Raw genomic sequence first — 54,158 nt, forward strand, 5'->3', positions numbered from 1 at the left:
CGGCTGGAACGGTCGGGCGATAGCTTTGCGGCGCCGTCCGGAGGTTCGGACGGCGTTCGCGCCCACTTCACCTTCTGCCACACCGGCGGCGGCTATAACTGCGTGGTGGACGGCGACACGCTCTACCTGAAGGGCGTGAAGATCCGCATCGCGGACATCGACGCGCCGGAAACGCATGATTTCAAATGCGCCGCGGAAAAGTCCCTGGGCGACCGCGCCACGCAGCGGCTGATCGGCCTGGTCAATTCAGGCGCGGTGACCCTGGCCCCGATCGACCGGGACGAGGACAGTTACGGCCGAAAGCTCAGGATCGTTAAGGTCGACGGGGAGTCGGTCGGCGAAACGCTCGTCGATGACGGGTTGGCGCGCTGGTACGCCGGCGGTCGGCGGCCCTGGTGCTGAATTGGATATCCTACCAGAGCGGGCTGCGCGGCCGGTGCGCCTGTCGAACCACCGTGCCCTCGATCAGATAGGGTTTCAGCTTTCGAAACATTTGCGCGGCGCCTTCGACGCTCATGGTCACCAGGCGCGTTCCGCCGGCGGGCAATCGTTCGATCGCGGAAATCCCCACTTTTTCGGCGAGACAGCGGCTTTTCACCTGGGCTTCGTCCAATGTGACGAACAATTCTCGGCTCATTTAGCCGCCTCCCGCTTGGCGGCGGCAATGGCGTCGCGAAGGTTATTGTAGCGATATTCGCCCCACAGGAAGATATCGGCCTGGATGCGCTTGATCCCGAGGCGGGCGAGCTCCGTCTCGTCGATCTGGTTGTCGTTGCTGGTCATGGTTGGTCACAGGCTCCCTTGAATGTAAGCGGGAGTGCGCCATCGATGCTAACCGAAGTGGGGGTCTCTCAGTCGCACAGGCTTACGCGAAAGGTATCCGTGCGATGAACTTGCTTAGCACATGGGCGAGTGAAGGCCTAATGGGGGAAGGGTGGCCAAGGCGTTGGACGCATGATCCGAAATGCGCCGAGGAAAAGTCCCTGGGCGACCGCGCCACGCAGCGGCTGATCGGCCTCGTCAATTCAGGCGAGGTGACCCTGGCCCCGATCGACCGCGATGAGGACAGCTACGGCCGCAAGCTCAGGATCGTGAAGGTCGACGGGGAGTCGGTCGGCGAGACGCTGGTCGAGGATGGGTTGGCGCGTTGGTACGAGGGCGGGCGAAAGCCGTGGTGCTGATCGCGAATACTGATTAGTGAAACTGACAAATCACTTTTCCATCGTCCGATGAAAGATTTCTGGAAATGGGATTCGAGGACTTCACAAGTGCTGAGCTTGAACTCATTAGTTCTGGCGTCCGCCTACGCCGTCCGAGCAATCACACCTCAATTTTCAAGTATGTTGGTCTGAATACAAAGACGTCTTGGGACAGCCTTGAGGCCACACTCAATCAGTTGACGCTGACAGGCTCCACGGCGACGAGCCTGAATGATCCGTTCGAGCTCTCGCCGTACATATTCGATGATCTCAGACCTCGCATCGTTGCAGCTGCATTGCGAGACACAGGATCTTTAGAAAGCTTAAGGAACGGAAAATTTGAGCCGGACAAGAAGTATGGGAATCTCGATCCATACAGGACTCAAGCAAAGGATTACCTTGCCAAAGTTGAGCGCAATTCGAGAATTATCTCATTTTGCGAACGGTCGGACTCGCCGTTGCTATGGTCACATTATGCACACAGCTACGCGGGAGCATGTTTGCACTTTCTCGGGCGAGCATTTCGAAGTTCACGAGCTCAAATGGGGTATGTCTCATATTCTAAATATCGACCAACTTACCCACTGAGCCTTGCGCTAACTCTTGCTGCGAACTCGAGCGGCAAACCTCCAATCTCCAGCATGGAGTTGAGGCGCGCTGAAAGTGAGAAGCTCTACTTTTTTACGAAGGCGGCCGATTGGGAATACGAAACTGAGGTTAGGATCGTTTACAACACTGTCAGAATGAAGAGCGTGACATTCGATGAAGACGGCCTTGCAGCAATCATTCTCGGGCCCCGAATGTCTGATGAAAACCGTGAAAGGATACGGAAGATAATCGGCGCTTCAAAAGTGCCAAATCTGCCTGTGCGAGATGCGAAGCTCTCGACTAACTCATTTTCGGTCGAAATAGATTGATCACGGATTGGCGCCGTCTGAAGACCTCGGCGTGTCGCGGTTTGCGATCCCTTCTAATTTGCTCTTGGGCAGGGACGCATAGAGGGCCTCGAGGCGCTTAGGCTCGGTAATTGCAGTCTCGATTATGAGATTGATAATGCGAAAGAGCGCTAATGCAGTTTCGCGATCATCCTTGAGATTCATCTCACCCGGATGGACACTCTCGTTGCCAATTACCCGAACGGTATCGAGTGCCTTTTGAATGGGCGTCTTAATTTTCCCGGACGCGACCAGTTCCCCAATGGCCTGATCGATTCCCTTCTTTGATGCTCCTAGGTGGGGCAACAGCTTTTGAATGACCAGGCGGAGAAGCGCAGCAGATCCCCGAGGTGACCGGGGCAAAATGGCACGCGCTTCTTCATAGTCTTCGACGAGATCGGTAGGCATGTCTGCAGCAGAAGGGGGTGCGTCGCTTTCACTCGGCAGAACGATCTCGCCGCCGACATAGATACTTTCACGACCACAAGCTTCGCAACGTGACATGGAGACTACGGGCGCTTCTCCGAGATGGCGGCTGCCGTATGCGGAGCCAAGGTCAACCCGGAGGCCAGAGACAAAGCCCCAATGATGCACGGCGTATGTCCGGCAATCGTTGTGTGGACAAACGAATTTGGCGGTTTCGCCTACCGGTCGCCCATCTTCTTTCCGCTGCGCGTTGAACGCCGATTGAGCCGTCAAATCAAACTTACTCATTATTCAGCAGCAACCCCCGCCCGCGAGAACATGTCATCCCCCTCGGCCGTCTCGACCGGCACATCGTTCGCCACCTTGGCCTTCTGCCGGCGGTCGAAATTGTCCCACACGTCGTTCCACGTGCCACGCGTCGCGGCCTTTGAATATTCCGTCGCGCGGGTTTCGAAGAAGTTGGCGTGCTCGACGCCGTTCAGCATCGGGGCGAGCCAGGGGAGGGGGTGCTCGTCGACCATGTAGATCGGCTTGAAGCCCAGTTGCCCAAGCCGCCAATCGGCGATGTAGCGGATGTACTTCTTGATCTCCTTGGCGGTCATGCCCTCAACGGGGCCGAATTCGAACGCCAGGTCGACGAACGCATCCTCCAGCCGCACCGTCTTCTGGCAGCAGTCGATGATGTCGTCCTTGACCGACTGGGTCAGGCAGTCGCGTTCCTTGGTGAAGGCGTGGAACAGCTTGACGATGCCTTCGCAGTGAAGGCTCTCGTCGCGGACCGACCAGCTGACGATCTGGCCCATGCCCTTCATCTTGTTGAAACGCGGGAAGTTCATCAGCATCGCGAACGACGCGAACAGCTGCAGCCCCTCCGTGAAGCCGCCGAACATGGCGAGCGTGCGGGCGATGTCGGCGTCCGTATCGACGCCGAAGGTGGCGAGATAGTCGTGCTTGTCCTTCATCTCCTTATACTGGAGGAAGGCCGAATATTCGCTTTCGGGCATGCCGATGGTGTCGAGCAGGTGGCTGTAAGCCGCGATGTGCACCGTTTCCATGTTGCTGAACGCGGTCAGCATCATCTTGATCTCGGTCGGCTTGAACACGCGGCCGTATTTGTCGTGGTAGCAGTCCTGCACCTCGACGTCGGCCTGGGTGAAGAAGCGGAAGATCTGGGTGAGGAGGTTGCGCTCCCCTTCCGTCAGCTTCTGCGCCCAGTCGCGGCAATCCTCGCCCAGCGGAACCTCTTCCGGCATCCAGTGGATCTGCTGCTGGCGCTTCCAATATTCGAACGCCCATGGGTATTCGAACGGCTTGTAGGTCTTGGAGGCTTGGAGGAGGGGCATGGTACAGGCTCCTTAATTCGTCATTCCAGCGAAGGCTGGAATCCAGGCCTTCGCGGTGATTTCAGATGGTGTGACATGGACCCCAGCCTTCGCTGGGGTGACGGTTAGGAAGATGGTCACGATCCGCGCCTCTTCGAAGTGCGCGCGCCGACGCCCAGGAAGCAGATGCCGATGAAATAGCCGAAGTCGTACCAGCCGCCGTTGTTGGGGACTGCGTAGACCGAGATGTCGTTCGTGAAGAGCGAGATGATCCAGGCGATCGGGAAGATGAAGCCGTGCCACACGCCTTCGAGGAAGCCGGGCGCGGTCGGGCTGACCGCGGTCATCGATTGCTTCGCGACGCAGGCCGCGACGGTCAGCGACATGGCAACAAGGACGAATATGCGCGTACGGGTCATGACGCAGTCTCCGCATCGTTGAGATCGAGCGGCTCCGATACCGCGAAACCGATCGCGAAACCGGCCATCAGCAGGCCGAAGGCGGTAATCATCATTCCGGCGATCAGCATCGCGGTCGCCTTGGGGTTCTCGCCGGGCCGGCCGCGGATGGCGCGGTACAGCATCGCCAGCCCGCCCAGCATCGCGACCACCCCGATCGCGACATAGATGATGTTGAGGTCGCCGATCATCCGCTCAGTTCCCCGCGGCCGCGCCGGTGGCCATGAAGATGCCGCCGGCGACCATCATCAAAATACCGGCTAGCTTGGAATTCTTCGCCTTGGTCTCGTCCTCCGCCTTCTTCGACGCGGCGAGCGATCCGGCACCGATGGCGACGAACGCCGCGCCGATAGCGACATAAGAGGCGTTCATCGGCCCAGCTCCGAAGCGGATGGGCGATATTCCATCAGGCCCATGCCATGGACGCCGACGATCAGGCCGATAACCAGCAGGATCACCGCGGTCTGGCTGCCGGTCTTCGCCTCGCCCTCCGCGCCGCGGCGGCGATAGAGGATCACCGCCCCGACGATCAACGCAGCGGCCACCGCGACCTCGATGATCTGCATGGTGGTCATTACTCGCGCTCGCTCCGCTCGCGTGCCTCGTCCAGCCAATGAACCCCGTTCATTGGCATGCGAGGCACTCATCATAATCCGTGCTCGATGCGAGCTGGATTTCCTTGAGGTCCGGCGTGTTGTCGGCCTCGACTCCGCCCGCGAAGCCGGCGCGCTGCACCGACTTGGAACGGAGGTAGTAGAGCGACTTGATGCCCAGCTCCCACGCGCGGAAGTGGAGCATCATCAGGTCCCACTTGTCGCTGTCGGCCGGGATGAACAGGTTCAGCGACTGGGCCTGGTCGATGAAGGGCGTGCGGTCCGCCGCGAGCTCGAGCAGCCAGCGCTGGTCGATCTCGAAGCTGGTCTTGTACACGTCCTTTTCTTCCTGGGTCAGGAAGTCGAGGTGCTGGACCGATCCGCCGCGCTCCAGGATCGAGGACCAGACGGCTTCCGCATTCTTCGCCTTCTCGGTGAGCAGCTTTTCGAGGTACGGGTTCTTGATCGAGAAGCTGCCGGACAGCGTCTTGTGCGTGTAGATGTTGGCCGGGATCGGCTCGATGCAGGCGCTGGTGCCGCCGCAGATGATGCTGATCGACGCGGTCGGCGCGATCGCCATCTTGCAGCTGAACCGCTCCATCACGCCCATGTCGGCGGCGTCGGGGCAGGGGCCCCGTTCCTGCGCGAGCATCATCGACGCCTGGTCGACCTGCGCCCGGATATGCTTGAAGATCTTGAGGTTCCACGACTTGGCCATGGCGCCTTCGAACGGCAGGCTGCGGGCCTGAAGGAAGCTGTGGAAGCCCATCACGCCGAGGCCGACCGAGCGTTCGCGCTCGGCGCTGTACTTGGCGCGGGCCATCTCGTCCGGCGCGCGGGCGATATAGTCGGAGAGGACATTGTCGAGGAAGCGCATGACGTCCTCGATGAACTGCTTGTCGCCGTTCCATTCGTCCCAGGTTTCGAGGTTCAGCGACGACAGGCAGCAGACCGCCGTGCGATCGGCGCCCAAATGGTCGCGGCCGGTCGGAAGCGTGATCTCGCTGCACAGGTTCGACGTCGTGACCTTGAGGCCGAGGTCGCGGTGATGCTTCGGCATCGACCGGTTCACCTGGTCGATGAAGATGATGTAGGGCTCGCCGGTCGCAAGGCGGGTCTCAACCAGCTTCTGGAACAGCGAGCGGGCGTCGACCTTGCCGCGTTCCGAACCGTCGCGGGGCGAGCGGAGCATGAATTCGGATCCGTCGCGGACCGCTTCCATGAATTCGTCGGTGACCAGCACGCCGTGGTGCAGGTTCAGCGCCTTGCGGTTGAAGTCGCCCGACGGCTTGCGGATCTCGAGGAACTCCTCGATCTCCGGGTGGGAGATGTCGAGGTAGCAGGCGGCCGAACCGCGCCGCAGCGAGCCCTGCGAAATTGCGAGTGTCAGGGAGTCCATGACGCGGACGAACGGGATGATGCCGCTGGTCTTGCCGTTGAGGCCGACCGGCTCGCCGATGCCGCGGACGCTGCCCCAATAGGTGCCGATGCCGCCACCCTTGGACGCCAGCCAGACATTCTCGTTCCAGGTGCCGACAATGCCGTCCAGGCTGTCGTCGACGCTGTTGAGGTAGCAGCTGATGGGGAGGCCGCGGCCGGTGCCGCCGTTGGACAGCACTGGTGTCGCCGGCATGAACCACAGCTTGGAGATATAGTCGTAGACGCGCTGGGCATGGCCTTCGTCGTCGGCATAGGCCGAGGCGACGCGGGCAAAGAGATCCTGGTTGTTCTCGCCGGGCAGCAGGTAGCGGTCGCGCAGCGTTTCCTTGCCGAATTCGGTCAGCCGCACGTCTCGCGACGAGTCGGTGGTGACGTCGAAGGCACGCGCGTCAACGGTCTTGCTATCGCGCTTCGTCTCGGTGACCGAGACGTCGTCGGAGCCTACATCGCTCGTGGTCGCAAAATCCATCGCTCTTCCCCGTCCATCAGGCCGTTCAATGACGGCTTGTTCTGCTTCTGTTCGACTCGGTGCCATGGCGCCGAGACTAGCCTAAATTCAAGCGCCGCGGGGTTTTTTCAGGCCCGTTTCCCCGATATCCACAGGGCACGAGCGGGCGCATACGGAAGATAGGTATCTTCCGTCCCAACCACAATAGATTGAGCGACCCCCCAGCGTTGAAACCAGATATTGTGTTCAAATGGGGTCGGGACGCAAGATATAATTTCATGGCGAACGAAAAATTATCCGGCCCTGAAGGGGCGCTGTGGCCGCAGAGTCACGAACATTAGGGGACCGGTCCTAAGGCGCCACTGACCGTCGCTGGAGCCCAGTTCAGACCTGCACGCCAGCTAAAGGCTGAGACGGACGCGCGTCGTCGTCTTCTCCGGACCTGCGACGTGCCAGATGTCCCCGAAATCCTCATGCACAAGGTCGCCAGGGCGCTGGCCGCCAAGTTTCTCGACGATATCGGGGACGGTATTGCTGTGCCCGACGATCAAAACGGTGCCGGTTTCAGCCGAAACCGACGCGATTAGCCCGGGCGTATCGCGCGGATCGTAGATCTTGGGGGTGAGCTTCAGCCGCGCGGCGAGCGGGGCCGCCGTCTGCTGCGCGCGCTTGGTGCTGCTGACATAGATAATGTCCGGCGGATCGCGGCGGAACCAGACGTCCACCGCGTCGGCGTACTTCTTGCCTTCATCGGTGAGATCAGGATCGGAGACCCCGGCAGGCGTGTGCAGATGGCGCATGACATAGATGTTGGGCTGGGCCGGCGTTGCAGCGGGACTGACGGCCGACGCAAGCGCGACCAGCAGCGCAACGGCGATTGTCTTGATGGTCATGCGGTTCCTCCCGAATCCTCTATGCCGGATTAGGCGACCGCCATGGGCTCAGTAAAGCGATCGGCCGTCGTTCGAGCGGACGAGGTCGCGGAGCTGCTTCATGTGGACCCTGCCGGCGGGAAGCCGTTGCCCGCTGCGCAGGACGACTTCGGCCCTGCCGATCGGACGCGTGGAAAGCGCCGCGATGGCGCTTCGCTTGACCAGCCAGCGGCGGTGCACCCTGACGAACAGACCGGGTTCGACCCGGTGAGTGAACTGGCGGATCGAGCCCCTCATCAGATGGGATCCGGACGGCGTGTGGATCGAGATATATTCGTCGGCACTGGTGACATAGTCGATGGCGTCCACCGGCACGCGAACCAGGCCGCTGGAACTGCGCAGCCAGAACTCGGTCTCATAGCCCTGAGCGCCCTCGGTACCTGGTCCTGACCGAAGGTTCCTGAGGATCTGGTGCAGTTCGTCCGCGCGCTGTTCGGCATCGATGGCCTTCAGCCGCTGTTGAACGCGCGACAGGGCCCGGGCCAGCCGGTCCGACTCCACCGGTTTCAGCAGATAGTCCACGATCGCGCAGTCGAACGCCTGGGTCGCGAACTGGTCGAAGGCGGTCACGAAAACGATCGCCGGCGGATTGGGACGCTCGGCAACCGCTTCGACCACCTCGAACCCGCTGCCGTCGCGCATCTTGATGTCGAGCAGGACGACGTTGGGCCGAAGATCGTGGATCCGCGCAACCGCATCGCCGCAATTATTCGCTTCGCCGACATGATGGATGTGGGGCATCGTCTGGAGCAGCAGCCTAAGGCGCTTCAGGGCCAGAAGCTCGTCGTCGACGGTAAGGACGCGCAGTGGGGTCATGGGAACTCCAGCGGCAAGATGACTTCCACCTGAAACTGGCCCTGCGGCCCGCGGCTGACCGTCATGCTGGACTCATCGTCCCCATAAAGCAGGGCAAGCCGCTGCCGGATATTGGCAAGTCCGATACCGGCTCCGTTGGACGAGGCGGCGCTGCCCTTTCCGGAATCGATCACGGCAAGCATGAGCCTGTTTCCGGACGGACGCGCGCTCAAGACGATCTTCGCCGGCGGGGGCGCTTCGGCGACACCATATTTGACCGCATTCTCGACGATGGGCTGTAGGATCAGCGAGGGGACCAGCGCTTCCTTGACCGTTTCGTCGATCCGGAATTCGACCTCCAGGTCGGGGAAGCGGAGCTGCTCGATTTCCAGATAGGCCCGCTGAAGCGTGACCTCGCGGTCCAGCGGGATCATCTTGGTCGGATCGGCGGCCAGCCCCAGCCTCAGGAACTGGGCCAGCTTGATCACCATCTCGTCGGCCTTGTCGCTGCGCTTGTCGAGGATCAGCGCCGATACGCTATTCAAACTGTTGAACAGGAAGTGCGGGTTGATCTGGCTGTGCAGCGCCCGCAGCTGCGCGACGTGCGCGCGTTCGCGGAGCTCGGCCGAGCGGCATTGCTCTTCATGCACGTCGAAACCGTACATCAGCGCCAGATAAAGTCCGGCCCAGGCGAGGAAAAACCAGCTCCAGAAGAGGATGGACCTCACCATGTCGGCCCAGTTGATCCTGGTGAAATCCGCCGCCGGATCGACCGCCGCGCCGGCGAACCAATTGGCCCATGCGAACAGTTCCGCGAGAATCGGCGCGAAGACGGCCAGCGCGATCAGCCGGGACCTCGTCGTCTCCAACCGGCCGCTCTTCAGGATCAGGTGGAACAGGTAGCAAAAGCTGACCCCGATCAGATAGGAGAGGATCCGCATTCCGGAAATTGCCAGCCATTCCGGCTTTCCGCCCAGATAAAGGGCAAGCGTCGACAGCAAATAGCTGGCCGACCAGAAGATGATCGTTAGCTGCCTTACGGCGCGGCCGCGGGCTTCCTTCAGCTCTTCGGGGTCATAAGCAACCACGTCGGGGACGTGCGGATGTCCGACCGAACGAGGCAGGTTCGAGTTCATGCCCTTAAAATGAAGCGCGCGGCCCCTCTTGTCGATTGCCGTTCGACCGCAGCTTTTCGACGTTTAGCTGCAGAATATTCCGATAGGCCGCTTCACGGGGCGGGTTAAGGGTAGGCCAGTGCCGGTCGAGATCGCCGGCCTCGAACCTTTACATATGCTGATAGACAGACTGAACTGGCTGACGAACCAATTGATCGCCGATCCGTTGTCGGATGCGGATGCCCGGGAGAAACCATCGTGACATTCCGATTTGCAGCAACCAGCCTTGCCGTTGCGGCATTCGCCATGGCTTCGACTCCGCCAACAGCCGCGCAGCAGGCCCCTTCGGGAATCAGCGCACAGCGCATGTCGGAGATCAGCCGGGTCCTCGCATCCGATGAATTCCAGGGCCGTTCGATGGGCGGAGCGGGGGAAGAGAAGACCGTCAACTATCTGATCCAACAGTATCAGGCTGCCGGTCTCGAGCCAGGCGGCGAAAATGGTGGCTGGACGCAGTCGGTGCCGATGATCCGCACCAAGCTTCAATCGCCGGTGTCGGTGACGCTGCGACAGGGAGCCGCGAGCCGCACGCTTCAAGTTCCCGACGATGTCTATTTGAGCACGGTCCGCGACACGACGCATGCTCAGATCGCCAACGCCCCGATGGTGTTCGTTGGCTATGGCGTGACGGCTCCCGAACGCCAGTGGGACGATTTCAAGGGCGTCGACCTCAAGGGCAAAGTCGCGGTGTTCCTGGTCAACGACCCCGATTTCGAAGCCGCCCCCGGCGAACCGGTAGCGGGCACGTTCGGCGGCCAGGCGATGACCTATTATGGCCGCTGGATCTACAAGTTCGAGGAAGCGTCGCGTCGCGGTGCGATCGCGGCGCTGGTCGTCCACGATACGGCCGGCGCAGGCTATGGCTGGAACGTCGTCCAGAGCCCGGCGGGCGAGAACTTCAACGTTGTGCTGGGCCCGAACGCGCGCCAGCCGGTACTTCTGCAGGGCTGGATCCAGGGGCCGCTGTTCGCCGAAATGCTGAAGCAGGCCGGCCATGATTTCGATGCGGTGAAGCGGCAGGCGCGGACCAAGGCATTCCGGCCGATCGACCTGAAGGCGAGCCTGTCCGCGGATGCAGCGGTCGACCTGACCAGGCTCACCAGCCGCAACGTCATCGGGAAGCTCACTGGCTCGCGCTATCCGAACGAGACCGTGTCTTATGGCGGGCATTGGGATGCGTACGGCATTGGCCCGGCGGACGCGCAGGGTCGGACGATCCGTCCCGGCGCCGCCGACGACGCGTTGGGGCTGGCCGCGATGATCGAGGTCGCGCGCAAGTTCGCTGCTGAGCCTCGGCCGGAACGCACATTGCTGTTCGCCGCGTGGACAGCGGAAGAGCGCGGCCTTCTCGGCTCAGAATATTATGCGACACACCCCCTCTATCCGCATGAGCAGATGGTGGCGAACCTGACCTTCGATACGCTGCAATGGGCGGGGCCCGTGAAGGACGTCGTGCTGATCGGCAAGGGGCAGAGCGACCTCGAGGATCTGATGGCGGAGGAAGCGCAGAAGCAGGGCCGCTATGTGACGGTCGAAGGGCATCCCGAACGCGGGCTATTCTATCGCGCCGATCATTTCTCGCTGGCCAAGCGCGGCGTTCCGGTTCTGCTCAACATGGCGCTGGCCGGGGCCTATGACCTGCAGGCCGGCGGGCGAGAAGCGGGTGAGAAGTGGCTGAGCGACTTCACCGGCAATTGCTATCACCAGGCCTGCGATGCCTGGTCGCCGAACTGGAACCTTGCCGGCGCGGTGCAGGAGACCGAACTATTTTATGCGATCGGCGCGCGGCTCGCTAACGGCAGGAGCTGGCCCGGTTGGAAGCCCGATAGCGAGTTCGGCAAGGTCCGGGAGGAATCTAAGGCGCGGCGCGCCGGAGAGCGCGGCTAGCGGTCGATCAAATCCGCCGCGCGCCGGAATGCCTGTTCCTCGGGCGCGCTGAAGCTGGACTTGCCGGGCGGCAGTTCGGCCGGAAGTCCAGTATCGAAATAGGCGATGCCGACGCCGCGCTTGCGGTCGATCCACAGGCCTGAGCGAAGGCCATAGGCATCGCCGGCATGGCCGGCCCATTGATGCCCCTTGCCTTCCGGATCGTCCGCGCACCCCGGCGCGCCGCTTGCCAGTTGCCGGACCGCAAGTCCGTAGCTGCAGACCCCATAGCTCTCGCCGCCGCGCGAGCCGTTGCGGCCGTCGAACCGCCAGGCCGGCGCAAGCATCGTTTCGACCGAATGGGGTGAGAGGATTTGCACGCCGTCGAGTGTCCCCCCGTTGAGGAGCATTCGGCCGACCCGGGCCAGCCCGCGCGCGGAAACTCGAAGGCCGCCTTGCGGGGAGAAGAGCGCGCCATTCTCGCCCAGCCGCCAGCGTGCCAGGTCGCATGCCTCGCCATCTCGGACGAAAACCGGGCAGTCCGGGCGCTTGCCATGAAGGTCGTCGCGAACCGCTTTTCCGCCCTGCATCAGTACCACCGCGCGCGCGATCGCATCGTCGCTGCAGGTCGGCCAGTTGAAACAGCTGTCGATCTTCATCGGCTCCAGCACCTCGCGGCGCATCCAGATGTCGAACCGCTCCCGCGTCACTTTTTCGATGATCGATCCGACCAGCGGGAAGTTGAAGTTGGAATAGGCGAAATAGCCTTCCCCAGGCCCATGCCCGCTATCCCAGACGGCGGGGTCGCCCAGCGCTTCCTTCACCGATGCGCCGAGCGGCACGACATAGGCATCGTCGCCGTCGCGCAGGCTGGAGGTGTGCGACAGCAGCATTCGCAAGGTGATCGGCCGGTCGAGGAAGGCAGGGTTGCGCACCGGCCAATCGAGGTAACGCGACACATCCTCGTCGAGGTCGACACTTCCCTGTTCGACCAGCTTCATCACACCGATCGCAACGACCAGCTTGCTGATCGATGCGATGCGGACCGGATCATCCGGCGTCACCATCCGGCCAGTCGCGGGATCGGCGAGGCCTTGCGACCAGGCACCGCGTTCGCTTGTCCGGTCAAAGGCGACGGCGGACTGTGCGGGGAGGGATGGCTGTGAAGACGGCACGGTCGCGCAGGACGCAACTGCCGTCATTGCGAGGAGTGATAGCGACGAAGCAATCCAGCGGTTCATGATGGATTGCTTCGCTACGCTCGCAAAGACGTCAAGGGGTGCTATCTTCATGTTCAGCAATCCGTCATCGGGCGGGAGCGATACAAGAGTTAAAGTAAAGGGAGTCGGTGATGGGAATCCTGATTGCAGCCATCGCCCTCGCGGCGGCGCAAAGCGCTGCCGATCCCGCGCCTCCGGCGTCCGAGCATCGCCTCACCCCCGAACGGATTGAAACCGTTCTCGCCGAGGCGGCGGCCAAGCGCCAGGCTTCCGAACAGCGAGCTGCAACCACAATGGAAATCGCCGATCTCGAACCGCTGCCGCCGCCGCAGCTCCACGGCGAATTCGGCATAAGCGCGGGCACCGGCGGCTATCGCGAGATATTCGGTACCGGCGTCTACCCGATGGGAACGGACGGCGTAGCCGCCTTCTCCTTCGACTTCGTCGATTTCGGAAACCGCAGCTACCGTCGCAATCGATACTAGGCCGCCGGTCCGATGCAGAAGGCGGCAAGCTTGTTGCCGTCGAGGTCGCGGAAATAGGCGCCGTAGAAAGCTTCCGGCCCTTCCTCGCCGCGAACACCAGGAGGTCCCTCGCAAGTCCCGCCGAGCTCCAGCGCCTTGGCATGAAGCTCGTCGACGGTAGAGCGCGACGTGGTCGCGATTGCCGCCATATTGCCGTTGCCCGCCACCGCCGGCTGCTTGTTGTACGGATTGGTGACCGCGATGCCCGGCTTGTCGAAGCCGGTGCCCCACATGGTGAAGCCGCCCAGATCATCGCCGAATTCCATGATCCGCTTGGCCCCGATCGTGCCGAACAGCTCGTCGTAGAAAGCGCGGGCGCGGGGCATATTGTCGCTGCCCAGGCATACATATCCGATCATGCCGGGTCTCCTCTCCTTGCTGAGTCGTCAGCAGAACATAACAAGAACGAACCTATTGGCAACCGGCATCAGGCCGCGGACTTCGCCGCTCCCTCCGCCGGGCAGTCGCCGACCCGCTTGGCCGTGACCTTCCGTGTCAGGCGATAATCGCCGTCGGCGGAGAAATAGGTCAGCGTGTTGATCTCGCCTTCGAACCCGTCGGCGGAATAGCTGCCCATCATCGCCGGCATGACGTAGCCCAATTGACCTTCGCGAGTGCAGCTCATCTGCGCGCTCATCCGCCCGTTGCGGATATAGCTGTTCTTGATTTCGCACTTGTCGCCGGCCTCGCCGAGCAACGCCGGCTCCGGCTGACCGTCCGCGCTGACGCAGGCCTTGATCAACTGGGTCTCGCCCTGTTTCGACTTGGTCGCTGGTGTCGAATTGTCGGTCGATGCCAGCTGCGTCACTTCGGCGCTGACCTCATAAAGGCCGCCGGCGAGTTTTGCCGGGACCGCTGTCTCCGCCGCTGCCGCTTCTTCCTTCTTCTCGCCGCCGCATGCCGCGAGCGCCAAGGCAAGCCCACCGACGCAGGCCAGTTTAATCAACTCCATGACTTTCCCCTCCCCAGTTTGGCGGCGTCAGTTGCCGCCTTCGGCCCTTTTCTCGGCCGTGCATTCGCCGGTGCGCTTGGCATCGACCTTCATCGTCATCACCATCTGCTCCGCCGGCCCGCCGCCCTCATTGGTGGCGGTCATGGTCATGGTGTAGCTGTCCGGCTCATAATCGCCGACCAGGACCATCGTCTGCGTTGCGTTCGGATGCTTGCAGTTCAGTTTGAGGTCGATCTTCCCGCCGCCCCAATTGAAATGCTCGTAGCGGCAATTCTTGTCCGCGCCCGCGAAGAAATCCTCCTTCGGGCTCTTCGCCTGTTCGGCGGTCAGGCAGACGTCATGGACCTGCGCCTTGCCCATTGCCTGCTGCATCATCTGCTTGGCCTCGGGCGGCATGCCCGGCGCTTCGATCGAGACCATGGTGACGGTCTGCCGCCACTGGCCCGGATTGACGAAGCTGTCCTTGGACGCCTGCTTGCGCATTTCCTTCGCCACCTCGCCGACCGAGGCATTTTCCATCTTCACGTCGGGTTCGTTGCTGCAGGCGGCCAATATGGCCGCGCTTGCAAGGATCAGGGCAGTTCTCATGAGTCCCCCCTCGGTATCGCGGCCTGGGGCCGCTCGGATATCAGAATATGCCCGGCGCCAGCTTTGGCAAGCCGGAGCCTAGCTCCAGATCCTGACCATCTCGGCGGTGTGGGGCAGGGCATCGATCGCGCCATGGACGATTACGACCAGCAGCAGGCTGCGCGACCTGGCCCATAGCAAGCCGAGCGATACCGACAGCGGCGACAAGGTGGCGATGGTGAAAGCCGCGACCTGGATCGGATCGGTCGACCAGCCGTCGACCCCGGGACCGCCCCGCAGGTAGAGGCCCGGCCAATGCGCCAGTCCGAACAGGATTGAAGTGAGGGCAATGCCGCCCACCGGCGAGCTCAGCCAGGCGGTGAGCCGCGACTGGAGGCAGGCGCGAAACAGAAACTCCTCGCACAGGCCCGCCTCGATCGACAGCCAGGCCCAGGATGCAATGACCCAGAACAAGGTCATCGCGGGATCGAGGTTCAGCGCCCCGATTTGCTTCAGCGATGGGCTGACCAGTGCAAGCAAGCCGAACATCATGGCGCTGAGGACGAAGAGTGTCGTCCAGAAGCCCTTCCGGTTCATGCCGCCGTCGAACAGCGGGCGGATCGCGCCGCCCAGCGCCAGAATGATCGCGGCGGGCAGGCCGACATGGATCAGCAGCTTGTATCCCAGGACCGCCCATTCCTGCTCCGGGCCCTCCGGTATGACTTCCTTGATCGAACCAAGCCAGATTCCGATGAGCACGACGGCATAGAGTAGGAGATAGGCGAGCAGCGCATGGCTTTCGCGCGCCGGCCTGTTCACCGGTACCGGCGGCGCATTCATCTTGCGGGTGAGGAACCAGATCACCCCGCTGAAGATCAGGCCGAAGATGATGAGCGACGCGAATGGAAACACCCAGTCGCCGCCGGTTAGCGCCAGATAGGCGGTCGAGCCGCCCCAGACGATCAGATAGGCGAGCAGCGCTCGAATGGATTTCGGGTCGGTGAGCTGCGTGCGATCCATCGGGTTCCCTTTTCAGGCAACTGTATTACACGAATAATACACACAGCCAAGAGCGGCGCGATTGCTTTGAAATATCGAATAGGGAAGCTGTCAATGTCGCGGACACTCGCGCGAAAATGGCTCGCTCAGTAGATTTGCCGATAGTTGAACTCGGTTTCGACGACCAAAGAGGCTCGCACATCTTGATCGGAGGCGCCGGAAAATGAACCGCGTTCGACACCTGGTCTTGGCACTTTGCCTCATGCTGGTGGCCAGCCTTGGGCCTTTTTCCCAGGACGCTTTCGCCGCTACCGCCGCCGAATTGAATGCGAATGGCAAGGCCGCACTCAATCGACTCTACGCCCAATCGCCGAGGGCGAAGAGGTACGGCCGGGATGCACGTGCGATCCTGGTATTTCCCAAGATCGTCAAGGCCGGACTGGTCGTTGGCGGCCAGGGCGGAGAGGGCGTTCTTCTCGTTAAGGGCAAGCCAGCCGGCTATTACAAGATCGGCGCTGCCTCCTTCGGCCTTCAGGCCGGCGGACAGTCATTCAGCTACGCCCTGTTCCTGATGAACGACAAGGCGCTCACCTATCTCAGGAAGAGCGATGGCTGGGCGATCGGTTCGGGGCCAAGCGTGGTGGTGGTGGACAAGGGCGCTGCGATGAGCACCACATCCACGACGATCGCCAAGGACGTCTACGCCTTCCCCTTTGGACAAAAGGGATTGATGGCGGGCCTGGGCCTGGAAGGGTCCAAGATCACGCCGATCAAGAGGTAGGGACCGCTCCGCATCTACCGCGTCAACGCCCGCGATCCGCAAATCGCGGGCTATTGGCGGCGGCGCGGGAGCTGGAGGTGAAAGATCGCCCCAAATTCTTCGCCGGGCGAGGCCCAGAGTCGCCCGCCATGTTCTTCGACGATGGTTCGGCACAGCGGCAGGCCCAAACCCCTGCCGGCAGCCTTCGTCGAGAAGAAGGGTTCGAAGATGTGCTGGAGCACATCCGGTTCGATTCCAGTGCCGGTGTCGCTGACTTCAAGCAATATGCCCTTGCCGTCCGACAGTGCGGACCGGATGGCGATGCGGCGAGGTCGTCCTCTGCCGATCCTGAGGGAATCAATCGCGTTGGAGAAGAGGTTTACCAGCACCCGCTGCATCTGGACCCGATCGGCCTTGATCATCGGCAGCGCGTCATTCAGCGCAAGTTCCACCGAGACTTTCTTGACCGCCATTTCCCGGTCCATCAGCGACGCCGTCTCGCGCACAAGGTCGTTGAGATCGAATTCGGTCTCCTCGTGCGCTCCCTTGGCGAACATCGCCCGGATGCTCCTGACGACATCGAAGGTTCGCTTTCCGGAATCGCTGACGGCGCGCAGAGCCTGGATTGCCTTTTCGACATCTGGCTCTGGCCCCGTCAGGCTGTTCAATCCGGCAGACGCATTGAGGGTAACTGCGGTGAGAGGCTGCCCAACCTCATGGGCGATGGCGGCAGTAACCGCGTCCATCGACATCAGCCGGGCCTGGCGTTCACGCCGCTGAACGGCGGTCGACAGCGCTAGCCGCGAGTAGAGCCAGCCAGTCTCCGCGATCAATGCAAGCATGACGATGAGGTTGGAGACCAGCATCAAGGTGAACAGCCCGTACCAGCCAACCGTGAACCGAGCGGGGATCACCACGTTGAGCAGCGACTGGAACAGCCAGCCGAACAAGGCGACCAGCAGCCACATGTCGAGCACCGAGTTGCGCTTGTTAAGCAGCACGATGGTCGCACCGGCATAGAATGCGAAGACGATGAAATGATAGAGCGACGCGTAATGCTGAACGCGGTCGACATTGTTCGTGTAGAAGGGCGGGAGCAGATCGTGCCCGACGGTGGTCAGCAAGGTGATTGCCGTTGCCACGGCCGCGGCTCCCAACAGCCACGGTATGATCCTCTCGGGCTGACGCTCCGTCCATGGCGGAGAAGAAACATCCGCCTGCCGGAGGTAGACATAGGCGATGACGGCAAGTGGGAGCGCGGCCCGCCGGATCGTAAACAGCCATGCCGTCGTGTTGACCCCGGCTCCAAGCAGTCCTTCCGGTGCGAAACTGCCCGGGAAGGTGAGGAGATGGGGGATCAGGAGCAACGCTGCCAGGACAAAGCTGGTCGCCAATATCGTCAGGGCCCGCGAGCGGAAAACCGCGGCCTGGGCGTAGAGCAGCGCAGCGGTAATCAGCTCGCTGACGAACAAGATTGCGTCGATGATCGGAATGAACGCATCGACTTCGCGCAATCTTATGTCTTGCAGGGGCAGGATCACGGCGAGGCTTGCGAACAGAAGCCCGACAATCGCGATGCTTAGCCGGGTTTCGGCCCGGCTTGGCGGAGTATCGAACAGCCCCAAACGGTCCTGCGCCATGATTTCCCCCCACAGGCGGCACATTGGTGGACGAAGACGCTCATAGTGGCGTTTCCCCGCTTGCGCCATATGGCGACCCGAGCCTTGGCAACTGAATCGCCTCGTTTGATCCATCGCCGTCATTGGCTAATGACCTAGTGGCTATTCCCCGCCACTCCGGACGTCGGGGTGAGGTTTCCCTAGAGGAGCTTTGGCGCCTGTTTCAGGACGGCGTTGCAGGCCTGCGACTTCATTTGGCTGGGGACCTGGTTCAGGGAGAATTTCTGACCCTGGCCCGTCAGGATATTGCCTGCCTGTCCGGACGCGTAGCCGCTCGACGAAGCAACGCCGGGCTTCTTCATCAGCCCATTGAGCGCGCTTGTGGCGCCTCCTCCGCTCAACACCTTGTTCTTCATGCAATAGCTGAGGACACCGGCGGCGTTTCCCGGGCTTATCGAGGAGACGTTCGGCAGCCCCTTCATGATCGATGTCGCGCCCGGAATCGACGGAATCCCCTGACCAATCGCGCTCGAAAAGGAGCAGATCAGCAAGGTTACGAAAGCGGGCACCGCTGTTCGGTTCGACATGGCAGCCTCCGACACCCGTCCTAGGAACGGCGCAGATGTCCCACAATCGGGGGAATCCTGAATGCCGAAGCCGTTTCCACCGAGATCGGCAATGGGCGCTTTCCACCCATTCCACGCTCTCACATCGCATCCGTTCCGATGGGGAAGAATCCCGATGGTCCAAGATCGCAAATTGCCGTCTAGCGTGAGCTGAATTCCATTCGACAGTCCAGGAGTAGGAGTCATGGACGCTCGGGCATACCATGGACGAAAGCAGCTGAAGCCGGCCTGGCGTGGAATAGCCTGGTCGGGCGTATTGCTTGCGACGCTCGCGATGCTCACCCCAGACGTCGACGCTCGCGGTTTTGGCGGCGGCGGGTTCCGTGGCGGCGGCGGCATGCGGGGCGGTGGATCGATGAGCATGGGCCGCGGCGGCGGCGGTAGCAGCTTTGGCCGAGGTAGCTTTGATCGGGGGTCGGGCAGCTATCGCTCGGGCGGGACGTTCAGCCGCGACGGCAATTACAGCAAGCCTTCGGGGCTGGACAACAAGCCTTCCAATCTGGATCGACCGGGCGGCAGCGGTTCGGGCACGGATTGGGGCTCGATGACCCGGACGCCTGGCAGCGGGGGATCGGCCAGCCAACTGCCTGCCAATCGGCCTGGCAGCGGCGGTTCGGCGTCGCAATTGCCGGCCAACCGACCCGGGAGCGGCGGATCGGGTACACAACTACCGGCCAACAGGCCTGGCGGCGGTGGATCGGCGGGGCAGCTGCCAGTCGAGCGCCCCGGCCAAGGCGGATCGGGTACGCAGTGGCGGCCCGATTGCCCGAAATGCAGCGACGGCGGCGGCGGATGGATCGACCATCCGATAGCGGCCGGTATCGCGATCGGAGCAGTTGCCACGGCGGTGGCGATCGGTTCGACCTATTACTACCTGCCCGCGGACTGCCCGCCCTATTATTGGAACGACCTCTATTATTACAGTTGCGGCGGCAACTATTACGAGCCGCAATATGAAGGCGACACGATCGTTTATGTGACGGTGCCGGATCCTTCAGGAGGACAGCAACCGGCGGCGAAGCAGGAATAGCCCCGTCACGTCGATCTATTTGCGGCGATGGGTCGGCGCGTGAAAATCCGGGTCCTTGTTCGCGATCCATATGAGAAAGCGCGCGATTTCCTCGTCACTGCGAAGCGTGCCCGGCGCATCCCCGATCCGCTCCAGCTCCGCATTGGAAAAGCGCGCATGAAGCGTTCGGTGGCAGATCGGATGGATCGCCCGCTTCTCTCTCCCGCCGCGACTTTTCGGGACAGGATGATGCCACTCGATCCGCTGGCCGAGCGGGCGCGCGCAGAGCCAGCAATGCGGTATGCCTGGTTCGGCCATTTGCGGCATTTACATTGGTCTAATGCCAATGTCCGCTTTCGACCCATTGCGGACATTCGGGTTGTGGCTACTTGGGTTCGAAGGGCGGCCCTTCGCCGCGCCGGAATCTAATCTCCTGAAGAGCAAAGGGCGCGAAGCCTGAGATATCCGCTGTCATCAGCACGCCCAGGTCCCGCCAGGCAAACGACAGGACTTCAGCCGCCCGCTGCTGCAACATCGCGCTCTCATTGCTGTCCCGCGCGGTAGCAAGCAGGGCGGCTCGGCCTTCCTCCAATTCGCCAATCATCAGGGCTGCGTAATCGCGCTCCCATTCCTCTGAGGCTGGGTCGAGATAGATCGCAAGTCCTTCCGTGGGCGATTTGGGAACTGGGTGCATCGCCGGCCCTCCTTGACGCGGCGCAGCCAAGCGCCGTTACCGATAATGCCTTGGCCGAGTGATTGGTCAATGACCGCTTTCCACCCAAAGTTGCCAATAGCCTCGCGCCAATTACGACGATTATGGTGACGCTGCAGTATCATCGGAAGGCGGAAGGTCCCGGTCTTGCCCCGTGAGATTGAGTTGAGCCTCCTGGGCCATTTCGCGATAACGGTCCGCCATATCCAAATGAATGTTTCGGATTGACGGTGAGCTGGCCTGATCGGCCAATTTTCGCTGGTCTTGTTCGCGCCGGCGATAATAATCCGCCTCGCCAGTTTCCACTGTCACGCACGCACCCCCGGACGCATCACTCGAATGCCTGTCTGGCACAATTATTATTTAGAATGAAGTGGTTATGTCACAAGAGTGTTGAGTAAATCACCTAACTGGAATTTTGCAACATCACTCACTGGCGACGCTGACGCCACCAGAGGTATCCCACCCACACAAACGGAACGAGAAAGATGAAGCGTTCCCAGTCCACGCGACACTCTACGAACTTGGTCGGAAATCCCCAACACATCGGGGGCTGGTCGAAGACGTCCGACCAAGCGGCACACCTCTCCCCTCGATGGGCCAAGGGACGATTAGTGCTGTCCCAATATATCATCAAGCGATGAAGGAGCGCAAAAAAGCCCGCCGGACTACGCTACATTCCGGCGGGCATGTTCCCTTCGATATCAATGATTGGGGAGCTTGCCGACAAAACGCGGTCGTCACCGGTTAGTTGCCGATCGCCATCAAAACGCAACAACAGCGAGGGTAAAGCGTTTGGCTCGGGGAAACCCCTCCATGCGTACAAGACCCGCCGCGTTCCAACTATGCCGTGGCGGGTCTTTTATTGCTCCGCGCGCTCAACCTCTTCGGCAGCGGCCTGGTAGTTTTCAGCCAATGCCGAATGAATTGCTTTGATTTCATCGGACTGAGTCTTCTCAGCCAATTTGCGCTCTTCGGCTTCCCGCCGCCGGAAATACTCGGCTGAGTACTCCTCTGTGTTCATACGCAACCCTTCCTAGGTCCAGGATATTCCCAAGCGGGTCACTCGCCATATCTTCGCATAACCCTTTTAACACACTGGACACCAGTGTCCGCTTTCCACCCATTGCGGACATTAGCGGCTGATGACCGATTTCGACCCGCCGCCGGCAGAAAATAGACTCCATCATACCATATGCTAGATTTGCACCAAATCGTACCCGGGAGACGGCCCGTGCGGTCGACAATATTCGTACTGATTTCTGCCATGTGTGTTGCTGCCGGCCCCGCACCCTTCCGATATATAGTCGTAGCGGGCACCGCCCTGAAATCGTCGAACGGCGTTCCAGTGGGGGTTCGGGCGCCGAACGGGTTCCGAGTGCTAGCGCCAACCAGCCGCCACGCGATTTTCGAGGGCCATCCATATGAGGTCAGCCTGGCGGCGCTGGCGGGCAAGAACGCCGTCGTCATGCTTCATGCCGAAAGAGTCGCCGACGACAGCGGTGCGTCGAATTACGACAACCTGCCCAGCTCGCCTTGGGCCGGCTTCCGGTTGCGCTCTCAATGTGCGCGTATAGCCGCAACCGACGTTGCGGAAGAACATGATCTCAAATGGCTCGCCGATCGGGGCTGGAACCCTGTCGGCGATCTAGCGCTCGAGCAACATCTCAAGAGCACGTCAGATCACAACCGCGAGGTAGTGGTGACGCTCGCAATGAAGGTAAAGAGTTGTTCCGACAAGCGGGCAGTCGATGCCGCGCTGGCCAAGTTCCGCTCGCAAATCCGGCTCAAATCTGACTAGCCTGGCTTCGCGTCACAATAGCCGTCTTCCACCGATAGCGGTCATTAGCTGATACTTCGGAAGCGGTCCCAGCTTCCGCTGGCACGGCGAGTTTGGGCTCGGAAGCCTGTGCCTCAACTCAAATGCTAAGCTTCAGCCCGTGCAGCTTTGTCACGCGGCCATCCTCGCACACCGGGGCGGCGATGAGGCGCATCCAGCGGGACTTTCCGGCGAACGGGTGGATTTCGGTATCGATGGTGAAACCGCGCCCATGCTTGATCGCGTAGGACCGCAGCCGCTCCATCGCGGCGCGGGACTCTTCGCTGTAAAGCGCGACGGCGTCCTCGCGCGTAACTGGGGCGCCCCGGGGCATTCCGAACAGGTCGTAGACTCCGCCCGACCACACCAGGCTGTTGTCGCTAAGGTCGCACTCCCAGCAGCCGACGTGGAGGAAACCGAGTTCACCCACCTGCTCTGGCTGGATGGCGTCGATCACCGCGCTGCTGAGGATGCTGCCCATTTCGAAATAGCGCGCGCGCTCGCTGATCGGCCAGCTATGATGCAGCGCCAGCGGCTCCTTGGCCCGAAAGTTGGTTTGGTGAAGCACGCTTGTCGACGATAAACCCGATTTCCTGACCTTGGCCGGGATTTTGATCCGTTTCGCATCTAATATTGAGGGCGGCGGACAAGCGCAAATGCGTTCAACGGGCCGCCTCAAAAGATTGATCCGAAATGGCTATTTCAGCCGTTCTTAACCGACGCCGGGCAATGGCATTCGCGCAGTCCCGGTAGCGGCGCTGCCTTACCCAATTCCTACAACGGCAGGTCCCAGCCTTGCAGCCAGTATTCTATTCCAATTCGAAGGCGGTCCGCTGGCTCACCGCGCCGGGCCGGCAGATCGACGGTGCGATCGCGAACAAGCTGACCAGCGGGCTCTTCACCTCCCTCCCGATCTTCCTGGGTGGGGTCATCAACAGCATCGTCGTCGCCGCGATCGCAACGTCGCGCCATCCGACCGCGCCGTTTATCATTTGGCTTGCGACCGAGCTGATCCTGGGCGTCGTCCGGCTGTTCGTGCTGATCGCGGGGCGGCGGGCACAGGCGGAAGGGCGGGAGACCTCGATCACGCTGCCCGTCATCCTGTCCTGCTGCTGGGCCGGGTCGGTCGGATTCGGCGCCTTCATCAGCCTGGCGAGCAACGACTGGGTATTGGCGACCATCACCTGCCTGTCGGCGGCGGCGATGGTATCGGGGATTTGCCTTCGCAACTTCTGCACGCCGCGACTGGCGATCTTCATGATGATGCTGAGCCTGCTCCCCTGCGCGGTGGCGGCGCTGTTCGCCGACCAGGCGATCATCATGGTCATAACCGTCCAGCTTCCGATCTACATGGTGACGATCGGGGCTGCGGCATTCCGCATCAACTCGGTGATGGTCGACCGGATGATCGCGCAGGACGCGCTGGAGAAAAGCGAGGCGTTCAATCGCAGCATCCTGGAATCGAGCCCCGACTATACGCTGCTGCTCGACGAGGACCGGCGCATTCAGTTCTGCAACCGGCCGCAGGGCCGGCGGGGAGAATCGGATGCGAACATCGGGCTCGCCTGGCTCGACCTACTGCCGCCGGAAAGCCGTTTCGAGGCCATGCAGGCGCTGGACCGGGCGGCAGCCGGGGAAACGCCGCGCCTGACCGTTGCGCATTGCGCCGAAGACGGCCGGCGGTGGTTCGATCTCGCGGTGTCACGGGTGGCGGACGACAGCCGGATGATCCTGATCGTGGCCCGCGACATTACGCATCAGAAGGTGTCGGAAGAGCGCGCCTTGTGGATGGCCAATCACGATCCGCTGACCGGGCTTCCCAACCGCATCGTCCTTCAGAACCACCTGCAGGACTGCGCATCGGGACAACATGCGTCGGACGGCTATGCGCTGCTGGTCCTCGACATCGACAACTTCAAGTTCGTCAACGACACGCTGGGCCATGACGCCGGCGACGCGCTGCTCTGCACCTTCGCCAGCCGGTTGAGGAGCGCCGTACGGTCAGAGGATCTGATTGCCCGCCTCGGCGGTGATGAGTTCGCGATCGTCCTGCAGGCGCGCAAGGAGCAGGATGTCCACGCGGCGGCTGAGAAGATCTACGCCGCGCTGCACCTGCCGTTCGCGCATGAAGGTCGCTTGATCGAGTGCAATGCGAGCATCGGCGCAAGCCTGTCGCCCGCGGGCGGCACGGAGCGATCGGAATTGATGAAGTCGGCGGATATCGCGCTCTATTCCGCGAAGGCGGCCGGGCGCGGGCAGCTGAAGCTTTTCGAAAGTTCGATGCGGAATGAGTTCCGGACACGGACGTCGATGATGGCCAGCGCGCGGGACGCGCTCACCTCGAACAATATCGTGCCGCACTACCAGCCCAAGGTTTGCCTTCGGACCGGGGCGATTGTCGGTTTTGAATCGCTGCTGCGGTGGCGGGATGCGGAAGAGCGGCTGCGCCCTCCAGCACAGCTCAGGGCGGCGTTCGACGATCCGGTCCTGTCGCAGGCGATCAGCAAATGCATGATCGACCAGACGCTTGCCGACATCGGGGGCTGGATCGAGAATGGCGTCGAGTTCGGCCATGTGGCGATCAATGTCGCGGCGGCCCAGTTCCGCTCCGGCAAGTTCGCGGAGGAGCTGCTGGAGACGATCGAACGGAGCAATATACCTCCCGCCTCCCTGCAGATCGAAGTGACGGAGACGGTCTTCCTCGGGCGCGGCGCCGACCATGTCGAACGCGCGCTTCGGCAGCTTAGCCGCGCAGGCCTCCGGATCGCGCTGGACGATTTCGGGACGGGCTACGCTTCGCTTGCGCATCTGATGCAGTTCCCGGTCGATGCCCTGAAGATCGACAAGTCATTCATCCGCGGGATCGGGTCCAACGAGGAGGCGGAGGCGATCACCAAGGCGATCGTTACCCTCGGCCATAGTCTGGGCATCGAAATCATCGCCGAGGGCGTCGAGACGGTCGAACAGGAAATGTATCTGATCGGTCTGGGCTGTGAAACCGGGCAAGGTTACCTCTACTCAAGGGCTGCGGCGGCGGAAGCGGTCCGGCAGATGACGATAGAGGCCATCGCGAAGCGGGCCTGAATGCGGAAACTTCGAGATACTTGCCGATAAACGATATATAACATATTGTTTATCGATAAGTGATTCGGGAGTTTCCGATGCGACATTCCACCGCGCTGCCCCTTGCCTATGTGTTCCTGCGCATCCTGGTGCTGCTCAACTGGATCTTCGGCGCCTGCATCCTCGCGCTTCTCGCCTTCACCTTCATCAACGAGTCCTGGACGATGAAGGCGCTGGGCGTCTCCGGCATGTCGGACGCGGTGCAGGTGATGTGGGCGATGCGGGGTATTGCGGCGCTCGGCATCGCGACCGTGCCGATCAATTACCAGATCTTCAAACGGCTCTTAAAAATGGTCGATACGGTGCGCGCGGGCGATCCGTTCGTGGCCGATAATGCCTACCGGTTGCACGCGATCGCATGGCTACTGGTGGCGCTTCAGCTGATCAGCATGACCATTGCGGGGATAGGCCGGATCATCTCGACCGAAGAGCATCCGTTCCACCTGGACGCTGGGTTCTCGGCGAACAGCTGGCTCGCGATCATCCTCTGCTTCGTCCTTGCGCGCGTATTCGCCGAAGGAACGCTGATGCGCGAAGATCTTGAAGGAACGGTGTGAAATGGCGATCGCCGTCAAGCTCGACGATTTGCTGCACGAGAGGCGGATGACGCTGACCGAGCTCGCCGAACGGATCGACATCACGCTCGCCAACCTGTCGATCCTGAAGACCGGCAAGGCGCGCGCAATCCGCTTTTCGACCTTGGAGGCGATTTGCACCGTCCTGGCGTGTCAGCCGGGCGATCTACTGGAGTATCGGCCCGACTGACGAAGCGGCGAGGTTAGAGGATTCCGTGCGCGGTCCAGATGGCGATGAGGCCAACGCCGATGATCACGTCGATCACCACGCACCACGGCACATACCAAGTCGGGATCTTGACCAGCGACAGCCGCGACTTGTTGTGGTGCGCGAGATCCCACAGCGCATGGCCGAAATAAGCCAGTGCAAGCAGGATCGGCCACAACAGCAGGCCGAGCAAGGCGGTGACCGCGAACAGGCCGGTGACGTTGAATTCGACGAACTGGTCGCGGGCCGATCCGTTCATCACCGCGAAGCCGAAGTAAATGCCCGCAATGAGGGCGATCAGCACCGCCGCGAAGCCGAGCGACGCCTGCACTGGCAGGAAGAAATGCGGGGCGAGCGAGCCGATACCGACGGCAACGCCGGTCAGGATCGGCCGCCGTGCGAATACCGATGCGTTGCCATGCTGATGCGCATGGCCTGAATGGTCCAATTGAACGGCTACCGACGAGGACATTTCGATCTCCCTTTTCATCCGAGTCGGAAGCTCTTTAGCTTCCGTACCGTGGTACGGAGTCAAATGTCCTTTGCGCCGCGCCTAATAATGTTTCAGCGCTTCGGCTTCGGTCTTCTTGATCCAGCAGTCCTTGCAGATGGTGTAGGCGTTGCTGTCATTGGGATGCTTGGCCGCGCAATCCTCTTTCATCTGCTGATAGGCCTCCGCCATGGCGGGCCGGGCGCGAAGATAATCGCGGAACGCCAAATGCCGGTGGATACTGTGGTCGCCCGCGGCATAGCAATGCAGGTGGAACTTGCGCAGGCCAGTCACCGGATCGCAAAGCGTACAGAAGCGCCGGCCTTCCAGCCCATATTCGCCATGCCACTCATAACCGAGCGCTTCGATCTTCGGCCGCGCGGCCTCGATCGTCTCGAGGTCGGGGCCGACGCCCACCAGGTCGATGATCGGCTTGGCCGCGATGCCGGGAATGGCCGTCGATCCGACATGATGCATTTCGACGATCGCCGGCCACACCGCTTTCAGGATGCGGGTTTCCTCCCGGCTGGCCTGGTCGGCCCACTCGGGATCGTGGGGAAGAAGCCGGACTGCGTAAGGCGGCAGCATACCCTTTCGTGCGCGGAATGAAGGCGGGCTTCAAGCAGGAAAGTTACTGAGATTGCGATCAATCGCGCCGCGGGGAATTGAGCCGCTCGGCGAGTTCCAGCTGCGCCAGGAAATCTTCCATCATCTCAGCGACATCGTCTTTCTTCCCGAGCTGCACCATCGTCTTGCGGCCGTGCCAGCCGGCCCACGCCTGGTTGTTTTCAAGGCTGAAGACCACCTGGCCTGATGCGAAATCCGACCGGTCGGTGCTGATGATTCCGGCGAACCTCATGCGGACGAACTGCACCAGGCTGATGATCAGCGTGGAGCTGGTCAGGAAAATGCCGACGACATAGACGTCGCACGGCCCGCTGAAGAATGACGCGTGCGTCATGAACAGATAATCGGCAAGGCCAACCGAACCCAAGGCCACGATCGCCGCATAGCGCCATTCCATGAAGACGGCCGCAGCGAGGACAAAGGGCAGGAACACCGAAAATTCGCAGCCGGTGACGAATCCGTTCACGGCAGCGCGGATCAGCGTTGGTATCGCAATGAGCAGGGTGACCAAGGCGAACGCCCGGGCACCCGTGATCGACGGCGCCAATAGCCGCCTCAGCAATTCGGCACGACTCACAAAACGCCTCCCAATGGGTTGGCGCCCAAGACCCGGAAACGTGGATACCACGGGGCGACGCGATTCATATCGCGAATCTCCCTGACAAGCCGGCCGGGAAAATCCATGAGTAGGGCATGCGCTCCCCTTTGGCGAGGCCCTGCGCTCCATTCGATTGCCGCCCGCCAATTGCGTCCCCATATGTGGCGGCCATGGCGATTCAAATCCGAACTTCGCTCGCCGAGCCCGAGACCGGCGAAACCTTCGTTCCGCACCGGCCCCAGCGGCCGGACAAGTCGGACGGCGGCAAACGGTTCGAGCTGAAATCGGACTATCAGCCATCGGGTGACCAGCCCACCGCGATCAAGGAGCTGGTCGAAGGCATCAGCGACAATGGCGAGGTCAGCCAGGTTCTGCTGGGCGTCACAGGGTCCGGCAAGACCTATACGATGGCGCAGGTCATCCAGGCGACCCAGCGACCCGCGCTGGTGCTGGCGCCCAATAAGATCCTCGCCGCACAGCTCTATGGGGAGTTCAAGAGCTTCTTCCCCGACAATGCGGTCGAATATTTCGTCAGCTACTATGACTATTACCAGCCGGAGGCCTACGTCCCCCGGTCCGACACCTACATCGAGAAGGAAAGCTCGGTGAACGAGGCGATCGATCGGATGCGCCACTCGGCGACGCGATCGCTCCTGGAGCGGGACGACGTCATCATCGTGGCCTCGGTTTCCTGCCTCTACGGCATCGGCTCTGTCGAAACCTATTCGGCGATGATCTTCGATCTGAAGAAGGGAGAAAGCGTCGACCAGCGCGAGATCATCCGGAAGCTCGTCGCATTGCAATATAAGCGCAACGACCAGGCCTTCGCGCGCGGCAATTTCCGGGTTCGCGGCGACAGCCTGGAGATTTTCCCGTCGCACTATGAGGACAGCGCCTGGCGGATCAGCTTCTTCGGCGATGAGATTGAAGAGATCACCGAATTCGATCCGCTGACCGGCAAGAAGACCGCCAGCCTCGATAGCGTCCGCGTGTTCGCCAATTCGCACTATGTTACACCAGGCCCGACCCTGAAACAGGCGATGGAAGCGATCCGGCATGAACTCGCCGAGCGGCTGAAGGAATTGCAGGCCGAAGGGCGGCTTCTGGAGGCGCAGCGGCTCGAGCAACGCACCAACTTCGACCTGGAGATGATCGCCGCGACAGGGTCATGCGCGGGTATCGAAAATTACTCGCGCTTCCTCACCGGCCGCCTGCCGGGCGAACCGCCGCCGACCCTGTTCGAATATCTGCCTGACAATGCGCTGCTGTTCGTCGACGAAAGCCACCAGACGGTGCCGCAGATCGGCGCCATGGCGCGCGGCGATCATCGGCGGAAGATCACGCTCGCCGAATATGGCTTCCGCCTGCCGAGCTGCATCGACAACCGCCCGCTACGCTTCAACGAATGGGATGCGATGCGCCCGCAATCGGTGTTCGTTTCCGCGACGCCTGGCCCGTGGGAGATGAACGAAACCGACGGCACCTTTTCGGAGCAGGTGATCCGCCCCACCGGCCTCATCGATCCGCCGGTCGAGATCAAGCCGGTCGAGGACCAGGTCGACGATCTTGTGCACGAAGCGAAGGAAACGGCGCGGAAGGGTTATCGGACCTTGGTCACCACGCTGACCAAGCGCATGGCTGAGGATCTCACCGAATATCTGCATGAGGCGGGCCTGAGGGTCCGCTACATGCACTCGGATGTCGAGACATTGGAACGTATCGAGCTGATCCGCGATCTTCGGCTTGGCGTCTATGATGTGCTGGTCGGCATCAACCTGCTTCGCGAAGGCCTCGACATTCCCGAATGCGGTCTGGTCGCGATCCTCGATGCCGACAAGGAAGGCTTCCTGCGATCCGAAACCTCGCTGATCCAGACCATCGGCCGTGCCGCGCGCAACGTCGACGGCAAAGTCATCCTCTACGCCGATCGGGTGACGGGCAGCATGGAGCGGGCACTCAACGAGACCGACCGGCGGCGCGAGAAGCAGCAGGCCTATAATCTGGAGCACGGCATTACGCCGGCCACGATCAAGCGGAACATCAGCGACATCATCGCCCACGTCTCTAGCCGCGATGGGGTTGTCGTTGACACCGGCGACGAGGAGAGGCCGCACCTCGTCGGCCACAACCTCCGCGCCTACATCGGCGAGCTTGAAGAGCGGATGCGGAAAGCGGCCGCCGACCTCGAGTTCGAAGAAGCCGCCCGGCTCCGCGACGAAATCCGCCGGCTCGAAGAGGACGAGCTCGGCATCCCTGATCCCGACCGCGTCGCGCCTCGGCCAACCGGCAATTCAAACCAGGGCAAGCCCGGCACTCGGCGCACCGGCTTTGGGAAAACGCAGCGACGCTGGGGCGGGAAGCGATAGGGCCGGGCGGCAGACATCTGCGCGGTCGTAGGCGCCGGGCCGCTTTGAACTTTCGCGCCGACAAGCCTTGGCAAATGTTCGACAGCGCGCAGCTCGACCGGACGATAGACCGAGCGCATGAGGCGCGACCTTGAATCTTTCCCGTCTGTCCTGTATAAAGGACAAGTTGAGATCCTCCAGACGGAAGTTTTTCGCGACTGGATCAATGATCTGCGTGACCGAAAGGCTCGACTGAGGATCGACGACCGGCTGCGGCGTCTCGCGAGCGGGAATGCTGGAGATACGAGGTCCGTTGGAGGCGCCGTACGAGAGCTGCGCCTCCATTTCGGCCCTGGTTATCGGATCTATTATATGTGGCGGGATGGCGTGCTCGTCATTCTGCTCAACGGCGGAGACAAGGCCAGCCAGGATCGAGACATTCGTCTCGCCAAAAGGCTCGCCAAGGAAGCAGACGATGGCATTGAAGCTTTACCCGTTTGACCCGGCCGAACACCTTCAGACGGAGGAGGATATCCTCCATTATCTGGAGGCTGCGATGGAAGGGAACGACCCGAAGCACATTGCTGGTGCGCTGGGTGATGTAGCTCGATCGAAAGGGATGAGCGAAGTCGCCCGCAAAGCCAAAGTCGGCAGGCAGGCACTCTACAATGCGCTCTCCGAGAACGGCAATCCGACCCTTGAGACGTTGGTTGGTGTCCTCAATGCCCTGGGGCTGCAACTGACCGTCCAGCGTAGAGCTGCCTAACCCGCGTTCAGGCTCACGCAACCCAAATGCTTGCAATGAGTTGGGTAACTGAATTCACTCGGGGAATGCGCCGCAAACGCGGCGCAAAATTTATGTTCAAGAAATATAGTCTGATCATCGGGACGGCGGCGATGCTGGTAACGACGCCGATCGTTGCGGCCCAAGGCCCCAAGGGCGACGAACCGGTCGCGGTTCCGCGCAGCATCAAGCAGGGCATCGACTTCGTTTACGTAGATCCTCAGATGTCGACCGTCGCCAGGAAGAAGCAGAAGCCGCAGAACTGGCTCCAGCGCCTGTTCAATCCCAGCGCCAGCAAGAAGCAGGGCGCGCCCAATCCGATGTTCAACGACCTCGCGCGCGGGCTCCAGCAATATCAGGCCACCTGGGGCCGCCTGCCACAGACCAAGATTCCGGCCGGTGCGGCATTGAAGCGCGGGTCTACCGGCAAGCGCGTGGCCGCCTTGCGTACTCGCCTCGGGCTTTCGGCTGAGGGCGGCTATGACGACCAGTTGTTCCAGACGGTGTCGAACTATCAGGCTGTGCATGGCCTTGGTTCGCCTGACGGCATCGCGGGCCGCGCGACGATCGCCTCGCTCAATCGCGGTTCGACCTATTATGCCCGGAAGATCGCGATCAACATGGAACGCGCTTTCCGCCTTCCGCAGACGCGGGCGTTCGACCGCTATGTGGTGGTCGATTCCGGCGCCGCCGAAACCTATTTGTTCGCAGGTGACCGCAAGGTCGACAGCATGCGGGTGATCGTCGGCGCTGAGGAAACCAAGACGCCGATGATGGCGGTTCTGATGCGCAACGCCAAGGCCAACCCTTACTGGAACGTCCCGCCCGAACTGGTGAAGTCACTTACCGCAAAGAAGGTGAAGGAGCAGGGCCTCTCCTACTTCCAGAACTTCCATTACGAGGTTCTGTCGGACTGGAGCGCAAACGGCCAGCTGGTCGACCCCAAGACGATCAACTGGAAGAAGGTCGCGTCCAGCAAGTCGCTCCCGACCTTCCGCGTGCGGCAGAAGCCCGGGCCGTGGAATTCGATGGGCGAGATGAAGTTCGAAATGCCCAACGACTTCGGCATCTACCTTCACGACACGCCCTTGAAGGAAAAGTTCGCGGGCGATCGCTGGATCAGCAACGGCTGCGTCAGGCTGGAGGATTATCATCGCTTCGCCGGCTGGGTATTCGGCCGGGTGCCGGCGGATTCTTCGCAGCCCGAGCAATATCTCCCGCTGCCGAAGGCGGTGCCGATCTACCTCACCTATCTGACCGTCGCGGCCACGCCCAATGGAGTCACCTTCCGTCCAGACCCCTACGGGTTCGACGCGCTGGCCATGCCGCAGATGTTCGCCGAACGCGGCGGGGAACCGGCGAAGGCGTAAAGCCTCTCCTTCGGCAGTCCAGAATCGACCGTTCATCGACAGGGCTTTGCCCTGACCCGTCGCCGCGCCATGGTCCGCCCCACGAATCGGGGAGGGGTTTGAATGAAGGTTAGAATTTCAGCTGCGCTTGGCCTGGCGCTGCTCGCTGCCGGTCCGGCGCTTGCGCAGGACAAACCGGACGACAAGGCGGCGAAGGTCGAAACCGTCGTGCCGCAGGTCAGAACGACGCAGCACAGCGGCGTCTTCGGCGGACAGAAGATCCGCTACAGCGCGACCATCGGCGAGACGATCCTGTCGGACAGCAAGGACGGAACGCAGAAAGCCGCCATTGTCACCACCGCTTACGTCAAGGAACCGCGCGATCCGTCGCGGCCGGTGACCTTCCTGTTCAATGGCGGCCCAGGCTCCGGCACGGTCTGGCTGCAGATGGGCGCCTTCGGGCCGAAGCGGGTCGCCATTCCTTCGGACGCGCGCGACGACGGTGCGCCGCCCTATCCGCTGAACGACAATCCAGACAGCCTGCTCGACGTTACCGACATTGTGTTCATCGACCCCCCGGGAACGGGCTACAGCTATCTGATCGGCAAGACCGACCCCAAGGAATTCTATGGTGTCACAGCCGATGCCAAGGCCGTCGCCCAGGTCATCCGCCGCTGGCTCAACGACAATGGCCGCTGGTCCAGCCCCAAGTTCCTGGGCGGCGAAAGCTATGGCACCACCCGGTCCGCGGCGGTGGTCAACGAGCTTGAGGGGTCGACTTTCAACGACGTCGGCCTGAACGGCGTCATCCTGATTTCGACGGTTCTCGACTTTGCCGTCGGCTCCGATGCCCCCGGAAATGAGCTCGGCTTCGTGACCAACCTTCCGTCGATGGCCGCGACCGCCCTCTTTCACGGCAAGGCGACCGCGCCTTCGACCGAGCAATTCGTCGAGGAAGCGCGCCAGTTCGCGCTCGGCCCCTATGCGTCGGCGCTGCTCAAGGGCCAAAAGCTGCAGCCGGAGGAACGCGCCCGTATCCGCAGCGAACTGTCGCGCTTCACCGGGCTCAGCGAAGCCTATCTCGACCGCGCCGACCTGCGCGTCACGCCGGATCGCTTCTATAAGGAGTTGCTGCGCGACCGGGGCCTCACCGTCGGCCGTCTCGACAGTCGCTATACGGGCCGCGACTATGACAGCGCCGGTGAAAGCCCGGATAATGATCCCAGCTTCTACGGCATCGATGCCGGTTATACGGCTGCCATCAACAGCTGGACACGCGGTCCCCTCGGCTACGTTACGGACCGCGAATACCAGTCGATCTCCCGCTTCGTCACCGATTGGGATTGGCGGATCGGCGGGCGAGACGCCAATGCTTACCTCAACGTCACGCCCTATCTGGGCAAGGCGATGCGCGAGAACAGCGGCATGAGGATCCTTGTCGCTCAGGGCTATTACGACTTCGCGACGCCTTTCTTCGCCGCCGAATATGCGCTGTCACGCACCGGCATCCCGCAGGATCGGGTCGAGTATCATTACTACGACGCCGGCCACATGATGTACGTCCGCGACGAGGATCGGTCGAAGCTGTCGCACGACATCCGCGCCTTCATCCGGGCGCGATGAGCTGAATGGCCCGGCCCCGCTTATGCGCGGCCGGGCTGATAGCTAGCGAAGCACCCCGGCCTGCTTCTGGCGGTGTGCGTAAAAATAGAGCAGCGCCGCGACGAGGATGATCACCCACGGCATGAAGGCCATCGCGCCCTCGTTCATCGGTGGCGGTGCGGGCGGCGCCAGGAAGATCTGGTAGCCAAGGCCCATGATCGCACCCAGCAGCGACAGCCCGAGGGCCGGTATCGCCCAGCGGCTGCGCATCAACAGGAGCAGCGAGCCGAGCAGCCCCATCCATACGCCCAGGCCCCAACCGAACTGGGCATAGAGCGGAAAGCCATCGACCCATGCGAGCATCGCCTCGGGATCGGATTGCGGTGCCATGCTTCGGAAATATTCAAGATTGCGCATGCGCGTCATCAGATAGTCGTAGCAGCCGAAGCCGTTCCACAGCAGCGCCAGCAGCCCGACGACCCACAGGTGCACGGGTGCTTTCGCGGTTTGTACGTCATCCATGTTGCATTCCCCCTCCAGCGCCGGTCTGTCACCGCCCCTCGGAACGCAATTCAGGCGGATCAGGCGTCACTAACCATGCCGGCCGATGCTTATGAGCCGTCATTTGCCTTGGCATGTCAATCGAGGCCGGCTTCGGAAGACCGTTAGGGAATCGCCGATTTCTGAACCTCCCGGTGCCAAGGGCGTTGGTTGCGCCATGAGTAGAGTATCCACGATTGTCCCTGTTGCGCTTCTCCTTTCACTTATGGCCTGCTCCAAGACGGACCCGGTCGACAATGAAGCGGTCGCGCCGGGCGACCTGCTGATTGGCGACGCTTCGGCGACGGGACTGGCAGCGCCCGCCAACGCGGCAATGGCCGAAGCGGTACAGCAGGCCGCCTTGCCGACGCCCAGCGGCGGTCTGGCCTGGAGCTACCGCCAGCAGGACAATAGCGCATTGTTCGGACCGCCGAATTCGCCGGCCTTTTCCATCCAGTGCCAGAAGCCGAAGGAAGGCGAGGCGCAGCTGATCTTCGTCCGTTACCTGCCCCCGACCGGCGGGGCGCAGGGAACGCTGAGCTTCACCGGCAATGGCAAGGCCGCCTCGGTGCCGATCGCGGCCGTGATCAATCCCGACGGCGTCGGCGGTCAATGGCGCGCCGCCGCTCCGCCGAACGACAGCACGCGCGATATCGGCGAAACGTTCGGCGGGCCGGGCAGCGTCGAGATCTCGATCACCGGCACGGCGCCGCTCGTCGTCCCATCGTCGGAAGAGCCGCGCCGCGTCTTCGCCGCCTGCCTGGCGGGCTAGCCCCGCCTAGAAGCTGAAGCGGAAGCCGACGTTAGCCGATGTTTCTTCGCCCTGGTCCTTGCCGACGGTCGCCGATCCGGCAACGTCGAGGCTGACGGATTCGAGGATGGCCGCGCTGAAGCCCAGTGACAGGCGGCCGTATGCATCCTTCGATCCGTCCTGCAGCTCGAAGCTGTTGACGATGGTCGGGGCCGACGTTTGCGAGAAGCGCACGGTGCGCTCGTCGCCGGTGAAGTCCTTCTCGATGACCGCCGAGGCGAAGGGCCGAAGCTGCGCGCCGCCGCCCTCGAAATCGCCGCGGACCTCGACGCCGACCGAGCCCCGAAGCGACTTGTAGCTCAATGAATCGACGTTGAGGGTCAGCACCGGATCCCCGGTCTCGGTATAGCTGTCGACATCGGCCTTGGCATAATCGAGCGCGATCACCGGACCGACGCGGACGCTGCCCATCGGCATCAGGTAACCGGCCTTGGCGCCGAGGATCAGGTGATCGCCGTCCGGGTCCGCTTCCATGCCTTCGACGACGCCAACCCGCTCGATCTCATGATCGTCCCAGCCGTAGCCGGCATAGGCCTGGAGGAAGCCGCCAGCGATGCCGAACGCGCCGTAGCCGCCCAGCTGGAGCGACTTGGCCTCATTGTCCGCGGCGTCATTGCCGAAATTCACCTTCGGCTTGGAATAGTTGAGCGCAACACCGACGAGACCGGAGCCGAAGCCATATTCGGCGCCCGCGGTTATGCCGACGCCGCTCGACCGATATTCGTCGTTGCGCGCGCCTGCGTCGAGCTTGCGGGAATAGCCGTCACCGGCGACGAAGAATTTGAGGCCTTCGGGCATGTCGCCGTCGCGCGGCGCCGTCGTGTCCATCCGCGCGGTGAGCGTGCGGCCGAACTGGTGGGCGACGTCGAGGCCCAGGTCGCTCGCCGCCTGCAGCGTCAGGGGCGCCGTCAGCTGCGCGGCGATGTAGCGGCCGACGATCTCAAAGCCGTTGGATGTCAGGTGCAGCTGGTCGCCGTAGAAGAGATATCCGCTGGCGCTCATGATGCAGGCCGTGCTGCCCGGAGGCGGGCCGAGCGGCGGCGGGAATGACGGGCACGCCAGGCCGTTGGTGATCCCATAAGCTGCTGGACTTGCAATGACATTGTCGAGCAGCAGGTTGAGATCGAGATAGTGGACGACGACGCCGTTGGACGCATAGCCGGCAAGCGTCGACTGCATGCCCGTGTTGAAGGCGGTCGAGAAGGCGGAGCGGATCGCGGCGCCGGCGGGATTGCCGGCGATTTCCGGCAGCCGGCCGGTGTCGCCGGCCAGGAAGCTGATGTTCTGTGCCCCGGCACCGACCAGCAGGTTGAGGTTGCCGGTGGCATTAGTGACCGCCGTCGCTGCCGCCGTCGGCGCGCCGGCCAGCGTTCCGCCCAGTTGCTGATACTGGCGGGCGTCATTGCCGCCGATCGAGACAGTGACGAGATCGTTGGGACCGAAGGTCGGCCCATAGGACGGGAAGGCCGGGTGCTGCGGGCCGATCCCCAGGAAATTGGTGACTTCGAAAGTCAGGCCCGGAAGGAAGGGGCTGCTTGTGTTCGTATTGTCCGTCTTCGCGCCGCCGATCGCGAAATTGTCGATCGGAACGCCCAGCAGCGATCCCAGCGTATCGACGTAGTTGGTGCCGCCCGAGAAACGTCCGGTGGTGTAGACAACGGTCGTTGCCGGATCGATGCCGCCGAGCTGGAAGGCATTGCCGTCGTCGGCGTAGCTGTCGCCGAACGCGACGATATGGTCGATGCGCTGTGCGGCGGCCGGGGTTGCGGTGAGAGCGGTAGCGGCAAGCAGCGAAAGTGCGATCAGGCGGCGGTTCGTCATGCAAAATCTTCCCCGTAGCCGCATCAGGACGCGCGGCTAATCCATGTCAGTAATGCATGGCTGAATCGCATAGACAAGTGACAGCAATGTCAGTTGTCACTTGGCTGCCGAGCGTGACCTCTTCGCATCAGTCGGCATCCGCCGGTGGGCCTCGTCGGGTTCATCCGTGGCTTCGGTCAGTTTCGCCAACGTCTCTTCCTTGAGCTCGACGATCACTTCCTCGGGAAGCTCCTCGATGCCTGCCAATTCATTGTGGGCGTGGGTCACCGCGATGATCAGCTCGTCCAGCTTGGCGTGCATCGCAACGTCCCGGCGATGCGCCTCGGCTTCGCGCTCGTTCTGACGATTCAGCACCATCTGCGTAAGTGTAATCGCCATGATCGACAGAGCGGCCGTCAGCAGGTCGGTCGACAGGCCCGACACGAACCAGCCAATGCACAACAGGATGAAGCCGAGCTGGACGCTCGGATGGGCGAACACGTCGGAAACCCAGGCGGAAATGTTGCAGCCGAGCAGGTAGAGCGCGCTGCGCTCCTTTCCATTGCCGTTGCCGTTGGTCTTTTGCGGTTGCTTGCGATCCGTTGCGGTCATCAACGGGTCGAAACGAAGCCCCGGGCGCAGCGTTCCTTTCCGCAGTCCGCGATTGCCTAGCGTTTCTCGCGGCTTAGGCGCGTCATCAGGATCGCGGCCCGTTTCGCCTGGCGCCAGATGGAGGCGATGTCGACCCGTTCGCCGGGCGCGTGGTCGCCATTGCTGGCCGCGCCTAGCCCGATCAGCCCATCGACGTCCTGCGCGACGAAGCTGATGTCGCCGGCGCCGCGCTTCATCGGGTCGAGCTCGCCCATTTGCTCCAGCCCCATGTCGGCGTTGACGACATTCAGCTTCGCAAGGATCGCCCGATTGCCTTCGGTCGGCGCCATCGGCGGATATTCGTCCGGATCGAACTCCAGCTTCGCCGTCGCGCCGTTCAGCCGGCCATCGGCGACGATGGCCTGCATCTTCGCCTTGACCCGCTCGATCTGCTCCCGGCTGATCGCGCGCAGGTCGCCTCGCGCCACGGCGGTCTCCGGAATGATGTTGGTCTTGCCGGTCGCCTCCAGCCGGATCCTGTCTTCGTCCAGCTTGGCTGTGGCGCCGCCGCCGACCAGGCCGACATTGAAGGTCAGCTTGTCTTCCGGAAGCTTCGTTCGAAACGCATCGATGATCCGCGCCAGCTCATAGACTGCGCCATTGCCGGAGCCGGGCGAGAAGATGCCGCTGGAATGGCCCGAACGGGCAGTGACGGTCAGCGTCCATGCGCCCGAGCTGCGGCGCGCGATCGAGCCAATGTCCTTGCCGTCCTCATCGGCCAGACCTTCGAAATCGAGCGCCACATCGGCGCGCTTGCCGGCGGCGACCAGGTCGCGGCGGGCAAGCTCGATCGGCTGGCCATTATCCTCTTCGTCGCCGGTCAGAACGACTTCGATATCGGCGTCCTTCAGCGTCCCTGCCTGCTGCATCGCGCGGAGTGCCGCGATCATCACCGCCATTCCGCCCTTGTCGTCGCCGGAACCGGGGCCAATGCCGTCATTGCCGCGCCGTTCCCAGCGCTGGAACGGGCTGTCGGGCTCGAACACCGTGTCGAGATGGCCGATCAGCAAAAGCCGCTTGCCCTTGCCGTTGCCCTTGTGCGTCGCGACGATATGGCCCGCGCGGCCGGTCTGCGTCATGTCGATCCATTGAACCTTGAAGCCGAGCGGCTCCAGCTCCGAACGAAGCATCTCGCCGACTTTGGTCACGCCCTCGACGTTGAGCGAGCCGCTGTTCTGGTTGACCCATTTCTCGAGCATAACGAGCGTCCGCTCCTGCTCCGTATCGACGGTCCGGATCATCCGCGTTTCCGCCGGCGAAAGCTTCGCTGCGGCGGGAGTGGGGGCGAGGGCGAGTGACAGGCCGGTGAGGGCGGCGATGAGACGGGTTTGCATGGCGGGAGCGTAGCGGCATCGAGGCTAAGCTCAAGACCAGCCAAATCTCTCCTTCTCGTCATCCCCGCGAAAGCGGGGACCCAGCTTAAATCCGTTCGCTAGGTTCCCGCTTCCGCGGGAATGACGATTTATAATGACGATTTGGCTAACTCACTGTCCTACAGATAACCAAATAGGTAATTCATTGCGACTCGAACGAACCCGAAGGAGCAATGGAATGACAATCGAAGAACTCATCGACGAACTGATCGAGCGGGAAGGCGGCTATGTGAACCATCCCGCCGACAAGGGCGGCCCAACCCGCTTCGGAATTACGGAGGCGGTCGCCCGCGCCCATGGCTATGGCTGCGCGATCGCCGAGCTCCCCCGCGAGGAGGCGGAGGCGATCTATCGCCGCCTCTACTGGCTCCGACCCCGCTTCGACGAAGTGGCGGACCGAGCCCCCGCGGTCGCGGCCGAACTGTTCGACACCGGCGCCAACATGGGGCCTGCCGTCGCAGCGACCTTTCTCCAGCGAGCGCTGACGGCCCTCAACCGCAACGGCAAGGATTACGCCGACCTGGTGCCTGATGGACGCGTCGGGCCGGCCACACTGGCGGCGCTCGATGCCTTTCTCGATGTGCGCGGACGCGAGCGGGGAGAGACTGTGCTGTTGCGCGCGCTAGAGGCGCTCCAGGGCGAGCGCTACTTGCGCCTCGCGGAGAAACGGCCAGCCAATGAGGCGTTTCTTTATGGGTGGTTGGCGAACCGTATAGGTTCTCCATAAGGTCACTAAAGTCGCACGAAAACATGCCGCACCTTGAGACTTTTGTGACCTTTAGACCCGTTGAGGAGGACCTATGGCAATCATCGAAGCGATCGTCGGGCCGGTTTCCAAGCTGCTCGACAAGATCATCCCGGACCCCGAGGCGCGCGACCGCGCCAAGCTGGAACTGATCAAGCTGCAGGGCGACCAGGAAATGGCCGCGATCGGCGCGCAGATGCAGGCGATCGTCGTCGAGGCGCAATCATCCGACCCCTGGACCAGCCGCGCCCGGCCGAGTTTCCTTTACGTCATGTACGCCCTCATCATGTGGGCGATCCCGATGGGCCTGATCGCGGCGGCCGATCCCGATTTGGCGCTCGGCATCGGCAATGGGATGACCGCCTATCTGCGCGGCCTGCCGGAGGAGCTCTATGCTCTCTTCGGCACCGGCTATCTCGGCTACACGGCGGCCCGCACCTGGGGGAAAGTGAAAGGCGTCGAACGCTAACCCGGTTCGAAGCGTTGAGCGGGCGGAACGAACTGTTCCGCCCGGCATTCCTACCGGTCGCATAAGCAAAGCTCTGTGGAGGGGTTCGCTGTTCGAGGTGCTTCGAAATTGCTGGCGGATCGAGCGGGCGGAACGCGCCGCGGTGATCGTCGACGCCTGCGACTATTACCATGTCATCCGCGAGGCGATGGAGAAGGCGCGGCATCGCATCCTGATCATCGGCTGGGACTTCGATCCAAGGATCAAGCTCGATCGCAGGGGCAAGGGTGCGGATGCCGATGAGACGCTGGGCGCGTTCCTGCTGAAGCTCGCGAAGAAGAAGCCCCACGTCAGGATCGCGATCCTCAAGTGGAACTTCGGCGCGATGAAGACCCTGTTCCGGGGAAGCGCCATTGCCTGGGTGGCGCGCCTCGCCGCCACCAGGGCGATCACGTTCAAGCTCGATAGCGCTCATCCCCCGGGTTGCAGCCACCACCAGAAGATCGTGGTCATCGACGATTGTTTCGCCATCTGCGGCGGCATCGACATGACTGGGGACCGCTGGGACCGGCCGGCCCATAAGGACAATGATCCCGACCGAGTCCGACCCAACGGCAAGCCCTATGGCCCCTGGCACGACGCGACCATGGCGGTGGATGGGCCGCTGGCAGCGGCGCTCGGGGAGCTGGCCTGCGATCGCTGGGAACGGGCGACCGGGAAAAGGCTCGGTCCGGTTCGCGATGCCGATCCGATCTGGCCCGACGATCTGGAACCTACCTTCCAGGACCAGAACTTCGCGATCGCCCGGACCAGCGCCAAATATTGCGAACATGCCGAAGTGAAGGAGGTCGAAGCGCTGTTCCTCGACATGATCGCCTCGGCCCGGCGGTTCATCTATGCCGAGAACCAATATTTCACCTCGCCGAAGATCGCCCAGGCCATTCGTGAGCGGATGCTCGGCTCCGACCCGCCCGAGATCGTCTTCGTCAATCCGATCCGGGCCGACGGCTGGCTGGAACAGGTCGCGATGGATGCGGCGCGGGTCCGCCTCGCCCAGGTCATCGGCCGCGAGGATCCGGGCAACCGCTTCCGCATCTATTCGCCGGTGACGGAGGGCGGGGCCGACATCTACGTCCATGCCAAGATCATGATCGTCGACGACCGGATCCTGCGCGTCGGTTCGGCCAATATGAACAACCGCTCGCTAGGCCTCGACAGCGAATGCGACCTGGCGGTGGAGGCCGATGGCGATGCGACCGAGGCCGTCATCGCCGGAGTAAGGACGCGGCTGATGGCCGAACATCTCGGCGCATCGGAGGATGAGGTCCGAACCCTGTTCGACCGGACCGGATCACTGATTGGAACGATCGAAGCGCTGCAGCGCGACGGAAGGACCATGAAGCTTCTCGAGCTGGAGAAGCCGGGTGAGGCCACGGCCTTCATCGCCGACACCGAGTTGCTCGACCCGAAAAGCCCCGACGCGATGTTCGAGGATTTCACCAGCAAATCGCTTTTCTCCGGACTTGGTGGATGGTGGAAGCGGCGCCGCTAGGGCGCGCAATCTTGCATCGCGGCGGCCACCTGCCCACATCCGCGGCAACGAAGAGCGGGAGCTGACCCTTGGAACAATATCATGGCACCACCATCCTGGGGGTGAAGAAGGACGGGCGGACCGTCATCGCCGGCGACGGCCAGGTCTCGCTCGGCAATACGGTGATCAAGCCCAATGCCAAGAAGGTACGCCGCCTTGGCGACGGCAGCGTGATCGGCGGCTTTGCCGGTGCGACGGCCGATGCCTTCACCCTGTTCGAACGACTGGAAAAGAAGCTGGAGTCGCATCGCGGCCAGCTCCTCCGCGCCGCGGTCGAGCTGGCCAAGGATTGGCGGACCGACAAATATCTTCGCAACCTCGAGGCGATGATGATCGTCGCCGACAAGGAAACCTTGCTGATCCTCACCGGCAATGGAGACGTGCTGGAACCGGAAGGCGGGATCGCCGCGATCGGCTCGGGCGGCAATTATGCGCTGGCCGCGGCGCGGGCTCTTTCCGAATATGAGCAGGACCCGGAAGTGCTTGCGCGCCGAGCGATGGCAATCGCCGCCGAGGTCTGCGTATTCACCAACAACCAGCTGACCGTCGAGACGATTGAAGGCTGATGCATTAGGCGGCTAGGCTCGCTGCATGCTGATCGACCGTCGAGCCTTCGCTGCAAGCTCCACTGCGCTCCTCGCCGGTTGCGCTACAACTGGTGGCACCGGTATTTCCCGCGTCGCCGACTGCACGCCGCTTGCCCCGGTCAAGGTGGATGAAAGTCGCGTCATTCGCACCGTCGCCGGCCTTCGCCCCTATCGCGCCTCCGGGTTCGTCGTCCGCGCCGAGGCGCTCGGCGACAAGCGTCTCGTCCACAACTACGGCCACGGCGGTGCCGGCATCACCCTCAGTTGGGGAAGCTCGAAGCTCGCGACGGATCTCGGGCTTCCCGGTCACCGCGGCTCGGTCGCCGTTCTGGGTTCCGGCGTCATGGGTCTGTCGACCGCGCGACTGGCCCAGGAAGCCGGCTTTCCAGTCACCATCTACACTGCCGCGCTTCCCCCCGACACGACCTCGAACGTCGCCGGCGGCCAGTTCCACCCGTTCGGCTTCTTCCGCGAGGGTTCGGCGACCAGCGAGTTCAAGGCCCAATATCTTCGCGCGCTCGACTATAGCTGGCGCCGTTTCCAGATCATGGTCGGCGACGACTACGGGATCCGCTGGCTTCCGACCTATGTCGAGACCGGAAGCCCCGATGCCCGAGAGATCGCCAACTTCCCGCCGATCAACCGCATGCTGGGCATGGCCGAACATCCGTTCCCGCTCGACAGCGTGCTTCGATACGACACCATGTATGTCGAAACCGGCCGCTACCTTCGCCAGATGCTCCGCGATTTCCATATCGCCGGCGGCAAGGTCGAAGTACGCCGGTTGGCGAGCCCGGCGGATGTGACCTCGCTTGGCGAAAGCCTCATCTTCAACTGCACCGGTCTCGGCGCGCGCGACCTGTTCGGCGACCAGGAGCTGCAGGCCGTTCGCGGCCAACTGGCGATCCTCGAGCCGCAACCGGAAGTGCGCTACGCGGCCCTTGGCCGGTTCGGCTACATGTTCCCGAGACCCGACGGAATCATCCTTGGCGGAACGTTCGAGCGGGATGTCTGGGACGCAACGCCCGACCCGGCGGATATCGCCCGCATCGTCCGCGACCACCAGCGCTTCTTCGAAGCTTTCCGCTGCACGGCTTGATCGCGCCCCTCGAGCCTCCATCTATCAACGCCATGAACGACAATCTTACCCCGAAGGCCATCGTCGCCGCATTGGACGAGCATATCATCGGCCAGAATGAGGCGAAGAAGGCGGTCGCGGTTGCCCTGCGCAATCGCTGGCGCCGCCAGCGCCTGTCGCCCGAGCTCCGCGACGAGGTGACGCCGAAGAACATCCTGATGATCGGGCCGACCGGCTGCGGAAAGACGGAGATCAGCCGCCGCCTCGCCAAGCTGGCGGACGCTCCGTTCGTCAAGGTCGAAGCGACCAAGTTCACCGAGGTCGGCTATGTCGGACGCGATGTCGAGCAGATCGGCCGTGACTTGGTTGAGGAAGCCGTGCGGCTGGAGCGGGAGCGTCGCCGCGAGAAGGTTCGCGAGACTTCGGAATCTGCGGCGATGGAGCGGCTGCTCGATGCCTTGACCGGCAAGGGATCGTCGGAAGCAACCCGCGCCAGCTTTCGCCAGCGCTTCGCCGACGGCAGTCTCGATGGCGCCGAGGTGGAGATCGAAGTTTCTGAAGCGGCGAGCATGCCGTTCGACATCCCCGGGAGTGGTGGCGTCGGGATGATCAACCTTTCCGAGATGATGCAGAAGGCGATGGGCGGCCCGCCCAAGAAGCGCCGCAAGCTCAAGGTCAAGGACGCGTTCGGAAAGCTGGTCGAGGAAGAGGCCGACAAGCGCGTCGACCAGGACGACGTGACCCGCGTGGCGCTGGCCGATGCGGAAGCCAATGGCATCGTCTTCCTGGACGAAATCGACAAGATCGCGGTCAGCGACGTTCGCGGCGGATCGGTCAGCCGCGAAGGCGTCCAGCGCGACCTGCTGCCGCTGATCGAAGGGACGACGGTTGCCACCAAATATGGTCCCATCAAGACCGACCATATATTGTTTATCGCCAGCGGCGCCTTCCATATCGCGAAGCCCGCCGACCTCCTCCCCGAACTTCAGGGCCGTCTCCCGATCCGCGTCGAGCTCGCGACACTGACGGAGGAGGATTTCGTTCGAATCCTGTCGGCAACCCGGGCGAGCCTCACCGAGCAATATAGCGCGCTGCTGGCGACTGAAGAGGTCACGATCGAATTCGCCGACGACGGCATTGCCGCCCTGGCGAAGATTGCCGCCGAGGTGAACGACGCGATCGAGAATATCGGCGCCCGGCGGCTTCAGACGGTGATGGAAAAGCTGGTCGAGGACATCAGCTTCACCGCGGAGGAACGGAAGGGCGAAAAGCTGGTCATCGACGCCGCCTTCGTCGAGCAGCAGCTGGCCGGCATCGCCAAGAACGCCGATCTAAGCCGCTATGTCCTCTAGCCCGTCGCCCCAGCGCAGGCTGGGGCCCATGTCTCTTCGAAAGGCTTCTTTCCAGATATGGATGCCAGCCTACGCTGGCATGACGAGTTAGCGCTTGACCGGTTGAGCCTCCCGATACCGCCACACCAACCCTTGCACGAACGGCGACCACAGCGGAGCTTCGACCCCGGCGAGCCGCAGCCTGCTGGCGGCCCACTGGTTGCAGGTGTGGATCGCGTTGGCCTTGCCGACCCCGCGATAGAAGGCGTCGCGCGGCCCATAGCCGGGATGATCGATGCGGATCGGCTTTCCTCGGGTGTCCAGCTCGAATCCGGCGCGGATCGAGGCCCAGAGGCGGCGATATTGCTCGCTCGTCAGCCGGATTTCCTTCGCGGCATAAGCTGGGTCGCGGGTCCATTCCACATGCATGACCCGCTCGCCACCCGTCAGCGCGACCGCCGCGGTCTTGATCGAAAGGTCGGCCCAGGTCGGCGTTTCCAGATAGACCCGGCGCTCGCCCGCCCCGAACGCGATCCAGCGCGCGTCGGCGGGCACATTGGCCATGTCGGACTTTGGCACCAAGGGCCGCCAGTTGAGCCCCTCGGCCTCGGCTGGAAGGACGAGATCCACGTGGACGCCGTTGTGGGCGAGATAGATGGTGACGCCCTCATCGGGCTCCTTCCATCCGCTGTTGATGGGAATCAGCGCGCCGATAATCGCCGCAACAATATACAGCGCGGGAATCGCGAGGATCGCGAGTGCGATACGGACAGGCCAGCTGGATTTGCGGCGACGGCGACGAGGCATGAGCACATTGATGCCAAGAGAGGGCGCATTTGTCTCGCCACGACATCCGTCGGCGACCATTTTCTGAAGCGTGCCCCGCACGCTTCAGAAAATGGTCGGGGCGACTGGATTCGAACCAGCGACCCCCACACCCCCAGTGTGATGCGCTACCAGGCTGCGCTACGCCCCGACCGATCACATGACCCTAGGGCATGTGAGAGCGGCGCATCTAGGGCGATGCGCATCGCTTGGCAAGGCGGCCCGCGGCGTGATAGGCGGCGCGCCACATCCTGCGCTTGGGGCTCTCCCGGCGCCCTTTCGATGAAGAGATTCCCGGGGTCATGAACGATATTTCCATTCTCGCCGCAGCGGCCGCTCCTTCGGCTGGCGCAAGCTTCTTCGTCCAGACCATTCCGTTGGTCCTGGTCTTCGTCATTTTCTGGTTCCTTCTGATCCGCCCGCAACAAAAGCGGATGAAGGAACATCAGGCGCAGATCGCAGCCGTGAAGAAGGGCGACCGGGTCGTCACCGGCGGCGGCCTACTGGGCAAGGTTACCAAGGTCTCGGACTCCGAAGTCGAGGTCGAGCTTGGCCAGGGAATTCGCGTGACCGCCGTGAAATCGACACTGACCCAGGTCGTCGATCCAGCGTCCGCCAAACCGGCCAACGACTAGGGGTTCCGCTTCAATGCTCGATTTCCCCCGCTGGAAGGTCTGGGCTGTCACGCTCACCATCCTTGCCGGCATCTTGCTGGCAATCCCGAGCCTGCTTCCCAAGGACCAGGTCGAACGCTGGCCGGCGTGGCTTCCGAGCGCGCGCATCAACCTTGGTCTCGATATCGCCGGCGGTAGCCAGCTGCTGCTGGAAGCCGACATTGCCGACGCCGGCAAGCAGCGGCTTCAGGCGATGGAAGAGACGGTCACGACCGAACTTCGCCGCGGCGAGCCGCGCATCGACATCGGCGACGTTTCGACCACCGGCGGACGGCTGAGCTTCATCGTCCGCGACCCGACCCAGTTGGATGCGGCAGTAGAACGGCTTCGCGCGCTGACCCAGCCGGTTGCACTGACTGGAAAGCGGGATTGGGACGTGACCGTCGTCGATTCGACCCGAATCGTCCTGACGCCGACCGAGGCCGGTGCGAAACAGGCCCTGAAGGACAGCCTTACGGTTGCCCGCGACGTGGTCCGCCGTCGGATCGATCCGGGCGGAACCAAGGAAATCACGGTCATCAATCAGGGCGATCGCCGCATCTTCGTCCAGGTACCGGGCGTCGAGGATCCGGAAGCGCTGAAGCTGCTGATCGGCCAGACCGCGCGCCTCGAATTCAAGCTGGTCGACCTCAACGCCGACCCGAATCAGGTCGCGCAGGGCCGCGCTCCTCCGGGCAGCCAGGTCCTGCCGATGGCCGATGGCACGGGCGGCATCGCCGTACAGCGCCGCGTCATGGTCTCCGGTGAGCAGCTGGTCGATGCCAAGCAGGGTTTCGACCAGAATGGCCGCGCCGTGGTCGACATCACCTTCAACGCCGCCGGTGCGCGCCGCTTCGGCCGCGTCACTCAGGAGAACGTCAACAAGCCGTTCGCGATCATCCTCGACGACAAGGTGCTCTCGGCGCCGAACATCAACGAGCCGATCCTCGGCGGAAAGGCGCAGATCAGCGGTAACTTCACCGTGGAGACCGCCAACCAGCTGGCAGTCAGCCTGGCTTCCGGCAAGCTCCCGGTGAAATTGAACGTCATCGAAGAGCGCACCGTCAGCGCCGAGCTGGGCAAGGACTCGATCGAGGCCGGCACTATCGCTTCGGTCTTCGCGACCCTTTCGGTGATCGGCCTGATGATCATCACCTATGGCCGGTTCGGCGTCTATGCGTCGATCGCGCTGCTGGTGAACGCATTCATGATCCTTGGCATCATGGCGGTGTTCAACGCCACGCTGACCTTGCCCGGTATAGCGGGCTTCGTCCTCACGATCGGTGCGGCGGTCGACGCTAACGTGCTGATCAATGAGCGTATCAGGGAAGAGCTGAGACGCGGGCGAAAGATGCTCGACGCGCTGGAAACGGGCTACAAGGAAGCCTCGACCGCGATCTTCGACGCCAACATCACCAACACCATCGCCGCCGCGCTGATGATGTATTTCGGGTCCGGGCCGATCCGCGGTTTCGCGGTGGTCCTCCTGATCGGCATCATCACCTCGGTGTTCACCGCGGTCAATTTCACCCGGATGCTGGTTTCGATTTGGATCAAGTCCAAGCGGCCACGCGCGATCAATATCTGACGGGATTCAGGGCAAATGAAACTTCTCAAGCTGGTTCCCGACAACACCAACTTCGACTTCATGAAGTGGCGGAACGTCGCCCTTGTTCTGTCGATCATCGTGACAGCTGCAAGCATCGCGCTCACCGCTTATCGTGGCCTCAACCTGGGCATCGACTTCGTCGGCGGTCAGGTGGTTCGCGCCACTTTCGCTCAGTCGGTCAGCATCGAGGACCTGCGCACTAAGGTCGAAGGGCTGAACGTTGGCGAGGCCAGCATCCAGGAATTCGGCGACAACCGGACCTATCAGATCCGCCTGCCCAGGCCCGAGGGTCCTGAAGCGGCCGCCAACCAGGTGGTGACCGCCGTTCGCGGCATGATCGAGCAGCAATATCCGGGCGCCAAGGTAACGGCAGGCGAATCAGTATCCGGCAAGGTCAGCGGCGAGCTGGCATGGGACGGCGCGCTGGCGATCGGCTTCGCCATGCTTGGCATCGCCATCTACATCTGGTTTAGGTTCGAATGGCAGTTCGGCGTCGGTGCCCTGGTCACACTGTTCCACGACGTGGCGATGGTGCTCGGCTTCTTCTCGCTGACGCAGCTTCAGGTCGACCTCAACATCGTCGCGGCCTTCCTCGCGATCGTCGGCTATTCGTTGAACGATACGGTCGTCATCTACGACCGGATCCGAGAGAATATGCGCAAGTACCGCAAGATGGAGATCGTCTCGCTCCTCAACTTCTCGTTGAACGAGACGCTCTCGCGCACGATCGTCACCTCGCTGTCGATCATGCTGGCGCTTGCGGTTCTGCTGCTCCTTGGCCCGGACGTGCTGTTTGGCCTGACCCTCGCGATCCTGCTCGGCACCTTCATCGGCACCTATTCGTCGATCTATATTTCGGCGCCGGCGCTGGTCTGGATGGGCCTCAAGAGCGACAGTTTCATTCGCGGCGAGGAAGAGGAAGATCCGACGGTCGCGCCAGCCCGATAAGGGAAGGCGTTCAGTTTGGTGAAAGCCCGCTTGGCCTTGTGTGCAGCCCGCGCTAGGAAAGTCCCCATGGTGAACAAGACCCGTATCGCGGCACTGTTGCTGCTGCCCGTAATCATCCTCCCCGTTGCCGCTTGCGCTGGCAACAAGGCGAAGACCGACACGGCTTACGTCGCGCGCGACGTGAACACGCTGTACAGCGAGGCCAAGGAGCGGCTCGACCGCGGTCGCTACGAAGAGGCGGCAATCTTCTTCGACGAGGTGGAACGGCAGCATCCCTATTCGGTCTGGGCCCGCCGCGCCCAGCTGATGAGCGCTTTCTCCTATTACATGGCGCAGAAATATACGGAATCGATCAGCTCGGCGACGCGCTTCCTCACCATCCATCCCGGCAACAAGGATGCGCCCTACGCCAACTACCTCATCGCGATGAGCTATTATCAGCAGATCGAGGATGTGACCCGCGACCAGAAGATCACGCAGCAGGCATCGGACTCGTTCAACGAACTGATCCGACGCTACCCGCAAAGCCGCTACGCTTCCGACGCGCGGTTGAAGCTCGATCTCATCAATGACCATCTCGCCGGCAAGGAGATGGAGGTCGGACGCTTCTATCAGCGGCAGGGCAATTGGCTGGCCGCGTCGACCCGCTTCCGCGAGGTGGTCGACAAATATCAGACCACGACCCACACGCCCGAAGCACTGGAGCGCCTGGTCGAATCCTACCTGAACCTCGGCCTGCCCGAGGAAGCCCATAAGGCGGCTGCCGTGCTCGGCGCCAACTATCCGGGCAGCAAATGGTACCACCGCAGCTATGAGCTGATCCAACGGCATGCGCCGTCGGCGGTCGCTGCCCAGCCGACAAGCTAAGCCGGGGTTTCGGCGGCGTGCTGAGGCAGCTGTCGATCCGCGATGTGGTCCTGATCGACCGGCTCGACCTGGAGTTCGAGCCGGGGCTTGGCGTGCTGACCGGCGAAACCGGAGCCGGCAAATCGATCCTCCTCGATAGCCTGGGCCTTGCGCTCGGCGTTCGTGCCGATACGGGCCTTGTCCGGCAGGGAGAGCAGCAGGCCAGCGTTGCCGCCGAATTCGACCTTCCTTCCGACCATCCCGCCTTCGCCCTGTTGGCAGAGCAGGGCATCGAAAGCGAAGCAGGCGAGCCTTTGCTGGTTCGCCGTACCCTCAAGTCCGACGGCGGCAGCCGCGCCTTCGCGGGAGGAGCCGGCGTTTCCGCATCACTGCTTCGCGACATTGCCAACGGCCTGGTGGAAATCCACGGCCAGCATGACGATCGCGGGTTGCTCAATCCGCGCGGCCATCGGGCCTTGCTCGATGCTTTCGGGCGGATCGATCCGCGCGACGTCGAGACGGCGTGGAGCGAAGTCGACCGGCTGGAATCCGAACTGGCCGAAGCGCGGGAAGCCGCTGCAGCGGCGGAACGGGATCGTGAATGGCTCGAACATGCCGCCAAGGAAATCGCAGCTTTGGCGCCCGAGCCTGGCGAAGAGACCATGCTTTCGGAGCAGCGGGCCGCAATGCAGGCGGGGGCACGGGCAGGCGAGACGCTGACCGGGCTCGACGAACTGCTTGGCGGGTCGGAAGGCGCGCTCACCCTGTTGCGAACCGCTGCGAGGCGGATCGAGCGGGGCGCGGCGGAGCATGAGCTGCTTGCCGAGGCGCTGGCTAGCCTCGACCGGGCGCTGATCGAGGCGAGCGAGGCGGAGGACCGGATCGCCCGTGCCGCCGAAGCATTGGCGTTCGACCCCGCTCGGCTGGAAGCGGTTGAAGCCCGTTTGTTCGATATTCGCGGCCTTGCCCGAAAGCATCGCGTCGAGCCCGACGCATTGGCGGCCCTTGGCGAGGAATTGACCGCAAAGCTTGCACAGATCGAGGCTGGCGGCGAACGGATCGCGGCCCTGGAAACGGAGCTTGCGCAGGCTCGCGACCTTTACGACGAGAAGGCTCGGCAGCTTCGATTGTCCCGGACCGAAACGGCCGCACAGCTCGATAAGGCAGTGGCCGGCGAACTTCCGCCGCTGAAGCTCGACGCTGCCAATTTCCGGACTTCGCTCACTGACGCCGATCCCGGACCCGCCGGAATCGACCGGGTCGAGTTCGAAGTGTCGACCAACCCCGGCGCGCCTTTCGGACCGCTGACCAAGATCGCCAGCGGCGGCGAATTGTCGCGCTTCATTCTCGCCCTCAAAGTGGCGCTTGCCGAAGCTGGCACGGCCCAGACGATGATTTTTGACGAGATTGATCGCGGAGTCGGCGGCGCGGTGGCCAGCGCGATCGGCGAGCGGCTTGCCCGCCTCGCCCAGAAATCGCAATTGCTGGTCGTGACCCACAGCCCGCAAGTCGCGGCCCGCGCGGCACATCATTACCGCATCGAAAAGGCGCATGTGGAGGGATCGACCCGCACCCATGTGCGTAAATTGACGGCCGAGGAGCGTCGCGAGGAAATTGCGCGCATGCTATCGGGCGCGGCGATCACGGACGAAGCCCGCGCCCAGGCGGCCCGGCTATTGGAGGCAGCATGACCGAGCAATTCTCACTCACCCAAGAGTATAACGGCCAGACCCTCGACCATGTCGTCGTCCATGACGGGACCGGCCGCACTTTGCCGACGGTTATCATCATTCCAACCGTCATGGGCGTGCAGCCGCTGGAGATCGGCTTTGCCGAGCGTCTTGTGGCCCTTGGCTATCATGCGGTTGTCGTCGACCTGTTCGGCAAAAGGTTCCGCCCGGTGATCGATCGTGGCGAAGCATTCGCGGCGATGGGCGAATTGCGCGAGGACCGGTTCGCGCTTCGCGAACGCCTGCTGGCCGTGCTTGATGAGGTGCTGAAGCGCGAGCATGTCGACAAGGCGCGGGTCGCGGTCATCGGCTATTGCTTTGGTGGCCAGTGCGCGCTCGACGTGGCCCGGTCCGGGGCCGATGTAGCCGGCGTCGCCAGTTTCCACGGCCTGTTCGACCCGCCAGGCCTTCCCGCGCAACCGATCAAGGCCAAGGTTGCGGCCTATCATGGCTGGAACGACCCGATGGTCCCGCCCGAAGCAGTGGTCGCACTGGGACAGGAGCTGACCGATGGCGGAGCCGACTGGCAGATCCACGCCTATGGCAATGTCGGACATGGCTTCACCAATCCCAAGGCCCATGAAATCGGCGTCGCCGGCGTCGAATATGACGAGGCGGCGGCGCGCCGCAGCTGGGCCAGCCTAGTCAACTATCTCGGTGAAGTGCTGGCGTGAGCGAGGAAATAGCCGCTTCCTATCGATCGACGGGCTATGCCCATTTGAAGAGTTTTGTGCCGCGCGAAGTGTGCACCATGTTGCTTGCGCGGATGAAGACCGACCTGGCGCGTCAAGGCATGCAATTGTCGAGCCTGGAGCAGCAGGGGCCGCTTCTTCGGGCAGGCGCACCGGAACTATATGGCCATCACTATCCGATGTTCGCCAGCTTCCTGTGGGGCATGACTCCGGCGGTGGAGCGGCTAACCGGTGAGGCACTTCTTCCGACCTACGCCTACTTCCGCCTTTATCGGGAGGGCGACATTTGCCGAGTCCATGGCGACCGGCCGGCTTGCGAGCACAGCCTGTCATTGACCTTGGCGTACAGCGACGAGATGGCTTGGCCGCTCGAGGTCTCCCCGAGACGAATCGAACAGCCATTTGCGCGCGCCGATGAGCAGTTTGCGGTAGAAGAGAAGGCCGGATCGGTCGCAATGCAGGCCGGAGACGCGGTGCTGTACCAGGGCGTCCACCATCATCATGGGCGAACGACGCCCAACCCCAATCGCTGGTCGGCCCATCTCTTCCTTCATTGGGTGGGTCGGGATGGCCCATATGCGGACCAGGCCTTCGACGGGCAGCTGCCGCCGGCCCAAGTCAGCTTCTGAGGCGCGGGAATGACTGCCTATGTCGCGCTGATCCGCGCGGTGAATGTGTCGGGGACCGGCAAGCTTCCCAAGGATGATTTGAAAGCCATTGGCGAAGCGTGCGGCTTCGATAAGGTCCGCACTTTCATAAACAGCGGGAATTTGCTGTTCGCGAGCGATCTCGCGGAAGCCACGGTCCAGGAGCGGATCAAGGAAAGGCTCGTGGCCTATTTTGGCAAGCCGACTCCGGTTTTTGTCCGAAGTGCCCGGGAAATGGCCGAAGCTGGCAGGCAGAACCCCTTCAGCGACGACAAGCCCAGCCGGGTCATGGCGCACTTCATTGCTGAAAATTCCGCTCAATCGATGATCGACGAGGCGCGCGACGTTGTTGGCGAGCGGATGGCGCTCGGTCCCCGCCTTATCTATGTGAGCTATGGCGAAGGCATCGGCCAGTCGAAGCTCAAACTGCCGGCAGTGAAACAGGGGACAGCGCGGAACATGAACAGCGTGGCGAAGATCGCCGAGCTTCTGGCGGGGATGGAATGAACGAAGCGGAAGCCGCCAATCGCCTGATGCGCCTCGCCCGGCAGATCGCGCATCACGACAAGCTGTACCACGACCAGGACGCCCCGGAGATTTCCGACGCGGACTATGACGCGCTGGTCCGCGAAAATCGCGAACTGGAGGATCAATATCCGCACCTCGTCCGGGCGGATTCGCCGTCGAAGCGCCTTGGCGCCGCTCCCACCTCTGCGCTCGCCAAAGTCACCCACGCGCGGCAAATGCTCAGCCTCGACAATGCGTTCAGCGCGGACGAAGTGCACGAGTTCGTTGCAAGGGTTCGCAGGTTTCTGAACCTGCCCGCGACCGAACCGGTCGCGCTGACGGCAGAGCCAAAGATCGACGGCCTGTCCTGCTCGCTGCGTTACGAAAAAGGCGTGCTCGTCCTGGCGGCTACTCGCGGCGACGGATCGGTCGGCGAGGATGTGACGCCGAACGTCCGGACCATCGCCGACATTCCGCAGGTGATCAAAGGCGCGCCCGATGTGCTGGAGGTGCGCGGCGAAATCTATATGTCGAAGGCCGACTTCGCCGCCTTGAACGAGCGGCAGGAGGCATCGGGCGGCAAGATCTTCGCCAACCCTCGCAACGCTGCGGCCGGATCGCTTCGCCAGAAGGACGCAAGCGTCACCGC

At 62.5% G+C, this 54,158-nt stretch carries 64 protein-coding genes and 1 tRNA gene (2 of these 65 cut by a window edge); 33 read left to right on the forward strand and 32 right to left on the reverse strand.

The genetic code is table 11. The features are described from left to right. Positions 1–402, forward strand: the 3' portion of a protein-coding gene (locus LZ496_RS10165) for a thermonuclease family protein (protein ID WP_249904534.1). It extends 174 nt beyond the left edge of the window; 402 of the gene's 576 nt are visible here — the last part of the coding sequence; its start codon lies off the left edge, out of view; the stop codon is at positions 400–402. 10 nt (positions 403–412) lie between these two features. Here LZ496_RS10165 and LZ496_RS10170 read toward each other — a convergent pair whose 3' ends face one another. Further along, positions 413–637, reverse strand: coding sequence for a hypothetical protein (locus tag LZ496_RS10170; protein WP_249904535.1), 225 nt, complete (start codon positions 635–637; stop codon positions 413–415). Next, entirely contained in the window at positions 634–783 is a 150-nt protein-coding gene (locus LZ496_RS10175; protein ID WP_249904537.1) for a hypothetical protein, read from the reverse strand. Before LZ496_RS10175 ends, LZ496_RS10170 begins: the two co-directional genes overlap by 4 nt. 104 nt (positions 784–887) lie before the next feature. Here LZ496_RS10175 and LZ496_RS10180 point away from each other — a divergent pair, with 104 nt between their 5' ends. Both LZ496_RS10180 and LZ496_RS10185 read left to right on the forward strand, forming a co-directional pair. Continuing rightward, on the forward strand, positions 888–1,181 hold the full coding sequence (locus LZ496_RS10180) for a thermonuclease family protein (protein ID WP_249904538.1): 294 nt from the start codon (positions 888–890) through the stop codon (positions 1,179–1,181). 65 nt (positions 1,182–1,246) lie between these two features. Next, complete coding sequence (locus LZ496_RS10185) at positions 1,247–2,116, forward strand: DUF2971 domain-containing protein (RefSeq protein WP_249904540.1); 870 nt, start codon at positions 1,247–1,249, stop codon at positions 2,114–2,116. On the opposite strand, the gene LZ496_RS10190 is transcribed toward LZ496_RS10185, so the two are convergent. The 10 genes from LZ496_RS10190 to LZ496_RS10235 all read right to left on the reverse strand — a co-directional run bounded on the left by LZ496_RS10190 (position 2,117) and on the right by LZ496_RS10235 (position 9,684). Beyond that, positions 2,117–2,848 carry a DUF4145 domain-containing protein gene (locus tag LZ496_RS10190; protein WP_249904542.1) on the reverse strand — a complete coding sequence of 244 codons (732 nt, stop codon included), beginning with the start codon at positions 2,846–2,848 and terminating at the stop codon, positions 2,117–2,119. Then, positions 2,848–3,903 (reverse strand): ribonucleotide-diphosphate reductase subunit beta, encoded by a 1,056-nt coding sequence (locus LZ496_RS10195; protein WP_249904544.1) that lies wholly within the window; start codon positions 3,901–3,903, stop codon positions 2,848–2,850. Before LZ496_RS10195 ends, LZ496_RS10190 begins: the two co-directional genes overlap by 1 nt. A 116-nt stretch (positions 3,904–4,019) precedes the next feature. Then, positions 4,020–4,301, reverse strand: coding sequence for a hypothetical protein (locus tag LZ496_RS10200; protein WP_366516719.1), 282 nt, complete (start codon positions 4,299–4,301; stop codon positions 4,020–4,022). After that, entirely contained in the window at positions 4,298–4,531 is a 234-nt protein-coding gene (locus LZ496_RS10205; RefSeq protein WP_249904545.1) for a hypothetical protein, read from the reverse strand. The genes LZ496_RS10200 and LZ496_RS10205 overlap by 4 nt, the downstream gene beginning before the upstream one ends. Positions 4,532–4,535: 4 nt before the next feature. Then, the gene (locus LZ496_RS10210; protein WP_249904547.1) at positions 4,536–4,712 is read right to left on the reverse strand and encodes a hypothetical protein; all 177 of its coding nucleotides are present in this window, start codon (positions 4,710–4,712) and stop codon (positions 4,536–4,538) included. Further along, positions 4,709–4,915 (reverse strand): hypothetical protein, encoded by a 207-nt coding sequence (locus LZ496_RS10215; protein WP_249904548.1) that lies wholly within the window; start codon positions 4,913–4,915, stop codon positions 4,709–4,711. The genes LZ496_RS10210 and LZ496_RS10215 overlap by 4 nt, the downstream gene beginning before the upstream one ends. A gap of 49 nt (positions 4,916–4,964) precedes the next feature. Next, a complete protein-coding gene (locus LZ496_RS10220) occupies positions 4,965–6,842 on the reverse strand; it encodes a ribonucleoside-diphosphate reductase subunit alpha (protein WP_249904551.1) in 1,878 nt (625 codons plus the stop codon). 380 nt (positions 6,843–7,222) lie between these two features. After that, positions 7,223–7,714, reverse strand: a complete 492-nt coding sequence (locus LZ496_RS10225) for a SixA phosphatase family protein (RefSeq protein ID WP_249904552.1) — start codon at positions 7,712–7,714, stop codon at positions 7,223–7,225. 48 nt (positions 7,715–7,762) lie between these two features. After that, on the reverse strand, positions 7,763–8,569 hold the full coding sequence (locus tag LZ496_RS10230) for a LytR/AlgR family response regulator transcription factor (RefSeq protein ID WP_249904554.1): 807 nt from the start codon (positions 8,567–8,569) through the stop codon (positions 7,763–7,765). Further along, positions 8,566–9,684, reverse strand: coding sequence for a sensor histidine kinase (locus LZ496_RS10235; protein ID WP_249904555.1), 1,119 nt, complete (start codon positions 9,682–9,684; stop codon positions 8,566–8,568). Before LZ496_RS10235 ends, LZ496_RS10230 begins: the two co-directional genes overlap by 4 nt. A gap of 118 nt (positions 9,685–9,802) precedes the next feature. On the opposite strand from LZ496_RS10235, the gene LZ496_RS13960 reads away from it, so the two are divergent. Both LZ496_RS13960 and LZ496_RS10240 read left to right on the forward strand, forming a co-directional pair. Next, complete coding sequence (locus LZ496_RS13960; protein WP_283937997.1) at positions 9,803–9,925, forward strand: hypothetical protein; 123 nt, start codon at positions 9,803–9,805, stop codon at positions 9,923–9,925. Positions 9,926–9,969: 44 nt separating this feature from the next. After that, complete coding sequence (locus LZ496_RS10240; RefSeq protein ID WP_436286474.1) at positions 9,970–11,610, forward strand: M20/M25/M40 family metallo-hydrolase; 1,641 nt, start codon at positions 9,970–9,972, stop codon at positions 11,608–11,610. Here the strand turns inward: LZ496_RS10240 and LZ496_RS10245 are convergent. Then, complete coding sequence (locus tag LZ496_RS10245) at positions 11,607–12,830, reverse strand: serine hydrolase domain-containing protein (protein ID WP_249904558.1); 1,224 nt, start codon at positions 12,828–12,830, stop codon at positions 11,607–11,609. The genes LZ496_RS10240 and LZ496_RS10245 overlap by 4 nt on opposite strands. Before the next feature lie 110 nt (positions 12,831–12,940). Between LZ496_RS10245 and LZ496_RS10250 the strand changes: the two genes are divergently transcribed. Then, positions 12,941–13,294, forward strand: coding sequence for a hypothetical protein (locus tag LZ496_RS10250; RefSeq protein ID WP_249904559.1), 354 nt, complete (start codon positions 12,941–12,943; stop codon positions 13,292–13,294). Here the strand turns inward: LZ496_RS10250 and LZ496_RS10255 are convergent. The 4 genes from LZ496_RS10255 to LZ496_RS10270 form a co-directional block, all read right to left on the reverse strand. Then, complete coding sequence (locus LZ496_RS10255; RefSeq protein WP_249904561.1) at positions 13,291–13,692, reverse strand: VOC family protein; 402 nt, start codon at positions 13,690–13,692, stop codon at positions 13,291–13,293. The genes LZ496_RS10250 and LZ496_RS10255 overlap by 4 nt on opposite strands. 68 nt (positions 13,693–13,760) lie before the next feature. Then, entirely contained in the window at positions 13,761–14,285 is a 525-nt protein-coding gene (locus LZ496_RS10260; protein ID WP_249904562.1) for a DUF3617 domain-containing protein, read from the reverse strand. A gap of 27 nt (positions 14,286–14,312) precedes the next feature. Then, positions 14,313–14,873, reverse strand: a complete 561-nt coding sequence (locus LZ496_RS10265) for a DUF3617 domain-containing protein (protein WP_249904563.1) — start codon at positions 14,871–14,873, stop codon at positions 14,313–14,315. Between the two features lie 78 nt (positions 14,874–14,951). After that, on the reverse strand, positions 14,952–15,872 hold the full coding sequence (locus LZ496_RS10270) for a CPBP family intramembrane glutamic endopeptidase (RefSeq protein WP_249904564.1): 921 nt from the start codon (positions 15,870–15,872) through the stop codon (positions 14,952–14,954). A 202-nt stretch (positions 15,873–16,074) separates the two neighbouring features. Between LZ496_RS10270 and LZ496_RS10275 the strand changes: the two genes are divergently transcribed. Then, a complete protein-coding gene (locus LZ496_RS10275) occupies positions 16,075–16,632 on the forward strand; it encodes a lipid-binding SYLF domain-containing protein (RefSeq protein ID WP_249904565.1) in 558 nt (185 codons plus the stop codon). A gap of 50 nt (positions 16,633–16,682) precedes the next feature. Here the strand turns inward: LZ496_RS10275 and LZ496_RS10280 are convergent, their stop codons facing one another. Then, positions 16,683–18,251 carry an MASE4 domain-containing protein gene (locus LZ496_RS10280; RefSeq protein ID WP_249904566.1) on the reverse strand — a complete coding sequence of 523 codons (1,569 nt, stop codon included), beginning with the start codon at positions 18,249–18,251 and terminating at the stop codon, positions 16,683–16,685. Positions 18,252–18,430: 179 nt separating this feature from the next. Beyond that, positions 18,431–18,817 (reverse strand): DUF2501 domain-containing protein, encoded by a 387-nt coding sequence (locus LZ496_RS10285; RefSeq protein ID WP_249904567.1) that lies wholly within the window; start codon positions 18,815–18,817, stop codon positions 18,431–18,433. A 223-nt stretch (positions 18,818–19,040) separates the two neighbouring features. Between LZ496_RS10285 and LZ496_RS10290 the strand changes: the two genes are divergently transcribed. Continuing rightward, positions 19,041–19,886 (forward strand): hypothetical protein, encoded by an 846-nt coding sequence (locus tag LZ496_RS10290; RefSeq protein WP_249904569.1) that lies wholly within the window; start codon positions 19,041–19,043, stop codon positions 19,884–19,886. Between the two features lie 15 nt (positions 19,887–19,901). Here the strand turns inward: LZ496_RS10290 and LZ496_RS10295 are convergent, their stop codons facing one another. The 3 genes from LZ496_RS10295 to LZ496_RS10305 form a co-directional block, all read right to left on the reverse strand. Continuing rightward, positions 19,902–20,183, reverse strand: coding sequence for an HNH endonuclease (locus LZ496_RS10295; RefSeq protein WP_249904570.1), 282 nt, complete (start codon positions 20,181–20,183; stop codon positions 19,902–19,904). 67 nt (positions 20,184–20,250) lie between these two features. After that, positions 20,251–20,559 (reverse strand): hypothetical protein, encoded by a 309-nt coding sequence (locus LZ496_RS10300; RefSeq protein ID WP_249904571.1) that lies wholly within the window; start codon positions 20,557–20,559, stop codon positions 20,251–20,253. A gap of 880 nt (positions 20,560–21,439) precedes the next feature. Further along, the gene (locus tag LZ496_RS10305; RefSeq protein WP_249904572.1) at positions 21,440–21,601 is read right to left on the reverse strand and encodes a hypothetical protein; all 162 of its coding nucleotides are present in this window, start codon (positions 21,599–21,601) and stop codon (positions 21,440–21,442) included. A gap of 354 nt (positions 21,602–21,955) precedes the next feature. Here LZ496_RS10305 and LZ496_RS10310 point away from each other — a divergent pair, with 354 nt between their 5' ends. Then, positions 21,956–22,378: a hypothetical protein gene (locus LZ496_RS10310; RefSeq protein WP_249904576.1), complete on the forward strand. Its 423-nt coding sequence runs from the start codon at positions 21,956–21,958 to the stop codon at positions 22,376–22,378. A 118-nt stretch (positions 22,379–22,496) separates the two neighbouring features. Here the strand turns inward: LZ496_RS10310 and LZ496_RS10315 are convergent, their stop codons facing one another. Continuing rightward, positions 22,497–22,964 carry a hypothetical protein gene (locus tag LZ496_RS10315; RefSeq protein ID WP_249904577.1) on the reverse strand — a complete coding sequence of 156 codons (468 nt, stop codon included), beginning with the start codon at positions 22,962–22,964 and terminating at the stop codon, positions 22,497–22,499. A 227-nt stretch (positions 22,965–23,191) separates the two neighbouring features. Here LZ496_RS10315 and LZ496_RS10320 point away from each other — a divergent pair, with 227 nt between their 5' ends. The 3 genes from LZ496_RS10320 (at position 23,192) to LZ496_RS10330 (ending at position 26,284) form a co-directional block, all read left to right on the forward strand. After that, complete coding sequence (locus LZ496_RS10320) at positions 23,192–25,480, forward strand: putative bifunctional diguanylate cyclase/phosphodiesterase (RefSeq protein WP_249904579.1); 2,289 nt, start codon at positions 23,192–23,194, stop codon at positions 25,478–25,480. A 77-nt stretch (positions 25,481–25,557) separates the two neighbouring features. Continuing rightward, a complete protein-coding gene (locus LZ496_RS10325) occupies positions 25,558–26,076 on the forward strand; it encodes a DUF2975 domain-containing protein (protein WP_249904581.1) in 519 nt (172 codons plus the stop codon). Between the two features lies 1 nt (position 26,077). Next, the gene (locus LZ496_RS10330) at positions 26,078–26,284 is read left to right on the forward strand and encodes a helix-turn-helix domain-containing protein (RefSeq protein WP_249904583.1); all 207 of its coding nucleotides are present in this window, start codon (positions 26,078–26,080) and stop codon (positions 26,282–26,284) included. A gap of 13 nt (positions 26,285–26,297) precedes the next feature. Here LZ496_RS10330 and LZ496_RS10335 read toward each other — a convergent pair whose 3' ends face one another. The 3 genes from LZ496_RS10335 to LZ496_RS10345 form a co-directional block, all read right to left on the reverse strand. Continuing rightward, complete coding sequence (locus LZ496_RS10335; protein ID WP_249904584.1) at positions 26,298–26,774, reverse strand: DUF6010 family protein; 477 nt, start codon at positions 26,772–26,774, stop codon at positions 26,298–26,300. Positions 26,775–26,855: 81 nt separating this feature from the next. Then, positions 26,856–27,380 carry a GrpB family protein gene (locus LZ496_RS10340; RefSeq protein ID WP_249904586.1) on the reverse strand — a complete coding sequence of 175 codons (525 nt, stop codon included), beginning with the start codon at positions 27,378–27,380 and terminating at the stop codon, positions 26,856–26,858. Positions 27,381–27,438: 58 nt separating this feature from the next. Then, positions 27,439–27,996 carry a histidine kinase gene (locus LZ496_RS10345; protein ID WP_249904587.1) on the reverse strand — a complete coding sequence of 186 codons (558 nt, stop codon included), beginning with the start codon at positions 27,994–27,996 and terminating at the stop codon, positions 27,439–27,441. Between the two features lie 191 nt (positions 27,997–28,187). On the opposite strand from LZ496_RS10345, the gene uvrB reads away from it, so the two are divergent. From uvrB to LZ496_RS10370, 5 genes are all read left to right on the forward strand, one after another. Then, complete coding sequence (uvrB, locus tag LZ496_RS10350) at positions 28,188–30,383, forward strand: excinuclease ABC subunit UvrB (protein WP_249904589.1); 2,196 nt, start codon at positions 28,188–28,190, stop codon at positions 30,381–30,383. A 117-nt stretch (positions 30,384–30,500) separates the two neighbouring features. Then, positions 30,501–30,863 (forward strand): type II toxin-antitoxin system RelE/ParE family toxin, encoded by a 363-nt coding sequence (locus LZ496_RS10355; RefSeq protein ID WP_249904590.1) that lies wholly within the window; start codon positions 30,501–30,503, stop codon positions 30,861–30,863. Further along, on the forward strand, positions 30,838–31,128 hold the full coding sequence (locus LZ496_RS10360) for an addiction module antidote protein (protein WP_249904592.1): 291 nt from the start codon (positions 30,838–30,840) through the stop codon (positions 31,126–31,128). The genes LZ496_RS10355 and LZ496_RS10360 overlap by 26 nt, the downstream gene beginning before the upstream one ends. A 65-nt stretch (positions 31,129–31,193) precedes the next feature. Next, complete coding sequence (locus LZ496_RS10365; RefSeq protein ID WP_249904593.1) at positions 31,194–32,516, forward strand: L,D-transpeptidase family protein; 1,323 nt, start codon at positions 31,194–31,196, stop codon at positions 32,514–32,516. Between the two features lie 102 nt (positions 32,517–32,618). Continuing rightward, positions 32,619–34,118 (forward strand): S10 family peptidase, encoded by a 1,500-nt coding sequence (locus LZ496_RS10370; RefSeq protein ID WP_249904594.1) that lies wholly within the window; start codon positions 32,619–32,621, stop codon positions 34,116–34,118. Between the two features lie 42 nt (positions 34,119–34,160). Here the strand turns inward: LZ496_RS10370 and LZ496_RS10375 are convergent, their stop codons facing one another. Continuing rightward, positions 34,161–34,619, reverse strand: a complete 459-nt coding sequence (locus LZ496_RS10375; RefSeq protein WP_249904595.1) for a hypothetical protein — start codon at positions 34,617–34,619, stop codon at positions 34,161–34,163. A gap of 196 nt (positions 34,620–34,815) precedes the next feature. On the opposite strand from LZ496_RS10375, the gene LZ496_RS10380 reads away from it, so the two are divergent. Beyond that, complete coding sequence (locus LZ496_RS10380) at positions 34,816–35,409, forward strand: hypothetical protein (protein ID WP_249904597.1); 594 nt, start codon at positions 34,816–34,818, stop codon at positions 35,407–35,409. A gap of 6 nt (positions 35,410–35,415) precedes the next feature. Here LZ496_RS10380 and LZ496_RS10385 read toward each other — a convergent pair whose 3' ends face one another. The 3 genes from LZ496_RS10385 to LZ496_RS10395 form a co-directional block, all read right to left on the reverse strand. Continuing rightward, positions 35,416–37,269: an autotransporter domain-containing protein gene (locus LZ496_RS10385; RefSeq protein ID WP_249904604.1), complete on the reverse strand. Its 1,854-nt coding sequence runs from the start codon at positions 37,267–37,269 to the stop codon at positions 35,416–35,418. Between the two features lie 96 nt (positions 37,270–37,365). Beyond that, entirely contained in the window at positions 37,366–37,860 is a 495-nt protein-coding gene (locus LZ496_RS10390) for a low affinity iron permease family protein (RefSeq protein WP_249904605.1), read from the reverse strand. A 56-nt stretch (positions 37,861–37,916) separates the two neighbouring features. Further along, positions 37,917–39,233, reverse strand: coding sequence for a M20/M25/M40 family metallo-hydrolase (locus LZ496_RS10395; RefSeq protein WP_249904606.1), 1,317 nt, complete (start codon positions 39,231–39,233; stop codon positions 37,917–37,919). A gap of 217 nt (positions 39,234–39,450) precedes the next feature. Between LZ496_RS10395 and LZ496_RS10400 the strand changes: the two genes are divergently transcribed. The 6 genes from LZ496_RS10400 (at position 39,451) to hslU (ending at position 45,073) form a co-directional block, all read left to right on the forward strand. Beyond that, positions 39,451–39,999, forward strand: a complete 549-nt coding sequence (locus tag LZ496_RS10400) for a glycoside hydrolase family 108 protein (RefSeq protein ID WP_249904608.1) — start codon at positions 39,451–39,453, stop codon at positions 39,997–39,999. A 73-nt stretch (positions 40,000–40,072) separates the two neighbouring features. Next, a complete protein-coding gene (locus tag LZ496_RS10405; protein WP_249904609.1) occupies positions 40,073–40,486 on the forward strand; it encodes a holin family protein in 414 nt (137 codons plus the stop codon). A 97-nt stretch (positions 40,487–40,583) separates the two neighbouring features. Further along, positions 40,584–42,017: a phospholipase D-like domain-containing protein gene (locus LZ496_RS10410; RefSeq protein ID WP_249904610.1), complete on the forward strand. Its 1,434-nt coding sequence runs from the start codon at positions 40,584–40,586 to the stop codon at positions 42,015–42,017. 68 nt (positions 42,018–42,085) lie between these two features. Next, positions 42,086–42,622, forward strand: a complete 537-nt coding sequence (gene hslV / locus LZ496_RS10415) for an ATP-dependent protease subunit HslV (RefSeq protein WP_249904612.1) — start codon at positions 42,086–42,088, stop codon at positions 42,620–42,622. A 25-nt stretch (positions 42,623–42,647) separates the two neighbouring features. Continuing rightward, complete coding sequence (locus LZ496_RS10420) at positions 42,648–43,742, forward strand: FAD-dependent oxidoreductase (RefSeq protein ID WP_249904613.1); 1,095 nt, start codon at positions 42,648–42,650, stop codon at positions 43,740–43,742. 32 nt (positions 43,743–43,774) lie between these two features. Next, entirely contained in the window at positions 43,775–45,073 is a 1,299-nt protein-coding gene (hslU, locus tag LZ496_RS10425; RefSeq protein WP_249904614.1) for an ATP-dependent protease ATPase subunit HslU, read from the forward strand. 87 nt (positions 45,074–45,160) lie between these two features. On the opposite strand, the gene LZ496_RS10430 is transcribed toward hslU, so the two are convergent. Continuing rightward, positions 45,161–45,859 carry a TIGR02117 family protein gene (locus tag LZ496_RS10430; protein ID WP_249904616.1) on the reverse strand — a complete coding sequence of 233 codons (699 nt, stop codon included), beginning with the start codon at positions 45,857–45,859 and terminating at the stop codon, positions 45,161–45,163. A gap of 92 nt (positions 45,860–45,951) precedes the next feature. Next, positions 45,952–46,028, reverse strand: a tRNA-Pro gene (locus tag LZ496_RS10435). Positions 46,029–46,179: 151 nt separating this feature from the next. Here LZ496_RS10435 and yajC point away from each other — a divergent pair. The 9 genes from yajC to ligA all read left to right on the forward strand — a co-directional run. Beyond that, positions 46,180–46,512, forward strand: a complete 333-nt coding sequence (gene yajC, locus LZ496_RS10440) for a preprotein translocase subunit YajC (protein WP_249904617.1) — start codon at positions 46,180–46,182, stop codon at positions 46,510–46,512. Between the two features lie 13 nt (positions 46,513–46,525). Continuing rightward, the gene (gene secD, locus LZ496_RS10445; RefSeq protein ID WP_249904618.1) at positions 46,526–48,118 is read left to right on the forward strand and encodes a protein translocase subunit SecD; all 1,593 of its coding nucleotides are present in this window, start codon (positions 46,526–46,528) and stop codon (positions 48,116–48,118) included. 15 nt (positions 48,119–48,133) lie between these two features. Next, positions 48,134–49,087 carry a protein translocase subunit SecF gene (gene secF / locus LZ496_RS10450; RefSeq protein WP_249904619.1) on the forward strand — a complete coding sequence of 318 codons (954 nt, stop codon included), beginning with the start codon at positions 48,134–48,136 and terminating at the stop codon, positions 49,085–49,087. A gap of 66 nt (positions 49,088–49,153) precedes the next feature. Continuing rightward, complete coding sequence (locus LZ496_RS10455; RefSeq protein WP_249904620.1) at positions 49,154–49,954, forward strand: outer membrane protein assembly factor BamD; 801 nt, start codon at positions 49,154–49,156, stop codon at positions 49,952–49,954. Positions 49,955–49,971: 17 nt separating this feature from the next. Further along, complete coding sequence (recN, locus tag LZ496_RS10460; protein WP_249904621.1) at positions 49,972–51,624, forward strand: DNA repair protein RecN; 1,653 nt, start codon at positions 49,972–49,974, stop codon at positions 51,622–51,624. Then, on the forward strand, positions 51,621–52,337 hold the full coding sequence (locus LZ496_RS10465) for a dienelactone hydrolase family protein (RefSeq protein ID WP_249904623.1): 717 nt from the start codon (positions 51,621–51,623) through the stop codon (positions 52,335–52,337). Before recN ends, LZ496_RS10465 begins: the two co-directional genes overlap by 4 nt. Continuing rightward, positions 52,334–52,984 (forward strand): phytanoyl-CoA dioxygenase family protein, encoded by a 651-nt coding sequence (locus tag LZ496_RS10470; protein ID WP_249904624.1) that lies wholly within the window; start codon positions 52,334–52,336, stop codon positions 52,982–52,984. The genes LZ496_RS10465 and LZ496_RS10470 overlap by 4 nt, the downstream gene beginning before the upstream one ends. Before the next feature lie 9 nt (positions 52,985–52,993). After that, the gene (locus LZ496_RS10475) at positions 52,994–53,509 is read left to right on the forward strand and encodes a DUF1697 domain-containing protein (RefSeq protein ID WP_249904625.1); all 516 of its coding nucleotides are present in this window, start codon (positions 52,994–52,996) and stop codon (positions 53,507–53,509) included. Next, a protein-coding gene (gene ligA, locus LZ496_RS10480; RefSeq protein WP_249904626.1) for an NAD-dependent DNA ligase LigA crosses the window boundary here: on the forward strand, positions 53,506–54,158 show its start. Its footprint extends 1,372 nt past the window's final position; 653 of the gene's 2,025 nt are visible here — the first part of the coding sequence; it begins with the start codon at positions 53,506–53,508; the stop codon falls past the right edge of the window. The genes LZ496_RS10475 and ligA overlap by 4 nt, the downstream gene beginning before the upstream one ends.

It is taken from the genome of Sphingomonas caseinilytica (genome assembly GCF_023516455.1).
GTDB lineage: Bacteria > Pseudomonadota > Alphaproteobacteria > Sphingomonadales > Sphingomonadaceae > Sphingomicrobium > Sphingomicrobium caseinilyticum.

Bases quoted from the DNA above. Each gene is read 5' to 3' on its own strand.
- LZ496_RS10360 (WP_249904592.1), top strand. From the start codon at position 30,838: ATGGCATTGAAGCTTTACCCGTTTGACCCGGCCGAACACCTTCAGACG.
- LZ496_RS10355 (WP_249904590.1), top strand. From the start codon at position 30,501: ATGAGGCGCGACCTTGAATCTTTCCCGTCTGTCCTGTATAAAGGACAA.
- LZ496_RS10465 (WP_249904623.1), top strand. From the start codon at position 51,621: ATGACCGAGCAATTCTCACTCACCCAAGAGTATAACGGCCAGACCCTC.
- LZ496_RS10270 (WP_249904564.1), bottom strand. From the start codon at position 15,872: ATGGATCGCACGCAGCTCACCGACCCGAAATCCATTCGAGCGCTGCTC.
- LZ496_RS10205 (WP_249904545.1), bottom strand. From the start codon at position 4,531: ATGATCGGCGACCTCAACATCATCTATGTCGCGATCGGGGTGGTCGCG.
- LZ496_RS10400 (WP_249904608.1), top strand. From the start codon at position 39,451: ATGACAATCGAAGAACTCATCGACGAACTGATCGAGCGGGAAGGCGGC.
- LZ496_RS10380 (WP_249904597.1), top strand. From the start codon at position 34,816: ATGAGTAGAGTATCCACGATTGTCCCTGTTGCGCTTCTCCTTTCACTT.
- LZ496_RS10300 (WP_249904571.1), bottom strand. From the start codon at position 20,559: ATGCACCCAGTTCCCAAATCGCCCACGGAAGGACTTGCGATCTATCTC.
- LZ496_RS10430 (WP_249904616.1), bottom strand. From the start codon at position 45,859: ATGCCTCGTCGCCGTCGCCGCAAATCCAGCTGGCCTGTCCGTATCGCA.
- LZ496_RS10265 (WP_249904563.1), bottom strand. From the start codon at position 14,873: ATGAGAACTGCCCTGATCCTTGCAAGCGCGGCCATATTGGCCGCCTGC.
- LZ496_RS10275 (WP_249904565.1), top strand. From the start codon at position 16,075: ATGAACCGCGTTCGACACCTGGTCTTGGCACTTTGCCTCATGCTGGTG.
- secD (WP_249904618.1), top strand. From the start codon at position 46,526: ATGCTCGATTTCCCCCGCTGGAAGGTCTGGGCTGTCACGCTCACCATC.
- LZ496_RS10220 (WP_249904551.1), bottom strand. From the start codon at position 6,842: ATGGATTTTGCGACCACGAGCGATGTAGGCTCCGACGACGTCTCGGTC.
- LZ496_RS10185 (WP_249904540.1), top strand. From the start codon at position 1,247: ATGGGATTCGAGGACTTCACAAGTGCTGAGCTTGAACTCATTAGTTCT.
- hslU (WP_249904614.1), top strand. From the start codon at position 43,775: ATGAACGACAATCTTACCCCGAAGGCCATCGTCGCCGCATTGGACGAG.
- LZ496_RS10170 (WP_249904535.1), bottom strand. From the start codon at position 637: ATGAGCCGAGAATTGTTCGTCACATTGGACGAAGCCCAGGTGAAAAGC.
- LZ496_RS10175 (WP_249904537.1), bottom strand. From the start codon at position 783: ATGACCAGCAACGACAACCAGATCGACGAGACGGAGCTCGCCCGCCTC.
- LZ496_RS10215 (WP_249904548.1), bottom strand. From the start codon at position 4,915: ATGACCACCATGCAGATCATCGAGGTCGCGGTGGCCGCTGCGTTGATC.
- LZ496_RS10235 (WP_249904555.1), bottom strand. From the start codon at position 9,684: ATGAACTCGAACCTGCCTCGTTCGGTCGGACATCCGCACGTCCCCGAC.
- yajC (WP_249904617.1), top strand. From the start codon at position 46,180: ATGAACGATATTTCCATTCTCGCCGCAGCGGCCGCTCCTTCGGCTGGC.
- LZ496_RS10420 (WP_249904613.1), top strand. From the start codon at position 42,648: ATGCTGATCGACCGTCGAGCCTTCGCTGCAAGCTCCACTGCGCTCCTC.
- LZ496_RS10260 (WP_249904562.1), bottom strand. From the start codon at position 14,285: ATGGAGTTGATTAAACTGGCCTGCGTCGGTGGGCTTGCCTTGGCGCTC.
- LZ496_RS10245 (WP_249904558.1), bottom strand. From the start codon at position 12,830: ATGAACCGCTGGATTGCTTCGTCGCTATCACTCCTCGCAATGACGGCA.
- LZ496_RS10295 (WP_249904570.1), bottom strand. From the start codon at position 20,183: ATGGCCGAACCAGGCATACCGCATTGCTGGCTCTGCGCGCGCCCGCTC.
- secF (WP_249904619.1), top strand. From the start codon at position 48,134: ATGAAACTTCTCAAGCTGGTTCCCGACAACACCAACTTCGACTTCATG.
- LZ496_RS10375 (WP_249904595.1), bottom strand. From the start codon at position 34,619: ATGGATGACGTACAAACCGCGAAAGCACCCGTGCACCTGTGGGTCGTC.
- LZ496_RS10285 (WP_249904567.1), bottom strand. From the start codon at position 18,817: ATGTCGAACCGAACAGCGGTGCCCGCTTTCGTAACCTTGCTGATCTGC.
- LZ496_RS10190 (WP_249904542.1), bottom strand. From the start codon at position 2,848: ATGAGTAAGTTTGATTTGACGGCTCAATCGGCGTTCAACGCGCAGCGG.
- LZ496_RS10230 (WP_249904554.1), bottom strand. From the start codon at position 8,569: ATGACCCCACTGCGCGTCCTTACCGTCGACGACGAGCTTCTGGCCCTG.
- LZ496_RS10280 (WP_249904566.1), bottom strand. From the start codon at position 18,251: ATGGCGCAGGACCGTTTGGGGCTGTTCGATACTCCGCCAAGCCGGGCC.
- uvrB (WP_249904589.1), top strand. From the start codon at position 28,188: ATGGCGATTCAAATCCGAACTTCGCTCGCCGAGCCCGAGACCGGCGAA.
- LZ496_RS10370 (WP_249904594.1), top strand. From the start codon at position 32,619: ATGAAGGTTAGAATTTCAGCTGCGCTTGGCCTGGCGCTGCTCGCTGCC.
- LZ496_RS10365 (WP_249904593.1), top strand. From the start codon at position 31,194: ATGCGCCGCAAACGCGGCGCAAAATTTATGTTCAAGAAATATAGTCTG.
- LZ496_RS10405 (WP_249904609.1), top strand. From the start codon at position 40,073: ATGGCAATCATCGAAGCGATCGTCGGGCCGGTTTCCAAGCTGCTCGAC.
- LZ496_RS10200 (WP_366516719.1), bottom strand. From the start codon at position 4,301: ATGACCCGTACGCGCATATTCGTCCTTGTTGCCATGTCGCTGACCGTC.
- LZ496_RS10335 (WP_249904584.1), bottom strand. From the start codon at position 26,774: ATGTCCTCGTCGGTAGCCGTTCAATTGGACCATTCAGGCCATGCGCAT.
- LZ496_RS10290 (WP_249904569.1), top strand. From the start codon at position 19,041: ATGGACGCTCGGGCATACCATGGACGAAAGCAGCTGAAGCCGGCCTGG.
- LZ496_RS10240 (WP_436286474.1), top strand. From the start codon at position 9,970: ATGGCTTCGACTCCGCCAACAGCCGCGCAGCAGGCCCCTTCGGGAATC.
- LZ496_RS10180 (WP_249904538.1), top strand. From the start codon at position 888: ATGAACTTGCTTAGCACATGGGCGAGTGAAGGCCTAATGGGGGAAGGG.
- LZ496_RS10455 (WP_249904620.1), top strand. From the start codon at position 49,154: ATGGTGAACAAGACCCGTATCGCGGCACTGTTGCTGCTGCCCGTAATC.
- LZ496_RS10385 (WP_249904604.1), bottom strand. From the start codon at position 37,269: ATGACGAACCGCCGCCTGATCGCACTTTCGCTGCTTGCCGCTACCGCT.
- LZ496_RS10340 (WP_249904586.1), bottom strand. From the start codon at position 27,380: ATGCTGCCGCCTTACGCAGTCCGGCTTCTTCCCCACGATCCCGAGTGG.
- LZ496_RS10475 (WP_249904625.1), top strand. From the start codon at position 52,994: ATGACTGCCTATGTCGCGCTGATCCGCGCGGTGAATGTGTCGGGGACC.
- LZ496_RS10395 (WP_249904606.1), bottom strand. From the start codon at position 39,233: ATGCAAACCCGTCTCATCGCCGCCCTCACCGGCCTGTCACTCGCCCTC.
- LZ496_RS10305 (WP_249904572.1), bottom strand. From the start codon at position 21,601: ATGAACACAGAGGAGTACTCAGCCGAGTATTTCCGGCGGCGGGAAGCC.
- LZ496_RS10325 (WP_249904581.1), top strand. From the start codon at position 25,558: ATGCGACATTCCACCGCGCTGCCCCTTGCCTATGTGTTCCTGCGCATC.
- LZ496_RS10210 (WP_249904547.1), bottom strand. From the start codon at position 4,712: ATGAACGCCTCTTATGTCGCTATCGGCGCGGCGTTCGTCGCCATCGGT.
- LZ496_RS10195 (WP_249904544.1), bottom strand. From the start codon at position 3,903: ATGCCCCTCCTCCAAGCCTCCAAGACCTACAAGCCGTTCGAATACCCA.
- LZ496_RS10390 (WP_249904605.1), bottom strand. From the start codon at position 37,860: ATGACCGCAACGGATCGCAAGCAACCGCAAAAGACCAACGGCAACGGC.
- LZ496_RS10250 (WP_249904559.1), top strand. From the start codon at position 12,941: ATGGGAATCCTGATTGCAGCCATCGCCCTCGCGGCGGCGCAAAGCGCT.
- LZ496_RS10225 (WP_249904552.1), bottom strand. From the start codon at position 7,714: ATGACCATCAAGACAATCGCCGTTGCGCTGCTGGTCGCGCTTGCGTCG.
- LZ496_RS10255 (WP_249904561.1), bottom strand. From the start codon at position 13,692: ATGATCGGATATGTATGCCTGGGCAGCGACAATATGCCCCGCGCCCGC.
- LZ496_RS10330 (WP_249904583.1), top strand. From the start codon at position 26,078: ATGGCGATCGCCGTCAAGCTCGACGATTTGCTGCACGAGAGGCGGATG.